This is a genomic window from Pseudomonas sp. GD04091, assembly GCF_029836165.1.
Classification (GTDB): Bacteria; Pseudomonadota; Gammaproteobacteria; order Pseudomonadales; family Pseudomonadaceae; genus Aquipseudomonas.
The window spans coordinates 1-53,161 of sequence record NZ_JAOEBG010000026.1 but is presented as its reverse complement, the minus strand read 5'-3'; the positions used below and the strand labels follow the sequence as shown (position 1 = coordinate 53,161).

Below are 53,161 nucleotides of genomic sequence, written 5' to 3'. Positions count from 1 at the left end.
AGCAGGCCGTCACCCGCAGCACCACCAAGACCACTACCAAGCACGGCTGGCGCAACGTCTACGCGTTCAGCAACCATTTCGGCATGATCGGCGGCGGCAAGTCCCGCTCCACCTCGACCACCACCCACGACACCGTGCGCACCTTCACCCTGCACGTCCAGTTGCAGAGCGCCGGCCAGCATCCCTACTGGATTCAACTGCCCTTCGCCGATGACTGGCACGAAGCCCGCAACTGGCAATTGCTGATCGAGCAGGCCACCACCCGCTGACAGCCTTGCATCGCCCACCTGTAGGAGCGGCCTTGTGTCGCGAAAGGGCCGCACAGCGGCCCCGGCGATCCAAAACTTCAAACCAGCCTCGTGACCTGTAATCACCCCCAGACTCGCAGCTCAGAAAATCACCTGGTAGAGAAACGCCAGCAACCTGCGCCCTCAACGCCCGCAAAAGGAACCCCTCCATGCTTCGGCCCTTGATGCCAGCCCTGCTCCTGCTGCTTGCCGGCTGCGCCACCAAGCCCCCGGCCAATCCCGACAACCTCTGCGAGATCTTCCGCGAGAAACCGAAATGGCACGAGGCGGCGCTGAAGATGCAGGCACGCTGGGGCGCCCCGGTGCAGGTGCCGATGGCGATGATGTACCAGGAGTCCTCGTTCAAGCACGACGCCCTGCCGCCGCGCTACTACTTCCTCGGTTTCATCCCCTGGGGCCGGGTCAGCACCGCCTACGGCTACGCCCAGGCCAAGGACGAGACCTGGGCCGACTACAAGCGCGAAGCCGGCGGCTGGGGCGCCAGCCGCGACGACTTCGCCGATGCCCTCGACTTCATGGGCTGGTACATGCAGAAAAGCCAGCGCGTCAATGGCGTGTCCAAGTGGGACGCCTATGGCCAGTACCTGAATTACCACGAAGGCTGGGGCGGCTACCGCAACCGTAGCTACGACGCCAAGCCATGGCTGAAGAACGTCTCGCAGAAGGTCCAGTCCCGCGCCTCGTTGTTCGGCACACAGTACCGGAGCTGCGAACAGGAACTCGCACGCGGTGGATGGTTCTGGTAGGGCCCGACGCGAAGGTAGTGAAAACGTTCGCCAGCCAGCATCCATCTCTGTGATTCGAGGTGGCGAGGCACCGGAGCCTCGCCTGCCCACAAACGCCCTCCACCGATCACCGACACCTGAAGCAACCGCGACACACCATCCCAGCTCATCCACGCCAGCCCCCCACGCCAAGCGCACGCCAAACATCAATTTTCATTGATGCCAGAGCCCTGAAATATGAATTCTTGCTGATGCGGCGCCGCCCTATCCTGACCTGGCGCGCACCTGCTGGCGCCAGCTACTCCACCGTCCACAGAGACGCGGGTCCCCATAACAATTCCAACTGCCCCGAGGATCCCCATGAACCTTCACTGCATGCCACCTGGCTTGAACCCTTCCAGGGTTTCCCCCATGGGAGGCCGCCATGTCTGACCTCCTGCAAACCACCAAAGGTGACGAGGACCTGCTGGCCAGCCACGGCTATACCCAGGAACTGGATCGCGGCCTGAACCTGTGGTCGTCGTTCTCGGTCGGCTTCGCCACCATTTCGCCCGTGGTGGGCATCTACTCGGTCATGTCCCTGGGCGCGATCAGCATGGGGCCCGCCTGGGTGTGGATCGTGCCGCTGTGCCTGGTGCTGCAGCTGAGCGTGGCGGTGGTCTATGCCGAGCTGTCGTCGCAATTCCCCCTGGCCGGGGGCTGCTATCAATGGGTTCGCCGGCTGGTGGGCGACCGCCTGGCCTGGTTCACCGGTTTCCTCTACCTGGCCGCGGCGCTGGCCTCGCTGACCACCGTGGCCTATCTCGGCGGCTTCTGGCTCGGCCTGCTGATCGAAGACCAGCCGCCCTCCGCCAACATGCAGGTCGCCTGCGGCGCGGCGCTGCTGGCGCTGGGCCTGGGCGTCAACCTCATGGGCATCAACCCGCTCAAGTACTTCGTCAATGCCGGGATTCTCGCCGAAGCCATCGCCTCCATCGGCATCGGCGTGCTGTTGCTGCTGTTGTTCCGCAACCACTCGTTCGAGCTGTTGTTCACCAGCCTGGGGGCGCAAAGCGCCGCCGGGGGCTCGTACGTCAGTGGCGTGCTCACCGCGCTGGCCGTGTGCGGCTGGGCCTTCCTCGGCTTCGACGCCTGCTCGCAGCTGTCCGAGGAAACCACCGACGCCCGCGTCTCGACGCCACGGGCGATCCTGCGCTCGATGATCGTGGTCGGGCTGACCGTCATGCTCACCGCCTTCGCCGTGACGCTGTCGTTCAAGGACCCGGCGGCGATGGTCAGTGGTCAGATCGTCGATCCGGTGACCCCAGCCGTGGTGGACGCGTTCGGCCCGTGGGCCGAGCGACCGTTCGTCGCCATCGTCCTGATCGCCTTCGTCGCCTGCGTGGTCTCGGTCCAGACCTACATTGGCCGCGCCCTCTTCGGCATGGCCCGCGACGGCATCCTGCCGGGCTCGGCGCTGCTGCGCCGGGTGGACCGGCGCAAGGTGCCCATGGCCGCGATGGTCTTCAGCACCCTGGTGGCCAGCCTTGGGCTCGGCCTGGGCCTGAACGCCACTGCGGTGGGCACGCTGATCGCCTTCGGCAGCGGCGGCTTCTTCTTCGTCTTCCTGATCGTCACCCTCAGCGCCCTGTACGCCCGCCTCAGCGGACGCTGGGACCCGGCCAAGGGCGCCCTGAACCTGGGCCGCAAAGGGCTTGCCATCAATGTCTTCGCCGTCTGCTGGCTGCTGTTCGAAGCCATCAACGTGGCCTGGCCACGGGAGATCCTGGCCCCGCCCGGCGCTCCGTGGTTCCAGGTGTGGGCCGTGGTGGTGGTGTTCTCCGCGCTGGCGCTGTTCGGCCTGGCCTACCTGCTGATCGCCAAGCCCCATCGCCGTATCGCCAACAGCCTCAGCTTCGCCGGCCGCAACGCCGGCTGATCCGACTCCCGCGCGCCCCCCCGACATGCCGGCCCGGGGCCGGCGGGGCGGCCGCACGCCTGCAAAAAAGGAACCCCCATGACCCTGTACTGGAACTACCCGACCGAGATCTTCTGCGGCGCCGGCGCGCTCGACCTGTTGTCCCAGCGCTGCGCCCTGGCCCATATGCACCGCCCGCTTCTGGTCACCGACCCCGGCATGCTCGAACTCCCGCCCTTGCGCGCGGTGCGCGAACACCTGGAGGCCGCCGGCATCGCGTACGGCCTGTTCCATGGCCTGTCCAGCAACCCAAGCCTGGACGAAGCCCGCGACGGCGCCCGGGCATTCGCCGCCGGCGGCCACGACTCGCTGATCGCCCTGGGCGGCGGCAGCGCGCTGGACGCCGCCAAGGGCATCGCCCTGCTCAGCCGCGACCCGCAAGGGCTGGCGCGCTTCGAATGGAGCCAGATCATCGAGCACTACCCCACCCTCGCCGACTACCCGCCACTGGACCTGCCGCCGCTGATCGCCATCCCCACCACCGCCGGCACCGGCTCGGAGCTGGGTCGCGAGGCGGTGCTGACCGACACCGCCCAGGGCGTGAAAAAGGTGATAGGCCACCACGAGCTGCTGGCCCGCAGCGTCATTCTCGACCCCGTCCTGACCCTCGGCCTGCCGCCACGGCTCACCGCCGCCACCGGCATGGACGCCCTGACCCATCACCTGGAAGCGCTGTTCTCGCCGCTGCATCACCCGATGTCCCTCGGCATCGCCGTGGAAGGCGTGCGCCAGGTCAAGCTACACCTGGAAAACGCCGTGCGCGACGGCAGCGACCTGGGGGCCCGCGAAGGCATGCTCGCCGCCTCCGCCAGCGCGGCGGTGGCGTTCCAGAAAGGCCTGGGCGGCGTGCATGCCCTGGCGCATCCCCTGGGTGCCCGGCATCACCTGCACCATGGCTTGCTCAACGCCGTGCTGCTGCCGTACGTGCTGGTCGCCAACCGCAGCGTCATCGAACAGGACGCCGCGCGGCTGGCGCGCTATCTGGAGCTGCAACAGCCAAGCTTCGACGGGCTGCTGGCCTGGATCGTCGAATTGCGCGCGCGGATACAGATCCCCCACACCCTGGCCGAGCTCGGCCTGACCGGGGCCGACGCAGACACCATCGGCGAACTGGCCGTGGCGGACATCTCATCGTCGCAGACCAACCCCCGCCCGTTGCAGGCGACGGACTACACCCGCATCTATCAGAACGCGCTGGCCGGCGTGCTGCACTGGCCCTGAGGCCTGTGCACGCGCAGCAAGTCCTCGATGAACGCCCGGGCGGCCTCGCTGCGCGGGCGCCCGGTGTAGGTGATCATGCTGTGCGCGACGTCGTAGCTGAGCCGCTCCGGCAGCAACGGCCGCATCCTGCCGCGCTCGACCCAGATGCTGGCGTAGTGGATCGGCAGGTAGCCCAGGTGCGTGCCCGCCAGCACAGTGTGCGCGACCGCCTCCATGTGATGCGCCGTGGCGCTGCAGCGCTCGGGCCGCAACGGCAGCGCCTGATCGCCTGGCAGGAAGCCATGCATGATCCAGTCGCACTGCGCGACCTGCTCGAAGGTCGGGTCGGCGACCCCGAACAGCGGGTGCCGGTTGCCGCAGAACACGCCGATCTCCTCGGTATAGAGCGGCGTGTAGTCCAGCGTCGAGCGCGAACGGCTGAAGTAGGAGATGGCCATGTCCAGGTTCCCGTCGATCACCGCCAGTTCCAGCTCGGTGGGTGAGTTCACGAACAGATTCAGCTGCACATCCTGCGCACGGTTGTAGAAGGCCGCGAGGGTGTCGTCGAAGCGCGCCTGCGGCAGCGTCGTCACATTGTCGGCCAGGCCGATGTACAGCTCCCCGACCAGCTTGCCGGACAACGCCTGCGCCTCGTCCCTGAACAGGCCGATGGCGTCGAACAGCATCCGCGACGAGTCGAGGATACGCTGCCCCTTCGCCGTCAGCCGGAATCCCCCCTTGCCCCGCTCGCACAAGCGATACCCCAGGCGCGTCTCGAGGCTGCCGATATGCATGCTGATATTGGACTGACTCATGTTCAGCTCCGCCTGCGCGGCGGTGAAGCCCCCACATTTCGCCACGCAGGCGAAGATGCGCAGCAGACGAAGGTCGGGGTCGGACAGGTTTCTGAGCATGGCGGCGTGCCGGTGGCTGGGCTTGCCGGGAGTTTACTGCAGGCGAAGCCTTCCCCGCGCGCCCACGACAGGGCCGCTAGGCGACCCTGATGGTGCTGGCTTCACTGCAGGAGGATCAGCCCTCGTCCTGTATCGCCTCGAGCTTGCCGAACTGCTCGCTGGCCAACCGGCTGATGATGCGGATCGCCTGGTGGATACCCGCCGTGTTGCGAAAGCTCAGTTGCGGGTTGTGCTCGCATTCGAGCACCTCGTCGTGCTGGACCAGGGCTTCGCCGAGCAGTTCGAGGGTCCAGACGTAGCTTTGCAGGGTGGAGAGGCGTTCGACGTCAGTCATGAAGGGCCTCCCGGGTTGGGCGGTGGGGAGCGGATGCGGGGATCCTGTACAGACGTGTGATGGTCATGCATGAGACTCCAAGTTAGGTTGGAACCACCACGCACTGTCGCCAAACAATGGGTGGCAGCTGTACGCAGGTTGGCGAACCGGGAACTTGGAACCCGGCAGACCCGAAGGTCTCCCGCGCACAGCCGCCATGGCACGAGGCTGCGGACGCAAAAAAAGCGCCTGCAATCGTGTGGGGCGCTGCTGCGCCAAGTTTATCCGGGTCGCCAAACCCGGTCGCGGAGTTTGCCGCGACTGGAGGGAAATTTATTCCTTGGGGGCTTTTGGTGCAAGGTTCTTGGGGCTAGGAAATGGCGATGAAAACCGTAGGAAATGACTTGCACTAAGGGGATAGGTGGCAACAGTACGTGGGTTGGCCGACCGGGACGAAAGGAACCGGCACACCGGAGGTGTCCCACGTACTGCCGCCATTGTGGAAACGTGCTCGATATCAATAGCGTTCGGAGTGGGGTGGGTGGCAGCTGCATGCAGATTGGCGAAACGAGGAAAAGATAAACCGGTAGACCAGAGGGTCTCCTGCTTACAGCAGCCATGCGCCAGCAGACGCATGCAGGTTAGCTAGATCTGGCCATTGATCAGGCCTCCTGAGATAGCTATAAATAAAACGCCTGTAATGGGCGAACGCCGGTGAATTCGTAAGCAGTCGAAATGAAAATTTGCGGAGACAGGAGTCGCACAAATACAAAAAATATTGATTTTTATAGATATTATCCTGAGCAGCGTAGCTCTTTATCTCTACAATTACCCTCACCCTATCCCTAGATGGCGGACTGCCTTGAACAACCTGATAGGATGAGGGAAGGCGCGAACCCGCCAAAAGCGGACGACTGAATTCACATCTAAGGAGTTTTATGCAGCCATTTTACGCCACAAAGAATCGGGGACAATATAAAGGCGAAATACTATATCCGCACCGACATCCGGATGGTACCTATGTAGCCACAACATCGAAGCACTCAGTCGACTATGTTCGAGTTAATAACCTTCATGAGCTATCAGCCTTGGTTCGCTCTGGGTATGGCGCTAGGATGTCCAATCCAGATATACCACAGGCTCAGTCATACATCTCGCACGCAAAGATTATTTTTGATACCGAGGAAGATTCGTCTTTATCGCTCAGAAAAGTCTTGGCATCGTTCGTAGATACAGAACATCTCGATGATGAAACCGTTGCCAACAGAAGAAAGGAGCAAGCCTTCCTTCGAAGCTACTTGCTAAAAGGGAGTAGCGAAGGAACATGTGTACTCTGTGGGCGAGTTTTTCCCGCTGAGCTATTGGTTGCTGGGCATATCAAGCCTCGCTCGGCATGCAGCCGCGATGAGAAACTTGATTTCGACAATATTTCCGCCCTGATGTGCGCGCTTGGTTGCGACAGCCTATTCGAAAAAGGCTTCGTCTATGTATCAAATGGAATTACCCATACGAACCCCCGGAGGGGAGGCACCCCACAACTAAACAAAGTACTTGAACAGCTAGCTGGCCGGAGTATAGCCAACTGGACCGGCAGTTCTGGCTACTACAATTGGCACGCAAAAGAGTTTGGTTGGAGGGAAGAGTAACTGTTCTATGATCCGCTACGGGAAATCGGGAAATGGAGACCGGAAATGCGAAAATGAAACAAAAAGGGGACTGAAACAAAAAAACAAAAAAACAAAAAAACAAAAAGGGGACGGATTTATTTAACAAAAAGGGGACGGATTTATTTTCAATCCAGCCCAATTGAATAAATAAATCCATTCCCATTTTGCGGTCCATTTTGCGATTTTGCGCACGCCACGCGCCACCGAAGATACCCTTTCCTCACCCGACTCTCGCGGTATTTTTCTCCAGATGATCTTACGCACGATGCTTTCTCATATTTTCAAAAAGATTGCTAGCGCAATATTGCAAAAATGGAAAAATGGAAAAATCTCCTGCGCCTGAAATCGGCAATAATTTCTGGTTGACTCTCCGTACCTTTGAAGACAATGCGATCGATTAGTTTTTTTTCGCATTCGGAGATGACTTCAACACTGAAATGAGCAATGGCGTGCCTCAGATTTTTAATTATGCCGAAAATGTGCCGAAAATGGGGACAGATTTATTTTATATGTCTGCCGCATGGACGAAATAAATCCGCCCCCATTTCCCGCAGGATGCCTAAACAATCTCATGCGCCCACTTGTAGCTGCTGTAGAGGAAGGGGCGGCTGCCTTCTTTATCTGTCTCCACAACTCGCAGTCGTAACTTGGTGCCGACGGGGTAGTCTCTTATCTCTCGAGAGCACTCGATCTTCATGCTCTGCGGGAAGGGCTGGTCACTCGCAGGGCGGACGCCATTCTTGCGCCGGGCAGGATCGTAAAAGACCTCAGCAACGATCGAGATGTATTCGTCTGGGTCATGCCTAGGTTCCCAAGCCATGGTAGCGCCCCCTCTCTTCCGTGTGTGCGGTTACCGGAGTGAAGGCCCAGGCGGGCAAATTGTCAAAACCTCACATCCGAGCCAGCACGGCGTCCCGGCCAGACGTTGACATAGGAGCGGCCCGGCACCGCCCTCCAAGCACCTGCCCTATTAGCAAATGTTAGTGCCTAGACGGAGCTGCCCCGCTCTCTTGGCTAGTTACCAGATGCGGTTACCAACACTGGTTACCACCTCGCTCCCGCAACCGAGGCACCAGCTCAAGGAAAAAGGGGGCAGGCCCACGGATTTATTTTTTCGCGCGTCAGAGGAAGAAACAGTCTGTTCGACTTTCTTCAATCGCAGCCCGGGCAAGCTGCTGCAAATAAAGTAGCCATAACGAAAAAACCCGCCAAAAGGCGGGCTTTACGGGGGTTCCAGAAACTTTGGTAGCCTTCGCTGGAACCTGAACTGGTGCCGGAGACAGGAATCGAACCTGCGACCTTCGCGTTACGAGTGCGTTATGACGCCCAGCAATTACAGGTAAACCCCAGCATTCATTAGGGCATATCGTCCAGTTGAGTCCGCCGAGACAGGTCCGTATAGTCATTTTTGCTGTCACCCTGCTGTCACGGACGCCCACCCATGAAAACCAAGATCACCGCCAAAGTCCTCTCCAGCATCCAGCCCCAGGAGAAGGCCTACCGCATCCACGACACCGCCCAGCCAGGCCTGTCTATCCGCGTCCTGCCCAGTGGCCACGCCAGCTATATGGTGACCTGGGGCCGGAACCAGGCCGCCACCCTGGGCCGGGTTGGAATGATGACCTTGGATCAAGCGCGGACCGAGACCGCTCGCTGGCTCGCTGAGGCTCACGCCCACGGCGCACCGCTGGTGGCAGCTAAGAGCAAGCGCCGCGCCGCGCACACTCTCCAGAGCTACCTGGAGGAAAGCTACTACCCGTGGCTGGAGACCCACCACAAGGCCCACCAGAAGACGCGGCACGCCATAGAGTACAGCTTCGGCGCATTGATGCGTAAACCGCTGGCAGACATCACCCAGCGCGATCTGGAGGCTATGCGGGTGAAGTGGCTGGCTGCCGGCCTGAAGGATGCCACCGCCAACAGGAAGCTAGCAGCCCTGCGCGGCGCGCTTTCCAAGGCCGTCGAGTGGGGCGCCCTCGATCAACATCCGATGACCAAACTGAAGCCGATGCGGCTCGACACCCGCGCTCGGGTTCGATTCCTATCCTCGGAAGAGGAACGGCGGCTGCGTCAGGCCCTGGATGATCGGGAGGAACGCATTAGGGGCGAACGTGACAGCGCCAACCGGTGGCGCCGTGAACGGAAGAAAGAAGAGCTACCCGACTTGAGAGCCAAGAAGTTCGCCGACCATTTGAAGCCGATGGCGATCATCAGCCTGAACACCGGACTGCGCAGAGGCGAACTTTTTAATCTAACTTGGCCGGATATTGATTTTCCACAAAAGACGCTGACCGTAGTTGGCGAGGGCGCAAAGTCAGACCAGACCAGGCACATCCCGCTGAACAAGGAAGCGCTTCAAACTATCAAAGAGTGGAAAAACCAGTCTAGTGGACTACCCCTGCTCTTCCCAAGCCAGACTGGCGGCGTAATGGATAATGTCAAAAAGTCTTGGGACGGGGTATTGAAAGACGCGAAAGTGAGCTCATTCCGCTGGCACGATTTGCGCCACACGTTCGCGTCGAAGTTGGCCATGAAGGGCGTGCCGCTGAACACGATCAGGGATCTGCTGGGCCACGCCGACCTCAAGATGACGCTGCGCTACGCCCACCTTGCTCCAGATAGCAAGGCAGCTGCGGTCGACCTGCTCTAGAACGGCACTAGATCCATATCATTCATGGGGACTATTGTAGGGCTATTCCTGTACTTAGACACATGGTCCTCTATTTGCCTCCAGTGGCTTGTTACCATAAACATATGGAGGCCTTCTCGCTCAGTGGAATAGCTCAAGTCAGGGAATTGGTGCCAAAAACACTTACTGGCTTTGATAGTTTCCCAAACACGAAGCTCATCATAAGTTAGAGCTTCCGGCATATCGAACGCCATATTTACTAAGCGAACCGATTCATCGGTTGACCAGATCTTGTCAAGGGCAGTAGCGAGACTTGTTCCATCGAAATCGATGCTCTGCTGAGCAATCGCCTGTGAAATAGACCATTCAATGACGGCTGTTAGGGAACGCTTTTGGAGGCGCCCCATTAGGTCCAGGGCAAACTTTATCTTAGGGTCAATCCGAATCCCTACGCTCACCGTCGTACTGGTCTCGCCAGCGCGCTTGCTTGTCTTGGTTGCCATTCCCCACCTAAACCTTGTCGATTTTGGTCAGATCATCTGACCTGATTGCCATAGCTTGCGCGTCGCGAAATTCCATGTCAATCCAAGCGAATTTCAAACTGTTTAGCATTTGCTTGCACGTTAGAATGACGCGATGTAGCCTAGCGATACCTGGCAGCAGCCAGCTAGCACCTTGGAGACAGGTATGGAACAAGCACAACAGGTTGCCCCACTCTCGGTGGGCGTTGAGGAAGCTGGTCGAATCCTGGGAATTTCCCATTCGGCCACCTACGAGTTCATCGCCAAGGGCGAGATCAAGACGTTCAAGATCGGGCGCCGCCGCCTGGCCCTGATGTCGGAGCTGAAAGCGTTCATCGAGCGCGCAGCAAAGGAAGATGGGCGCTAATGGCCAGGGACGAGCAAACACCGAAACTGGTGCTTGTGAAAGGTGGTGCCGAGCCAGTGTTAGAGGCACTGGCCCAGCGTGCCGCAAAGCAATCTGGAGACAGCCCGCAGCGCCTCGATTCTATCCATTCGCCCGCATCTGGCGCCACCCCTTACCGGCCCACCTATGACGACTTGCGAGAAGCCGTGGACGAAGCCCACGCAATGCTCAGCCTTTTGGCTACGGGTATGCGAATGATCGCCGGCGGCTATGGCAGTGCGCAGGAAGTCAGAAAGTTGGCCAGCTCAACGGCAAAGGCTGCAGCTACAAGTCAGCACTACCTTGGGCGCCTGCTTGAGGGGCTTGCGGCGACTGATGGCCGCGGGGCATAGCGAAGGGATGGAAACGAGGAGAGAGAAATTGCCCAGGCAGTGCACCACCACCACCTGGGCCTGACCCCTACCGAAAGGAGCCTGTATGACGGCCGAAACTATCGCAGATGCTGATCTGCCTGACAACCACTCCACGAACGCCCAGGCCTTGCGGATGATCGCCGCACTGCGCAAGGGCCCTGTATCGTCCATCGAGGCGGCGCAGGCGCTGGATATCGTCCATCCACCCTCCACGATCCGGCACCTTAGGCGCCAGGGATGGGGCATCTTGACCCGGTGGTGCTACCAGGCGGCAGCGCCAGGCCGGCGCCCTCACAGGGTGGGGCTGTACATCCTGGACAAGGAAATCGACTGAGGCAGCAGCTGGAGGCGCGAACCCTATCGTGCCTCCGGCTTCTTGGTGTGAGCCGCCGAATGGCAAGAAAGAAACAGTACAAGGTCGACTTTGGGGGCAGGGTGTTCGCCCTCCCTCATCGACTGCTCGTGCACCCCGCTTTCGACAACCTCAGCCCGAAGGCAGTGACCGTCCTCATCAAGTTGGGGCGGCACTACAACGGCCGCAACAACGGCGATTTGGCGTGCACGGTCGAGATGATGGCCGGGGGCCGCAAAATGGACGCCAAGACACTAGCATCAGCCCTCCAAGAGCTGATTGATGCAGGTCTGATTATTCGCACGCGCACCTATCGAAAGGGCGGCAGGGAGCCGGGAATGGCGCAGTGCGCGCTCTATGCGCTCGCCTGGGCGTACATCGATGAGTGCCCCGGGAAAAACCTTGAGGTGGCACCGGGGCCCGCCCCCTTCAAGTTCGCCTGATTTCGATTTTTTCGGTAGGATTTTTTCCGCCATCGACTGGGATTTTTTCCCATACGGCTTTCCGGTTGCGTCCGGTTGTGTTGAGCGCCCTTCGAGCGACTGGGATTTTTTCCTAGTCACTCACCGGTTTAACTGGCTTTGCGGGGATCATGTGAACGGAAAAACTCCCAGTCTTTATAATTTACCACCCCCAGGGGCATTAAATACGCGCACCGCAGGACCAGAGCGGCGGCGCGATGGCGCAGATCTGCTCCATTTGACCCACAACAAAAAAGGGCACCACCCCGGTTTAGAGTAGTGCCCAGTTGTCACCATCATGGTGATCGCAGGAGACGCGCTAACTCCACTCCTCATTCGGTTCGAATGCCGCACCGCCCGCGGCAAGATGCCGTAGCCCAAGCACAGCAAGCCTCGCGATCTCGTCTGAGAAGCCCATTTCAGCACCCCAACCAGGGCGCCAGGTTGTGCTGTTCAGGGCAAATCGGACAGCGTCATAGGCCTCGGTCTCATCCTGCCGCGCCAGGTCTGCAAGCTCGCTGACCATCGCTCGCCCCAAGTCAAACCCTCTATTCCATGCGCCGTTCACGTTCAGTTCAGGAGGCGGCGCCCAGTTGCAAATAATCGGCGGGAACTCCGGGAAGTCATCGCGCGGAATCCTCTTCGTAAAACTTAGATCATCGCGGGTAAATGGGTGGCTCATTGGACACCCCCGATCTGCGCTTCCAGATTCCGAAACTGTTGCTTGATCTCCTCCTCCGCAAGCTTGGTCGCCAAGTGGATATGCGATGCGGGGATATCGCTGAGCAGGAGCTCGTAAGAAATGTGATGCACCATCTGAACGAGGATCAGCTCGACGAGAACTCCAGTCTCCGCTGCTCGCTTACCAACCGCTCGGAACAAACCATTGAACAGGTCCTGATTATCTTCCAAGGTCGGCCCCTGCTGGTGTGCTGGATGTTGGCCTTGTTGCGTGGTACTGGTATCTTGTTTACGTTGCATGACGTGTGCCTCATAGCGTCGTCGTGTGATAGGCCCTCCCGGTGTTGCTGCACCGGGTTGGCCACCTTCCAATTACGGAAAAGTCCCGCTTTTTACTGCTTGCCCTTCTCGTTCAACCACCCGATCGCCCAACTGATGGGGTCTTTGCTCCCCTGTGGCTTGAGTGGCTTGCCATCTAGCGCCGCCTGGCGCCCTTCCTGCTCCGTTTCCGTGTGAATCCATACTGAGGTATGTCGAAAGCCTGCTTCGCGCTGACGCTCCTTGAAGAGCCTTTGACGCTCTGCTGCCGATAGGGGCTGCTTTGGGTTCTCTGAATCGCTCATACAGTCTCCGTTACCACTTACGACGAACCAACAATGGATCATTGTGAGTGGTAACGCAAGTGCTGGGGTGCAATTTTTTTGCAGGTCCGATAGATGCACTGCAACGCATAAGCCCCGACAGCACATAGTGGCCACTTGAAATCACCTGACCAAGGCCCTATGTGGAAGAAACAGGGATGTCCCTGCTCACTAGGATTAGAAAGTCATGTCTACAGAAAACAAGTTCGCGGTTGGCGATATCGTTAAATTGAAGTCGGGCGGTCCTGCGATGACCGTCCAACACAAGGAACCTAACAACGACTACTACATGTGTCAGTGGTTTGCTGGGAAGAAGCTAGAGAACGGTCGGTTTAAGACTGATTCGTTGGAGAGCACAACCCTAGAGGCGAAATGATGGACGCTGCGGTAGTTGCGCAGTGGATGCTTGCCGAGATCGAGCGCGACGCGTGCGTCTACCAAGACGATGTCGTTGACCACATTGTCAAATCTGGGCATGAGGAGCTTCTCATCGAGAATGCGGACGGCAACCAGGTGCTCGGCAAAGGTGTTCTCGCTGCGTTTCGAAAGCTCACCCCCGACAATGTGGTCTGGGTGAAGCCTGACCGCTACTGGCGCTTCCGGGTAGCCGAAGATGAGCCAGGGCGGGACGCACGCGGCTAAGATGGCCAGCCAGGCCCAGATCATCAGGCCTGGCACCCTCACACTTCCTCAGATTGGAGATGTATCCATTTCTGGATGGACCAGGCCGGTGCGTCCAAAGCTGGACGGATCTCCGTAGCAGCGGGCCGGCGAGATGTGAGCAAAGCTGCTCAGATCTCCTCAAGTTTGAGGGCATTGCCAGGCCGGGAGATGCGCTCAGATCTGAGCACATCGAGATGCCGGTAGATTTTCCGCCATCTCTCGCCGGAGCCCGAAACTACCAAAATCAGTCGACTCGACTGATTACTTTCCAGGCCGGAGCCAACCCAAGCCGCACTCCCCTCCAGAATCGACTATGTTGAGCCTAGATCACCAATAGTGGCCAGGAGTCATCATGACTGATCGGGCTCGACTCAGCTTCATAGCACGCTGCCTGGTATTGACGGGTGGGGCGCTGTTTGCAGGCGCATTCCTTTATGGCGTCGGCAACTCAATGCTCAACACCACTGAGCTATTCCAGGTGATGACCAACCACTTTGCTGCGGTCGTGGGCCTTCCTTGTGCAGCGCTGGCCGCCCTGGGCCTGGTGATGTTCTTGGAACAGACGTCCGGCGCAATCGAGTTTGAAGGCTTCGGCTTCAAGTTCAAGGGGGCCTCAGGACCTATCATCATGTGGGTCATCTCGTTCATGGCAATGACCGTTGCCATCAAACTTCTGTGGAATCCCAGCTAACCGAACTATCTCCCACTTTGAAGCCAGACCCTCGGACCACAAACCGAGACAGACCATTTCGTCTGATTCGGATCAACTGGCCGGTCTGCCCCCCCTGCCCTGACAGCAGGCCAGAGCAGGTAGAGGTGATCGTGGCTCACATGTAAGCCATGGGTGGGGGCCGGCGAACTGCGCCCCCTGCCGCTTCATCCAACCACCAATAGTGTGTGGGAGCGATTTCAAATCGAACCCCTTCTGCTCGCCGGGTGTTCCCCCGCTGGGGGTGAACGAATCGTTCACCTGGTGGCCGGGGTGTCCGCAAAAATGCGGAGTCGGCAATTACCCTGAATCCCGGCAATTTAACTACCCAACACTTGGGTTGTTCCCCACCACTGGTGGACCACCTCGAAACTGCCGGCATTCAGGTAGTTCGCGCGCCACGAAACCGAACCTCCTCATTTTGTGGCGCGAGGTTTCCACCAGCGGTGCGGACCTGTGTCACCACCTGGGTAAGGCTGAGACGGCAACTCCTTACTACGAAACCTTCGTAGTTTCCTCGCCTCCTGCGCCACTTCCCTCGCAAGTCATGCGAGAGACGTATCACTTAGGGTTGCCGCAACTAAGTGCAACGAAAATAGCCATCCGGAACGTCTGAAATCTAGGCCTATTCGTCCCGTTGTGTCCCGTTACGTGTAGCATCTGGGGTACACCCATAAAGCACTGGATACAAAACCAGATACAGCCTAATTTGACCTCTGCAAGGCTTTCAACAGCTATCAGAGGAATGCCCCATGACAGCCCCCACCAAGGCCCGCGGCCAGCAGATCAAGCCAACCATCGCCGAAGTGAATGCGGCCTGGGCACGCCTGCGCGATGCCGCTGGGAAAGGCGACGTGCACGCCAATGCATTGCTGATCGCGCTCACCGAGCAGCGACCAGTAATGAGCCTCCCGGCCTGACCTCACCAAGGAGAACCATATGTTCGAGAAGATCACCACGATTGTGAACGGCCGGGACCGAATCCTAGCCGTCTGGCAGGGCGACCAGACCAGCGAGCTCTACAACATCGCCAAGGCAGCCGGCCGCGAGGTTGAGCACACCGGCCTGCGCCTCGGCCGGATCACCAGCGACTCCCGCCTGAGCGCCGAGGCGAAGCGCGATGACCGCAAATCAGCCGGCGTGGACAGTCTACGCAGCTTGGCCAAGTTCTCGACGCGCCTGGAGGCGCTGCGGAGCGACTATCAGCAGCGGATGAATCGCCTGTCGTCCGTGCCCCCCTATCGCGATGGCGATACTTCCACCCCGCTGATCGACATGGAAATTGCTCGCAAGCTGAGCTCCATGGATGACGCAAGCGCGCGACGGCTGCTGCTGCTCACCGGCGAGCAGCCGCGCCTCACCGAGGCAGTTTTGCGCCTCCCCCCCTTCCTGTCCGGGCTTAGTGACGCAGAACACCGCCGTATCGCCAACGTCACTCTGGAGCGCGCGAACCCGGAAGCGTTTGCCTTGATCACCCAGGAAGGCGAAGACCTCGATTCTGCGACCAAGGCAGTGAGCAAGGCCTTCCGCTTGGTTGTTGAGGTCACGGGCGCTGAGTTGGTCACGCAGATCGAGGCGGCAGGTGATCGAGCCGAGTTCCTGGTCAATGCTGATCCTGATGTCATTCGCGGCCTGAGCGGCGCTGCTTAAGGGGCGCGCCTTGAATCAGAAAGATCAGGTGCAGCCCTGCGCGCCAAGCCCTAATAGCCGCCGCGGGAACGGCACGTTTGCCCCAGGCCATAGCGGTAACCCGGGCGGCAGATCAGGCCAGACCCAGACCATCCGGGCGCGCCTTGCCGAGGGGGCGGAGGCCGTAACCAAGAGGGTGCTAGCCGCTGCCAAGAAGGGTGATATGCAGGCGTGCCGGTTGATCCTTGAACGCTTGGTGCCGCCAGTCAAAGCCACCGCTGAGCCCGTGCTGTTCGACCTGGATGACTCCGACCTGCCCAGCGCGGCGAAATCCATCCTGCGGGCCATCGCTTCAGGCGAGTTGCCGCCGGATCAAGGCCGCCACCTGATCGAAGCACTCAGCTCAGTTGCCAAAGTGATTGAAGTGGAGGAGCTCCAAAAAGCCGTCGAGGAGTTGCGCGAGCAGATCGAGGAGATGCAGCGATGAATGCGCGCAGCCTCCGTTCTGAGGTGAAACGCCTGGCAGCGCTCATCGGTGCAAATGAAGAGCCGGTGCATCTGGTCACGCTGACCGTTGTGGACGCATCCGCCGGGCAGATGGATCTCCCTGACCAAACGGGTCACGTCTTGGCATATCGAATCCAAGGGCATCCCGCATCGTTCTTCTTCCCCTTCACGGCGATGGACAGTGATCAGGCGCAGGAACTTGCCCTGGCTATCGTCCAGCACACCCGCAATACCGAGCGCCTGGGTCGTAGGAGCCCGGCCGGCCTTCTCGATATGACATTCCCCACGCCAGGAGCGGTCATGGCCCGCCAGCCCCCTGCGGGCACCTCCGTTCCTGATTACGCGGCCACCCTATATCAACAAGCCATTGAGGCACGACATGAGCACGCGCAAGCGCATTGATGGCCTGCGCAGGCAGGTTTCCACCCTGAGCGAGGACCAGGCCGTGATGGAAATCAGCAAGATCATGGATGAGCTAAGCGCCGCGGCCGCCGGCGGAAGCGGCGCCAAGACAAACGACCTAGCAACCCTGTTCTCCGATCTGGAGGCAGAGCAGAAAACCACCCCAAAAGGGATCGAACCATGCAACTGAATCACGCTGCAGGCACCCTCACCCGCATCGGCGACGCGAGCGCCTTCGTAAACGACTTCGTCCAGTATCAAGGTCAGAACCTGCCGGGCACCAAGTGGGCGCTCTGGCCGAACGTTGCCCCACTCATGCGCCTACAGAACCTGATTATGGATCAGCACGGGACCGCGCTCGCCAAGGCTCAGCGAATCCGGGAGAACGCCGATCTGACGACCGCGGCCAAGGCCCGCCAGTCGCTCGACGCATACACCCTCTTCGCCGACGCTGCTAAAGCAGCTCTGCCCAGCATCGCCGAAACAGCGACCAACCTTCACACCTTCGCATCCACCCAGTTGCTGCCCGTTCAGCCACTGGCGTCGACTGACGCAGCGGGCGCTGCGATGGATGCCGAGTGCAGGGCCTATGTCTATGACCTGGCCTCCAAAGACCGCTCCGAGCTCATGAGCGAGATTCGCCTAGGCCGTGAACAGCGCATCATCGCCGCAGTCCTGCGCGGACCTGCCCGCCTCAGCGGTTTCACCAACGAGCAGTTGATCCAGCTCGGCGCCGCCGGCATCGCCGTAAATCATGCCGACGCCGTTCTGACATTGGGCCGTCTGGCCGGCGGTATGCGCGACCTGTTGCATATGGTCCAAACCCTGGGCCATGACGTCATTCGGGCCGGGGTAGAGCTCGACAGCAAGACGGCTGAGATCGGTTCGCTGACCAAGGTGAGCCAGGGCCTGGTGGATCTGATCGAGTGGCTCAAGCCGATTCCGCTGGAGCTTCCAAGCACCACCCCCATGCCGCTTGAGATGGCTGAGCGAATGAAGCAGCAGACCTCTGTGGAGACGGCCTGATGAGCTACAAAGATCGATTCAGCGAGGCGTGCAAAACTGGCGACTTCGCCGTCAATCCCATAGCCGTGAGCGGCTATGACGTTTGGAATGTGCAGTGCGTGCAGCGTGGTCGCCACGTCGACATAGACGGTCCATTTTTCACCGAAGAGGAAGCACGCATCTCAGCCGACCTGCTGCGCGGATCTTACCGCGGCGTGAAGGCGGTATCGGCCTGCCACTGCGCCGCTTGGAACCCTGATCCTGCCCGTGAGAAGGCTATCCGCATCCAGGGCCTGCAGAGCCGTGAGATGTTAGCTCGCCGACTCGGCGTGTACCTGCCCATGCCCAAGGAGAACCCATGATGGCTGCCCAAGTCCGAAACACACCTACCATGACCACCGTTTACCTGTCCGGGCCACTGATTCGTAAATTCTTCCGCAAGAAGGACTACCTGCTAGACAGCCAAAACACCTGGGAGGTGTTCCGAGCCTTGAAGGCAACGCTGCAAGGCTTTGAGCAGGAGATCAAACGGCTGGAAGCACTTGGTATGCGATTCGCGATATTCCGCAATAGAAAGAATGTCGGCGAAGAGGACTTCGAGCGTGGCGGCGCCAGTGAGATCCGGATCGTGCCCGTAGTTGGTGGGAGCAAACGCGGGGGTACCCTGCAGACCATCGTGGGCGCCGTGATGGTCGTGGTCGGGCTTGTCATTACTGGAGGCACGTTCGGCGCCGGTGCTCCGTTCGGCTCAGCGTTGATAACGATGGGCGCATCAATGATGGTGGGCGGCGTTATTCAGATGCTCAGCCCACAGGCCAAAGGGCTATCGCAAAGCGGCGCGCCTGAAAACTTGCCGTCCTACGCCTTCGGCAGCGCCAAGAACACCACCGCCAGCGGCAACCCGGTGCCGATCTGCATCGGTGAGCGCCGATGGGGTGGAGCGATCATCTCCGCTTCGATCTACGCCGAAGACAAAGCTTGACATCGACGCTGTAAAATATGCCTTTCGAAAAGCCCAATTTGGAGAGTTATGTATGAGCTACGTTCTGCTTGTGAAAACGGATGAAAAGTGGGTTGATCAGAAGAAAAGGTGGTTCGAAGTGGAGCTCTCCGATGGCGTCCAGCTTACTGACGTAAAGTATGTATGCATCTACAACGGTGATGGCACTGGTGGTGCAAATGATCACGGAGGGTACGTACTAAAAGTAAAAGAGTGGTCGGTGTCTGAGGTTGATGGGCTGGCCAAGCGGAGCATCGGCATTGGTGCGTATTCGGCTAAGCCCGGTCACTTTTTCACCGCCTGGAAGCTGATAGATGAGGGAATCATCAGCCTGGAGTCGATTCAAACCAAAGCGGTTACGCGTTTTGAAGCTGAGCTGAAGTGGGTTGAAATACCGGTCGGGCCGCGCGCGCCCGACTTTGGGAATCTGGCGATCGACCTACAAACCGCCAAGCAGTCAGTCGCAAACTTTTACGGGTTTTCTGCCGATCAGGTTTTCATAAAAATCCAAGGCTGAGTAGCTAACCCTGTGCGCTCTTGCGGGCCCGGCACTCCTGGGCCTAACGCTCAGTCAACTAGTGCCAGGCAGCGTAGTCCCTCCTCCCACGAGACACTCGGTTTTTCGAGTATGCCCAGGCTGATACGGGCAAATCGAGCCTTTATCAGCCTTTCCGCTTGATAAGTACCACCCAAAATGCAACATTGTTAGGACAACACCCTAACTGATACAGGTTGCCCTATGTTCATCCGCGCCTACCTTCGAGCATCCACCGACGAGCAAGATGCCGGCCGCGCCCGGGCCTCCCTGGAAAAGTTCGCCAGCGACCATAACAAGGTCATCGCCTGCGAGTACCTGGAGAACGCCAGCGGCGCCGCTGCGGATCGACCTGAGTTGCTGCGCCTGCTCAAGGATGCCCGCAAGGGGGATGTGCTCCTTGTCGAATCCATCGACCGCCTCTCCCGCCTCCCTGCCAACGACTGGGCCAAGCTCAAAGGTGCGATCGATGCGAAAGGCCTGCGCATCGTCGCGCTCGATCTGCCCACCAGCCATCAGGGGATGCGTGACACGCAAGGCGACGAATTCACCGGCCGGATGCTGGCCGCCATCAATTCGATGCTGGTGGAGATGATGGCGGCGATCGCCAGGAAGGATTACGAGCAGCGCCGTGAGCGCCAGGCTCAGGGCATCCAGAAGGCCAAAGCGGCAGGTAAGTACCAGGGCCGACCGGTTGACGAGGAGCTGCACGAGCGGGTGAAAGAGCTGCTGGGCGCCGGCCTGGGTATCCGGGCCACGGCAAGGCACGCGAACTGCTCTACCACCACCGTGCTCCGGATTAAATCTTTATCTCAATCGGCAGATTGATTATTTGAGCCCTTCTTTTTCTCATTGATCATTTCATTGTAGCGATCAACCTGGAGCTGCATTAGCTGATTCGGAAGTGTGAGAGAAATAATAAAAGCAAGCGTAGCCAACGACAGATAAGCTCTTTCCAACCACATCAAAAGATCACCAGGATCCTTACTTTTCATGAGCAAGTTTGACGCAAAAATAAGACCAAGCACGCTCAAATAAAGCATGAAAAGCCACTTATATCGAATGATACGATTCACAAAGGTAGTTTTTTTGGAGGCTGCCTCCCTCCAAATTTTCGCCGTTGGCTTAGGCTCAATGAGCAGAGTAAGGACCGTCATAAGGAAGCCCGCCAGTATAGCGAAGACATCTGTAATCATAGATCTGGCGTCGTCGCTCTCATGGATCAAAGGCTGCCCCTTCCAGCCGCACCAGCAGCTGACAAAAAGCGCGCCTAGGAAGAAGAACACACGACGCCATTCAATTTTCATTATTGCTCCAGCAGGTTCTGCTTAACCAACTGCCCGTAGTATTTGATAATACCATCCCAGACATTTACATGGTTTAGCGAGGTTCCATTTTTCTCAACAGAGATAGTGGAGTGTAGCTTGACATCCTCACTAGTAATTGGCGTTCCGTCTCGCGTCAATATAGTGAAACTATCTACGGGAGAGTCATCATCACCTAAAACTTCGTTCGCAAAATCGGTGATTGTATCTTTCGACTCGACCGTTGCACGAGAATTCCCCTCCAACCCGATCTCAAGAGCGACGGTCATATTCTCAAGCGCCTTTTCTTGGGAGCGATCAGGATCCTTACCAATGAGAGCCAGAACCTCATCACCAACCGAGGACATGACTTGCCCGAACCAGCCCTTTTCAGCTTCTGGCAAGCTGAGCTTGTATGCGTTTACGTTCAGTCTAATGGTCTTAGCCCCCTGGGCATTAAGGAGGGCGACCTTGTCGATATTACTCGACGGATGAAGTTTTATAGGATCAAGGGCGTGCCCCTGCCCCTTGAACAGGTGAAAGAAATAGGATGTGCATTTTTGGTGCGTCAGGCCGTGCCCACAGAACAGCACGTTATGGCCGTTCACGAGTACGTAGCCTTCACCCGTCTTGAACTCTTTGCCAGCTGGGGCGCCTAGACTTCCTTCGTTGTCCTGCTTCCCGGCAGCTTTAGGCGTCAAAGTCGAGTTAAAGGTGCCTGGAGAGTAGCGCGTGAGGTGGTACAACCGCCCCGCGGGCGAGTCACGGAAACGCTGGATGCGTATGACATCCTCAAAGAGTTGGATTTCGGTCTGCCCGATAGTGAGGGCGTCCGAAATATCAATCAGCGTCTCGCTTATGTCGACGAGATGACCAGCGAGGTTCATCAATCTGAAACAGTAGATCCGCTTCGGTACTCGACTCATTGCCACACCCTAAACACCATTTTGTTAAAGGATGACATATGGAGTCTAACCAGCAGATGACCTCGGATTCCGGGTCAGGCAGCGATTGGGGACGTCCATTTGCACCCACCACACACCCACAGATAAAACCGCGAGGAAGCTGTCAGGCCGAGAGAAAACCCTCTCAAATTGCTGTCACGCTGCTGTCATGCATGAGAACTGCGAAAACTGAATTTAACCTAAAGCCTTGATTTTACTGGTGCCGGAGACAGGAATCGAACCTGCGACCTTCGCGTTACGAGTGCGCTGCTCTACCGACTGAGCTACACCGGCGTGTTGCGCAACGTACCACTGCCGTGTCGGTTACGCAAACCCCTGTTTCACCTCACTTTCACTGCGCCTTGCAGCCATTCGGCGCGAGGTCTTCCTCGACCGTGGTGGCACAGGTCCAGCCGGCCTGGGTGCGTGCCAGGGTAAGGGTCTTGCCCAATACATTGGCCGGCGCTTCGGCCAGGGTGCAGACAATGCTGGCCGTACCATCCGCCGCCCTGCCGCTGGCGGTGATCGCGCAGTGCGCGGTGCTCGGTTGGCCGCCCAGGCTGGCGACGTCGGGCACGTCCTTGCCTTCGTTCAGGCGCACATCCATCGGCGTCTTCAGCGCGGAGATCTCCAGCAACGCTGCAGCGGCTTTGGCGCGGGCCTGGTGGTTGGTGTACATGGGAATGGCGATGGTCGCCAGGATGCCGATGATCGCCACGACGATCATCAGTTCGATCAGGGTGATACCTCGTTGCCCTTTCATGAACGGTCTTCCTTCGCAATACATGGAGGCGCGGTCGGCGCTGTTTCATCTTGGGGGCGCCGCGCCCGGCAGGCGCGCAGTAGGCCTGAACCGACACCTTTTGTCACCCCTGCTCGGCAGGGCGTCATCTTCGCTGAACTACTCTAGTGAGCGTCATGGAAACGCGCCCGGGGACGGGCCCGGCAAGCTGTTACGGGGCTTGTCGCATCACTGCAAGGGACTCTCGCATGCCAGCTTCCACCCGCCTCTATGCCTGGGAAGGCGTCGATGCCTCCGGCGTTCGTCAACAGGGCCAGCAAACGGGGCGCAGCCCGGCCTTCGTGCAGGCGTGGCTGCGACGCCAGGGCATCCGTGCCACGCGGGTGCGGCTGGCGGGCGGGCTGCGTTGGCGCTGGCCACGGCGGGCGGGCAAGGCGGATGCGCCGGGGTTCAGCCGGCAGCTGGCGACCTTGCTGATGGCGGGGGTGCCGTTGCTGCAGGCGTTCGAGGTGATGGCGCGCAGCACGGTGGACAGCGCCATGGCGACGCTGCTGGCGCGGCTGAAGCAGGACGTGGCGGCGGGGCTGGGGTTGGCGGAGGCGTTGCAGCGCCATCCGGCGTGGTTCGATGCGCTGTACTGCAACCTGGTGCGGGTGGGCGAGCAGTCGGGCACGCTGGACCGGCAGTTGGAGCAGATGGCCGGGATGCTGGAGAAGCGCCAGGCACTGCGGCAAAAGGTGCGCAAGGCGATGCTGTATCCGGCGCTGTTGCTGCTGACGGGGCTTGGCGTGGCGGCGTTGTTGCTGCTGGAGGTGGTGCCGCGCTTTCAGGGGCTGTTCGCCGGTTTCGACAAGGCGTTGCCGGCGTTCACCCAGTGGGTGATCGATTTATCCACAGGGCTGGGCGATCACGTGGGGTGGCTGGTGCTGTTGATAACCCTGTCGGGGCTCGGCGTGCGGGCGCTTTATCGGCGCCATCTGCCGGCGCGCCTGTGGATGGTGCGCTGGGGGCTGCGGGTGCCGGTGCTCGGCACGCTGCTCGGGCAGGCGGCGCTGGCGCGCTTCGCACGCAGTCTGGCGACTTCGTATGGCGCCGGCGTGGCGTTGCTGGATGCGCTGGCCACGGTGGCACCGGTTAGCGGCAACAGCCTGCATGAGCGGGCGATCCTGGCCCTGCGCCAGCGCGTGGCCAACGGGCTGGGCCTGCAGCAGGCGATGGAAGCGGACGGGGTGTTTCCGCCGCTGCTGCGCCAGCTGGTGGCGGTCGGCGAGTCCAGCGGCACCCTCGACAGGATGCTGGACAAGGCCGCGCAACATTACGAAGAGCAGGTGGGCCAGGCGCTGGAGCAGTTGACCACGCTGCTGGAGCCGGCCATCGTGCTGATCCTCGGGCTGCTGGTGGGGGGCCTTGTCGTGGCGATGTACTTGCCGATTTTCCAGTTGGGTAGCTTGATCTGAACATGAATGCCTGGACCCTCGTCATCGATCATCCGCCGTTCTTCTTCACCCTGGCCGCGCTGCTGGGGTTGCTGGTGGGCAGTTTTCTCAATGTGCTGGCGCACCGTCTGCCAGTGATGCTCGAGCGCCAGTGGCAGCGCGAGGCGCAGGAGGTGCTGGGGCTGCCGCAGACGGTGCACGAGCGCTTCGACCTGTGCCTGCCGGCTTCGCGCTGCCCGCATTGCCAGCGCAGGATCCGCGCCTGGGAGAACATCCCGCTGCTGAGCTACCTGGCGTTGCGCGGGCGTTGCTCGGGGTGCAAGGCGCGGATCAGTGCGCGTTATCCCCTGGTGGAAATGGCCACCGCCCTGCTCTCGCTGCTGGTGGCCTGGCATTTCGGGCCGGGCGTCGAAGCGCTGGCGGTGATGCTGCTGACCTGGGGCCTGATCGGCTTGAGCCTGATCGATGCCGAGCATCAGCTGCTGCCGGATGTGCTGGTGTTGCCGCTGCTGTGGCTCGGGCTGGTGGTCAATGCCTTCGGGCTGCTGGTGCCGCTGGCCGATGCGCTGTGGGGCGCGGTGGCGGGTTACCTGAGCCTGTGGTCGGTGTACTGGGTGTTCAAGCTGGTGACCGGCAAGGAGGGGATCGGCTTCGGCGACTTCAAGCTGCTGGCCATGCTTGGCGCCTGGGGGGGCTGGCAGATCCTGCCGCTGACCTTGATGCTGGCCTCACTGGTGGGGGCGCTGATCGGGCTGACGCTGGTGCGCCTGAAGCGCACGCAGATGGGCGCGGCGCTGCCTTTCGGGCCCTATCTGGCCATTGCGGGCTGGATCGCGCTGCTCTGGGGTGATGAAATAGTCGCCTCTTACCTGCAACTGCTTGGAACCTGATGAGCACAGCGCCCTTCACCCCCTGGATTCTCGGCCTGACCGGTGGCATCGGCAGCGGCAAGAGCGCCGCCGCCGAGCGCTTCGTCGAGCTGGGCGTGCACCTGGTCGATGCCGACCAGGCCGCGCGCTGGGTCGTCGAGCCAGGCCGCCCGGCCCTGGCCAGCATCGTCGAGCGCTTCGGCCCCGGCGTACTGCTGGAAGATGGCCAGCTCGACCGTGGCGCCCTGCGCCAGCTGATCTTCGCCGACCCGACGCAACGGCAATGGCTGGAACAGCTGCTGCACCCGCTGATCGGCCAGGAGATCTTCAGCTACCTGGCCAAGGCCGAGACGCCCTATGCGGTGTATGTCTCGCCGCTGCTGATCGAGTCGGGGCAGTACCGCAAGACCCAGCGGATCCTGGTGATCGATGCGCCGACCGAATTGCAGCTGCAACGCACCTTGGCGCGCGACAATACCAGCCCGCAACAGGTGCAGGCGATTCTCCAGGCCCAGCTGGCCCGCGAAGAGCGCCTGCGCCATGCCGATGACGTGGTGGTCAACGATCGCGACCTGCAATCGCTGCACGAGCAGATCGACCGCCTGCACCACTTTTACCTGACTTTGCGAGGAGGCCAGCCATGAGCCAGCCGATGACCGTTGATTGCCCGACCTGCGGGGCGCCTGTGGAATGGGGCGAGCAGAGCCCGTTCCGGCCGTTCTGCTCGGACCGGTGCAAATTGATCGACCTGGGGGCCTGGGCGGCCGAGGAACACAAGATAGCAGGGGCGGACGAGTCCGAGGATGAGCTGTATTCGGGGGATCTGGAGCCGCGTCATTGAGGCTGGATTCACTCCCTGACGTTTCATACAGATCAATCAGACCAAGCTGAATAGGCGCGCGCCCCATCCATTGGCATCGTTCGATACCCATGGATCAAAGCCTCACGGGCTGAGGAAGGGGAGCGCGCATGCACGTCGACAAGCACTACCAAGTCATCGCCTCGCATGGCCTTGTGTTCGACGTAAGCGAGTTCATCATTCAACCCGAAGCATGTTGCCACCTGCGTACCCTTAGCCTGCCGTTCATTCACAAAGCGCACTATCAGGTCGTAGAAAAAGTGGCAGAGCTCTCCGACAGGATGCTGCCCGGGAAACTTCCCTGCCATATGAGGGCCGCTGTCTCCCGCCCCCTCAGCCGCCAGCAAGGCGACCTGCTCAACGACCAGCGCCACACTGTGACCAATGTTATCGGCGCCCTGGCAGGCAAAACCACGGCAGTACTTGTGGGTGGCCCGGCAGGCTTTGCAGCTGGCCTTGTGACAGGGGGCGCTGCCTCCTGGGGAGCGAAGACGAGTATTCCTACCTTCCACGCAGGCGATGTACTGGTATTGCTATCAGCGCGGGTACATGGCGGCATCGGACCACAGTCATCCTCATTGCTGCTGGTCATCTGAGCAGGACGCCAACATGCCAGAACTGTACTTCATCGCTTACGGATTGGCGGCAGGCGTGCTGCTCGACTGGATGTGCCGTCCCAAAGTGTTGAGAAAGGCCGTGTACGTCATCTTCATGGTGGTCGGCATCACCACGTGCTCCCAATTGGGCGAACGGCAAGTGCTGCAGCTCGATGGCGGCCTGTGGGGGATGTTGTTCATGCTTGTCGGCCAGCGCCTGCTGTTCAAACGCTCACGCTATTCTCGCGACGATGGGGATTGAGAAACGACAGGCCCAGATCAATCAATCGCGGGGCAAACCGGTACCAGCCACATCACTTCTCTTCATCCTTCCACGGCGCCTGCAGATACCGGGTGCGGTTGAACGTCTCCAGCCACTCGGGGCAGAACACCACCAGGGCAGTGATCACGGTGCCGTTGATGAACGCCTCGGGGAACATCATCAGCCACAGATAGCCGACGAAGTCGCCAAGCCATTCCGGCATGGCGAAACGTTCGTCCAGCCACAGCAGCCCCAGCGCGGCCGACACGCAGGCCAGCACGGTCAACGCCGCAGGGAAGAACCCGGAACAGAAGATATACACGAACAGGTTACGCGGCTGCGCGCGTTCGACCAGGATCGCGCACACCTCGGTGACCAGCACCGGCAGGCCGATGATCAGCAGGCCGTTGACGCCGAGCGCGGCGAGGTCCTGGCGGCCCAGCAGCAAGAGGCCGAGCTGGGCGAGGAAGCCACCGAGGATCGCCAGCGGCCAGTCCAGCAGCAAGGTGACGGCGGTCATGCCGATGAAGTGATACGACACGCCAGTGTCGAAGTCGCGGCGCACCAGCCACAGCGCGAACAGGCAGAACACGGTGCCGAACAGCAGGTGCTGGCGGCGGGTATCGGTGAACAGCTCGACCCAGCGGGTGCGGCTGGCGGCCCAGATCAGCAGGGGCAGGTAACCGAGCCAGCCAAGGGTGAGGCTGGTGCTGGACAAGACCTGTGCGCTGATCACCTGGACAATACCCCTGCCTGCTTTGTGGACATGCCTGAGTCTACACCCATTCTCCCTTTCTTCCGGTTGCTATAGGCTGTGGCCCTCTTTCGATGCAGGACGCATCCGTCATGACTGAAGGATTCAACCTCCCCTTGCTGCTCGGCGCGGCCTTCAGCGCCGTCGCCGGTGTGCTGCACCTGGCGGTCATCGTCGTGGGGCCACGCTGGTACCGCCTGTTCGGCGCGGGCGAACGCATGGCCCGGGCCGCCGAGCAAGGGCGCGTCTACCCGGCATTGGTCACGGCGGCGATCGCGGCGGTGCTGCTGGCATGGGCGGCCTACGCGCTCTCGGCGGCCGGCGTGATCGCTCCGCTGCCCTTGCTGCTGCCGGTGATCTGCCTCATCACCCTGGTGTACCTGGCCCGTGGCCTGCTGGGCCCGCTGCTGCTGGCCGGCACCGGGCGCAGCCGGCGTTTCATCGCGGTCAGTTCGGCGATTTGCCTGGGTGGCGGGCTGCTGCATTTGCTTGGCGTGATCCAGCAATGGCTGGTGCTTGGCTAATTCCCACGCACAAACAGCATCTTACCGTCATGAATTAGCGACTAAGCTTGTCCCCATGGATGACTCAGACTACCTGCGCCTGCTTACCATCCAGGCCGAACAAGCCAATGCGTTCCTGTCCAATGCCCGCAAATGGGAGCGCGAGCGTTGGGTCTGCCAGCGCCTGCTGCAAGGGCTGAACATCCCCTACCGCGGCGAGGACTTCACCCCGGCCGGCCAGGAGCCGCCGGATGTGCTGTTCCGCGACGCGGCGTTCGAGGTGTTCTTCGTGCTCGACGAGGGGCGCCGGCTCAACGACGAATGGCGCGAGGAGCTGCAACGGCGGCGCAGTGCGTTTTCCCTGAGCCAGCTGGTGCGCCGTGAACAACGGCCACGGCGGATCAGTGCCCAGGAGCTGCTGGTGCGGCTGGCGCCGACGCTGCGCAAGAAGTCGCACAACTACCGTGAACGCGGGCTGGACCTGAGCGAACTGGACATCATCGCCTTCGCCAGCCTCAAGCGCGAGGTGCTCGACCTCAACAGCCATTTCCCGCCGCCCACCGAGTACCTGCGCCAGGGCTGGCGGTCGCTGTCGCTGGTGGGACCGACCTTCGCCCGGGTGCTGTTCGCCCACCCGGACGCGCCGGATTTCCTGCGCGGCAACCTGGGGCGCAGCATCGTGTTCGACGTCGGTATCAGTCTTTGATCCAGTGCCGGGTGTCTTTGCGATCACGTACACTCGGCGCCAGGGATAGAAAGCATTATCATTCGTTCCATGCGTTTGCGTGAGCGCTGTGGCGTTTGCGCATCCACCAACGTCTATCTGACGAGGCCCAGCATGACCAGCCGCCTGAATCCCGAAGATCAGCGTCGCGTCGATGAGTACCTGAGCGCCCCCCAGCATCAAGTCGAGCGCCGGCCCTTCCGGCCGTTGCTGCTCCTGTTGCTGGTGGTGGTGGTGACCATCGGTCTGGGCCTGTTGAGCCGCCTGCTGAGTGGACTGGTGCTATGAGCTGCCTTGCGCTCGCCCAGCCCTCGTGTCGGACGCGGCCGGACCTTGTGTCCACGAATTCCGTAAAACTTGTGAGATATCCCCATGACTCATCGCATCGTGATTGTCGGCGGCGGCGCCGGCGGCCTGGAACTGGCGACCCGCCTGGGTAAAAGCCTGGGCAAGCGCAAACAGGCCGAGATCACCCTGGTTGATGCCAACCTGACGCACATCTGGAAACCGCTGCTGCACGAAGTGGCCGCCGGTTCCCTGAATTCCTCGGAAGACGAACTGAACTACGTGGCCCAGGCCAAGTGGAACCACTTCAACTTCCAGATGGGCCGCATGAGCGGCCTGGACCGTGAAAGCAAGCTGATCCAGCTGGCCGCGACCCTCGACGACGACGGGCGCGAGCTGCTGCCTGCGCGCACCATCGGCTACGACACCCTGGTGATCGCCGTGGGCAGCAACACCAACGACTTCGGCACCCTCGGCGCGGCGCAGCACTGCCTGTTCCTCGACAGCCGCAAGCAGGCCGAACGCTTCCACCAGCAGCTGCTCAACCACTACCTGCGCGCCCACGCGGGCGACGTGGCCAGCGAGCAGATCAGCGTGGCCATCGTCGGCGCCGGCGCCACCGGCGTGGAGCTGGCGGCCGAGCTGCACAACGCCGCCCATGAGCTGGCGGCCTACGGCCTGGACAAGATCCAGCCGAAGGACATGCACATCACCCTCATCGAAGCCGGCCCTCGCGTGCTGCCGGCGCTGCCGGAGCGCATCAGCGTGCCGGTGCACAAGACCCTGGAAAAGCTCGGGGTGACAGTGATGACCAATGCCGCGGTCAGCGAAGTGACCGAGGATGGCCTGAAAACCGCTTCGGGCGAAGTGATCCAGGCCAGCCTGAAGGTGTGGGCGGCGGGCATCCGCGCACCGGGCTTCCTCAAGGACATCGATGGCCTGGAGACCAACCGCATCAACCAGCTGGTGGTGCGCCCGACCCTGCAGACCACCCGCGACGACAATATCTTCGCCTTCGGCGACTGCGCCGCCTGCCCGCAGCCGGGCAGCGACCGCAACGTGCCGCCCCGGGCCCAGGCCGCGCACCAGCAGGCTTCGTTGCTGGCCAAGAGCCTGAAGGCGCGCCTGGAGAACAAGACGCTGCCGACCTACGAGTACAAGGATTACGGCTCGCTGGTGTCGCTGTCGCGCTTCTCGGCGGTGGGCAACCTGATGGGTAACCTGATGGGCAGCGTGAAGCTGGAGGGCTGGCTGGCGCGGATGTTCTATGTGTCGCTGTACCGCATGCACCAGATGGCGCTGTATGGGACCTTCCGCACCTTGATGCTGATGCTGGGCAGCAAGATTGGCCGGGGTACCGAACCGCGCCTGAAGCTGCACTGAGGCTTCAAGATCCAGGGCTGCTGCGCAGCCCTTTCGCCGGCAAGCCGGCTCCCACAGTCACAACGCAAGCCGAACAACCTGTGGGAGCTGGCTTGCCAGCGAAAGGGCCGCAAAGCGGCCCCAGCGATTCACTTGACCACGCGATACGTGCTCTGCACAAACCCACTCTCGTAACTGGTCGTCTTCATGTGCTGCAACAGCACATCCTTCGCCAACTCGCCGAACAACGGAATCCCCTGCCCCAGCAGCACGGGAATGCGAGTAATGGTCAGCTCGTCCACCAGCCCCTCGCGCAAAAAACCCTGAATCAGCTTGCCGCCATCCAGGTACAGGCTTTTCGCGCCAGTCGCCTGTAAATGCTCGAGCAACGCCGGGATCGGCCCGGGATGCAGTTCGACTTGCCCCGACACCCCCTTGGGCAGCGCTTGGAGGGTACTGCTGACCACCACCACCCGCGTATCGGGATACGGCCACTCGCCAAAGGTCATGACCTTGTCGAAGGTTCCCCGCCCCATCACCAGCGTGTCGATGCCCGCCATGAACCCGGCGTAGCCATGGTCGTCGGGGGATTGGGTGGCGCCCAGCAGCCAGTCGAGGCCGCCGTCTTCGCGGGCGATGTAACCGTCCAGGCTGGTGGCGATGAAAACACTGGCTTTGAGGGGCATGCGCTACGCTCCTGCGGGCAAAGGCCACAGGGTAGCAAGTGCGAGGGGATGCCACATCCTGAAAAACGCGGACAAAAGAAAAAGGGCATCTCATTCGAGATGCCCTTTTTACATGGTGGGTCGTGTAGGATTCGAACCTACGACCAATTGGTTAAAAGCCAACTGCTCTACCAACTGAGCTAACGACCCGGAAAATGGTCGGGGTGAGGGGATTCGAACTCCTGACATCCTGCTCCCAAAGCAGGCGCGCTACCGGACTGCGCTACACCCCGAGATTGGCTCCGCGACCTGGACTCGAACCAGGGACCCAATGATTAACAGTCATTTGCTCTACCGACTGAGCTATCGCGGAACTGAACTTCGGTACATCTTTACCACTTCGAAGCCTGTGTTAGCTTCGAACTCTTCAGCGTTGTCGCTGTTGAGGCCGGCTATTCTACATTCTTCGTTTTGCTTGTCAACCACTTTTTTTCGTTCAACTTACTGATTTGTAAGTTGTTTTCAGATCGTCGATGTTGCTGGCGATCTGCTCAGTGCCTGACAGCGGGGCGAATATTAGGGGCACTCTGAATTTAGTGCAAGCATTTTTTTCAAAATTTTCAGCAGGTTAGACAGGGCCCAGAAAATCAGGGGTTTGCATTGGCTGTACCGCGCCATAGCGGGGCAAGCCCGCTCCCACAAAATGCGCCTCGCTTCGGATGGCATCCCAAAAAAAGCCCCGCTTACGCGGGGCTCGTTGATCAGGCAAAGACGATCTCGTCGCCCTCCACCTTCGCGGTGATCGCCGCGCCGGGCAGGAACTCGCCGGCCAGGATCAGTTGCGCCAGCGGGTTCTCGATCCAGCGCTGGATCGCTCGCTTGAGCGGCCGTGCGCCATACACCGGGTCGTAACCGACGGCGATCAGCTTGTCCAGCGCCTCCGGGCTCAGGCTCAACGACAGCTCGCGCTCGGCCAGGCGGCTGCGCAGGCGGCCGAGCTGGATCTCGGTGATGCCGGCGATCTGCTCGCGGCCCAGAGGCTCGAACACCACCACTTCGTCGATCCGGTTGATGAACTCCGGACGGAAGTGCGAACCCACCGCGTCCATCACCGCCGCGCGCTGAGCCTCGCGGTCACCGGCCAGTTCCTGGATCTGCGCCGAGCCCAGGTTGGAGGTCATCACGATCACCGTGTTGCGAAAGTCCACGGTGCGCCCATGGCTGTCGGTCAGGCGGCCGTCTTCGAGCACCTGCAGCAGCACGTTGAACACATCCGGGTGGGCTTTCTCCACCTCGTCGAGCAGCACCACCGAGTACGGCTTGCGACGCACGGCCTCGGTCAGGTAGCCGCCCTCCTCATAGCCCACATAGCCTGGCGGGGCGCCGATCAGGCGAGCCACGGAGTGTTTCTCCATGAACTCGGACATGTCGATGCGCACCATGGCCTCCTCGGTGTCGAAGAGGAACTCGGCCAGCGCCTTGCACAGCTCGGTCTTGCCCACGCCGGTCGGGCCGAGGAACAGGAACGAGCCACTGGGGCGGTTCGGGTCGGACAAGCCGGCGCGGGAACGGCGCACGGCGTTGGCCACGGCGGTCACCGCTTCGTTCTGGCCGATCACGCGTTCGTGCAGCAGGCTTTCCATCTTCAGCAGCTTTTCGCGCTCGCCTTCGAGCATCTTGGCCACCGGGATGCCGGTCCACTTGGAGACCACTTCGGCGATTTCTTCCTCGGTCACCTTGTTGCGCAGCAGCTGGTTCTCGGTCTTGCCGTGCTGGTCGACCATCTGCAGACTGCGCTCCAGGTCCGGGATCACCCCGTACTGCAGCTCGGCCATGCGGCTCAGGTCGCCCTTGCGGCGAGCGGCCTCCAGCTCCTGGCGGGCCTGCTCGATCTTCTGCTGGATCTGCGCCGAACCCTGTACCTCGGCCTTTTCCGAGGCCCAGATCTCTTCGAGGTCGGAGTATTCACGCTCCAGGCGCTCGATTTCCTCGGTCAGTTTCTCCAGACGTTTCTTCGCCGCTTCGTCTTCTTCTTTCTTCAGCGCCTGGGATTCCACTTTCAACTGGATCAGACGACGGTCGAGGCGGTCGAGCACTTCCGGCTTGGAGTCGATCTCCATGCGGATGCGGCTGGCGGCTTCGTCGATCAGGTCGATGGCCTTGTCCGGCAACTGACGATCGGTGATGTAGCGGTGGCTGAGCTTGGCCGCGGCAATGATCGCACCATCGGTGATGGCCACCTTGTGGTGCACTTCATAGCGCTCTTTCAGGCCACGCAGGATGGCGATGGTGTCTTCCTCGCTCGGCTCTTCGACCAGCACCTTCTGGAAGCGGCGCTCGAGGGCGGCGTCCTTCTCGATGAACTGGCGATACTCGTTGAGCGTGGTGGCGCCGACGCAGTGCAGCTCGCCACGGGCCAGGGCCGGCTTGAGCATGTTGCCGGCGTCCATGGCACCCTCGCCTTTCCCGGCGCCGACCATGGTGTGCAGTTCGTCGATGAACAGGATGATCTGGCCTTCCTGCTTGGAAAGCTCGTTGAGCAGCGCTTTCAGGCGCTCCTCGAACTCGCCGCGGTACTTGGCGCCGGCGATCAGCGCGCCCATGTCCAGCGCCAGCAGGCGCTTGCCCTTGAGGCCATCGGGCACTTCGCCGTTGATGATGCGCTGGGCCAGGCCTTCGGCGATGGCGGTCTTGCCCACGCCAGGCTCGCCGATCAGCACCGGGTTGTTCTTGGTGCGGCGTTGCAGCACCTGCACGGTGCGGCGGATTTCGTCGTCACGGCCAATCACCGGATCCAGCTTGCCTTCCTCGGCCCGTTTGGTCAGGTCGACGGTGTACTTGTCCAGGGCCTGGCGCGATTCCTCGGCGTTGGCGTCGTTCACCGCCGCGCCGCCACGCAGGTTGTTGATGGCGTTTTCCAGAGCCTTCTTGCTCACGCCCTGGCCGAGCAGCAGCTTGCCGACCTTGCTGTTCTCGTCCATGGCGGCGAGCAGCACCAGCTCGCTGGAAATGAACTGGTCGCCCTTCTGCTGGGCCAGGCGGTCGGCCTGGTTGAGCAGGCGCGCCAGGTCCTGGGACATGTTCACGTCCCCGGTCGGGTTCTGGATTTTCGGTAGCTGGTCGAGTTCCTTGGTCAACGCCTTGCGCAGGCTGTTGATGTCGAAGCCGACCTGCATCAGCAGTGGCTTGATGGAACCACCCTGCTGGTCGATCAGTGCCTGCAGCAGGTGCAGGGGTTCGATGGCCGGATGGTCCATGCCCACGGCCAGGGATTGGGAATCGGATAACGCGAGTTGCAGCTTGCTGGTCAGTCGGTCTATTCGCATGGGGATACCTTCCTTTAAGGGGCAGGCGGAGCGATGGACAGCACCTTGATGATGAACCTGCCTGAGATGACCAATAGATAAGGGCAATTCTGGAAGATTCAAGCGTAGCGGGGTTGACAAGTGTCAGCTTGAGCGTTCAGCAGTGGTTTTTTCGCGGGTAAACCCGCTCCCGCAGGATCTCCATCGCCCTTCGGCACATCCCAGCACCTGTGGGAGCGGCTTTACCCGCGAAGAGGCCAATGCAGGTTAACGCGGCTGCAGCCAGACCAGCGAAGCGAAGCGCCCACCCTGCGGGGTGCGGCGATAAGAGAAGAAACGCGGGTCGCTGACGGTACAGAACCCACCGCCATACACGGCAGTGACGCCCCGCGCCGCGAGGCGAATCCGCGCCAGCTGGTAGATGTCGGCCATCAGCTTGCCCGGGCGCTCGCCCTCGACGAACGCCGTGGCCGCCTCGGGATGCACGGCGGTAAAGGCATCGCGCACCTCCAGCCCCACCTCGAACGCCTGCGGCCCGATGGCCGGCCCCAGCCATACCAGTACCTCTTCCGGCGGCAGGGCCAGGCGATCGAGGGTGGCCTCGAGCACGCCACCGGCCAACCCGCGCCAGCCGGCATGAGCAGCGGCGACACGGGTGCCGGCGCGGTCGCAGAACAGCGCGGGCAGGCAATCGGCGGTCATCACGGTGCAGGCGATGCCGGGCTGGTCGGTCCAGCTGGCATCGGCTTCGGCGACCGTGGTCGGGTCGGCGTCGGCCACCACCAGCCCGTGCACCTGCTTGAGCCAGGCGGGCTGGATGGCAAATTCATCGCTCAGGCAGCGACGGTTCTCGGCCACCGCGGCGGGCTCGTCGCCCACGTGATCGCCAAGGTTGAAGGATTCGTAGGGCGGCAGGCTGACGCCGCCCTCGCGGGTGGTGACACAGGCGCGAACCGAGGCCGGGGCTGGCCAGTCGGGAAGGATCAGCGACTGCGTCAGACCGCTCATCCGATAAAGCTCTCGCGGTCCTGGTTGAGCAGCGACAGCAACCAGACGAAGTCGTCCGGCAGCGGCGAGGCCCATTCCATGCGCTCACCGGTGGTCGGGTGATCGAGCGCCAGGAAGCGAGCGTGCAGGGCCTGGCGCGGGAAGTTCTTCACCGCCTCGACCATGGCCACGCTGGCCGCAGGCGGAATGCGGAAACGCACGCCGTAGGTCTGGTCGCCGACCAGCGGGAAGCCGACGTGGGCCATGTGCACACGAATCTGGTGCGTGCGGCCGGTTTCCAGCTTGACCCGCACATGGGTGTGCGAACGGAAGCGCTTGAGCACGCGGTAGTGGCTGACGGCCGGCTTGCCGCCCTCGGTCACCGCCATGCGCTGGCGCTCGCCGCCGTGGCGGCCGATCGGGGCGTCGATCTTGCCGCCGGCGATCACCACGCCGACCACGATGCACTCATAGACGCGGCTGACCGAACGCTTCTGCAGCTGGTCCACGAGGTTCGTCTGCGCCTGCAAAGTCTTGGCCACCACCATCAGGCCGGTGGTGTCCTTGTCCAGGCGATGCACGATGCCGGCGCGCGGCACGTTGACGATGTCCGGCACGTGGTGCAGCAGGGCGTTGAGCAGGGTGCCGTCAGGGTGACCGGCCGCTGGGTGGACCACCAGCCCCGCGGGCTTGTTGATCACCAGGATCTGGTCGTCTTCATAGACGATGTCCAGCTCGATGTCCTGAGCCACCCATTCGCCCTGGGCCTCCTGCTCGGCCTCGAGGGCCAGGATGGAGCCTGTGTGGACGGTGTCGCGCGGTCGCAGCACCGCGCCATCGACAGTCAGGCGGCCATCTTTGATCCACGAGGCCAGGCGCGAACGCGAGTACTCGGCGAACAGTTGGGCGGCGACTTGGTCGAGGCGTTGGCCGCCCAGTTCGGACGGGACCTCTGCGCTAAGTTGAATGATCTCGGACATGCTCGAATCGACGGGCGTTCAGCCTTTGGTTTCGGCTGCGCGCTTGTGGTTAAATACGGCTTCTTTTGCCCCGGGGTTTGGCCGGGGGCGCTCATCATAACAGGACGGCACCGCCCAAGACAGCGGCCGTCAAAGGGACGCAAGCCGCCATGCAAGTGAAACACCTGCTGCTGATCGCCATCCTCGGGCTCACCGCTGCCTGTTCCTCGAACAAGGAAGTCATTGACGAGAACCTCAGCGAGGCCGAGCTGTACCAGCAGGCGCAGGCCGACCTGGACAACTCCAGCTACACCAGTGCCGTGAACAAGCTCAAGGCCCTGGAGTCGCGCTACCCGTTCGGCCGCTACGCCGACCAGGCCCAGCTCGAGCTGATCTACGCCAACTACAAGAACTCCGAGCCCGAGGCCGCCAAATCCGCCGCCGAGCGCTTCATCCGCCTGCACCCGCAGCACCCGAACGTCGACTACGCCTACTACCTCAAGGGCCTGACCTCGTTCGACCAGGACCGCGGCCTGCTGGCGCGCTTCCTGCCACTGGACATGACCAAGCGTGACCCGGGCGCCGCCCGCGACTCGTACAACGAGTTCGCCCAGCTGACCAGCCGCTTCCCCAACAGCCGCTACGCCCCGGATGCCAAGCAGCGCATGATCTACCTGCGCAACCTGCTGGCTTCCTACGAGATCCACGTGGCCAACTACTACCTGAGCCGCGAGGCCTACGTGGCCGCCGCCAACCGTGGCCGCTACGTGGTGGAGAACTTCCAGGAAACCCCGGCGGTGGGCGACGGCCTGGCGGTGATGGTCGAGTCGTACCAGCGCATGCACCTGGACGAGCTGGCCGCCACCAGCCTCGAGACCCTCAAGCTCAACTACCCGGACCACCCGAGCCTGGTCGATGGCCAGTTCGTCACCAAGGTGGACGAGAGCGGCAATCGTTCCTGGCTGTCCAAGGCTACCCTGGGCCTGATCGAGACCGACACGCCGCTGCCGCCGGGCGAGACCCGCGCCAACCAAGACGTGGTCAAGCAGTTCCAGGACGCCCGCTCGGAAATGCCGGCAGAACTGCTGCCCAAGGACGAGAACGGCGACCCGATTCTGCCGGCAGGGCCGAAGGAAGCCGAGAAAGACCGCTCGTGGTTCAGCTACATGACCTTCGGTCTGTTCGACTGATCCACGCCGCGACAAGAAAGGGAGGCCCGAGGCCTCCCTTTTTTATTGGCCGCGCCCTAGACTGTCGGCTTCTTTTCTCGACAAGCTGGACACCATGGTTCGCCTACTCTTCTGGATCGCCCTGATCGCCGCCGCGTTCTGGCTGTGGCGCAAGTTCAAGACCAGTCAGCAATCGCCCGCCGATCCGCAGCTGCAGGACCCGTTGAAGATGGTGCGCTGCGCCCATTGCGGCGTGCACCTGCCCAATGACCGGGCGCTGCAGCAGGGCAAGGAGTGGTACTGCAGCCAGCAACACCTGGAGCAGGGCCCGGGGCAGCAACGCTGAGGCATGACGCGTCTGTATCTTGTGGGAGCGGGTCAAGCCCGCCCCCACGCCCCCTAGCCATGATCCCTGTTGCGTCTCAGCCCAGACGCCCTTCAGGCGCATACGGCGCCGGGTCGATGATCGGCTCTCGCCCCAGCAGCAGATCGCTGAACAGCTGGCACGACGCCGGCGCCAGCACCAGCCCGTTGCGGTAATGCCCGCAGTTCAGCCACAAGCCTTCATGCCCCGGCACCGCGCCGATATAAGGGATGCCTTCCGGCGACCCCGGGCGCAAGCCTGCCCAGTGCCCCACCACCTCGGCATCCGCCAGTGCCGGCAGCAACTCGACCGCCGAAGCCTTCAGGCTCGCCAGCGCATCGTCGGTGGGAGTCTTGTCGTAGCCTGCATGCTCCAGAGTGCTGCCCACCAGAATGTGGCCATCGCGGCGCGGGATCGCATAACGGCCCTTGGCCAGGACCATGCTCGGCAGGAAGTCCTCGGCGCACTTGAACAGGATCATCTGCCCCTTCACCGGCTCCACCGGCAATGCCAAGCCGAGCGTCTTCAGCAGATCGCCGCTCCAGGCGCCGGCACTGAGCACCACATCGTCAGCGGCCAGCAGGCCATCGTCGGTCTGCACAGCGGTCACTCGCCCGCTTTCACGAACGAAACCGGTGATCTGGCAATGCTCACGCAGGGTCACGTTCGGCAGCGCCTGCAGCGCGGCCTTGAGCGACTTCACCAGACGCGGGTTGCGCACATTGGCCACGCCCGCCATGTAGATCGCGTGCCTGTAGCCCGCGCCCAGCACCGGCACCGCGTCGTAGGCGGCCGAGATATCCACGGCGCTGAGTGGGCGCCGCTCGCGCGCTGCCCAGGCCAGCGCTTCGGCTTCGTCATCCAGGTCCAGCCAGTACAATCCCGTGGTGTGGACCTCGGGGTCGACGCCGGTGCTGGCGAACAGCCGCTCGCCCAGCTGTGGATAGAAGTCCTGCGACCAGTGCGCCAGCGCGGTCACCGCCGGGCTGTAGCGCCATGGGTACAGCGGCGAGACGATGCCGCCGCCGGCCCAGGACGACTCGCGGCCCACCTCGCCCTGGTCGCACACCACCACCCGGTCGACCTCGGCCGCCAGGTTGAACGCCGTCAGCAGGCCGATGACTCCACCGCCGACAATCACTACTTGCTTGCTCATCGTTCGATCCAACATCTGAAGTAATTCCACGGTGCGCGGGCACCTCATGCGCGTCAGCTTCCCCAACAGGCATCACTGCCTTCGCTGCTGCCCGGGTTGTCGCGCACGCCGGCCTGGTCGAGGCGGAAGTCGCCGCAGCGGTCATCGGCCATGAAGGCGCGTGGCAAACGCGTGGCGAGCAACAGAAAGCCGTCACTGTCGCGTCGGGCCTGCAGGCGGTAGTAGCGATTGCCAGCGGGTAGCGTGATGGTCAGCTGTTCGGTGTCGGCATAGCCGCCCGCGCGCGCACGGTGCTGCTCCAGGCGCAACGCCACGTCCTGCAGCAGACCGACCACCTCGCTGCGCGCGGCGCGCCGTAGCTGGTCGCTGTAGCTGGGGTAGGCAATGGCTGCCAGCATGCCGATCACGGCCACGACAATCAATAATTCGATCAGACCAAGACCTCGTTGCATGTCAGTCACCTTCCAGGCGCTGGCGCCAGCTGATCCGGGTCATGCTGGCCGAGTCGTCAACAACCGCATACACCGCTTCCAGCAGCTGGCGAACACGAACCTGGCGGCTGACGGCAGTCACCCGCACCAGCATCAGGCGATCGCCCGGCGGCATGCCTGCGATACGCGTGCTTTGCCCAAGGGCCTGCACAAACACGAAGCCACTGTCGGTGCGCAGCCATGGCGCGGGCGGTTGCGCGTCCGGCAGATCCGGCGGTCGACACGCCACGCAGGGCGAAGGCAGGCCGCTGGCCAGCAGGGCAGCGCCCTCGAGCAGGCTCGACTCGGCCTGCTCGAAGGCCTGGGCGACGGCCAACTGCTCAGCCAGCTGGCGTTGCAGCAGCACCCCCTCCCGCAACGCCATGCTGGCCAGCAGGCCGAGTACCAGGCTCAAGGTGAGCGCCAGCAGCAGCACCACCCCTCGCTGCCTGCTCACGAACCGGCCCCTCCATTGCGTACCGCCACGCTCACGGCATGCTGCTGTTCGAGCTGATGCTGCCGGTCGAACAGGCTCAGGCGAATATCCAGGCGCTCGCCCTCGCGCTCCTGCACCCGGCGCACCTCCAGCGCCCGCACGTTGTCGACAAGCGCGGCGTGCTGGGCATTGCTGGTGAGCATGAGGCTGCCATTGCGCACGCGGTAGCTCACCCGGCGCACGGGCAAGGCCAGCCACTCACCCTCCCCCACATGCTGCCCCCGTTGCACCCTGGCCCAGGTTCGGCAGTCGGTGAGCACCGTCCAGTCGGGCGCCCCGAGCAGCCCCGGCAACTCCGCGCCGATCAGCGTGAGGCCATCGTCCGTGATCTCGATTGGCCGGGCGAACGCCTGGGCGGTGGCGGGATCATCGAAGTCGCTGGCTTCCAGGCGCAGGCAACCGAACATGCCGGCCTGGCGGATGTCCTCGACCAACCGTTGCATGGCCAGGCGCGCATCGTCCTGCAGCCTGGCCGACGCGCCCTGCAGGCGCCAGGCCTGATGCGCCGAGACGAACACCTGGCCGGTGACCGCCAGCAGCATCGCGCCCAGCGTCAGGGCCAGCAGCGCCTCCATCAGGCCGAAACCGGCTTGCCGGCGCGTCATGGCGATACCCTGCCTTGCAGGCTCAGCGACTGGCGCTGCTGGTCGGCACCCGGCCAATCGAGCTCCAACGTCAGCATGCCCGCCGACAAGCTCAGGCGCCCCTGCGCCGATTCGCCCAATTGCCGAGCGACCTGGGCCTGCCAGGCCGCCTGCACGCCGGCCTCGAGCGAACCCGCCGCCCTTGTCCGCTCCAGCATGCCTTGGGCGAGCTGCAGCGCCTGCCCGGTGCGGCGTGCGCCATCGGTCGCCTGCAAACCACGCAATTGCAAGGCCGCCGACGCGAACAGCCCCAGCGCCAGTACCGTCATCGCCAGCAGCACCTCCAGCAATGTCATGCCCCCCTCCCTTGTGCGCATCGCCCCTCCTGGGATCTTTCCTCGCCCGATCGCCGAACGGGCCGACTGGCGGCCATGCCGGTCGGCCCGGAAGCTACAGCGAAGCACTTCCCGGGAGGAATGCACGGTGAAGCAACAAGGGGTAACACTGATGCAAATGATGTGCACGCTGGCGGTGGCGAGCCTTCTGACGCAGCTGGGATTGACGGCCTACAACAACTTCAGCGAAGAACAGCATCAGGCCGCAGTGGCCAGGGAGCTGGCGCAGGCATTGCGCGCCGCGCGCAACCAGGCTGCGCTGCTGCGCAAGGCGGTGCTGGTTGAACCACTGGAGGGGGACTGGGGCAAGGGTTGGCGCATATCGCAGGAGCATGACGGCCAGGGGCTGACAGAACATCGCTTGCCAAGACCGCTGCTGATCACCACGACCTCAGGCAGAGCGGTCAGGTTCAGCCGTCGAGGAGCGCCGCTGGGGATCGGCTTCGGTGGCACCACGCTGGATATCTGCCAGCGCGCCACCCGCGACAGCCGTCATCAGGTGGTGCTGAGCCCGACCGGGCGGGTCAGCCTGCGCAGCGACGGAGGCCGCCGCTGTGCAGGCGACTGAGTCAGATCAGCGAGCGGACTCGCAGTTCCTTGGGCATGGAGAAGGTGATGTTCTCTTCACGCCCGTCGAGCTCTTCGGCGCCGGTGGCGCCCCAAGCCTTGAGCTGCTCGATCACGCCGCGCACCAGCACTTCCGGAGCCGAGGCACCGGCGGTGATGCCGATCCGCTCGGCGCCGTCGAACCAGCCACGCTGCAGGTCTTCGGCGCCGTCGATCAGGTAGGCCGGCGTGCTCATGCGCTCGGCCAGCTCGCGCAGGCGGTTGGAGTTGGAGCTGTTGGGGCTGCCGACCACCAGCACCACGTCACACTCGTCGGCCAGTTGCTTGACAGCGTCCTGGCGGTTTTGCGTGGCGTAGCAGATGTCGTCCTTGCGCGGGCCGCCGATGTTCGGGAAGCGCGCGCGCAGGGCGTCGATCACCCGGCTGGTGTCGTCCATCGACAGGGTGGTCTGGGTGACGAAGGCGAGGTGATCGGGGTTGCGCACCTGCAGGTTGGCGACGTCCTTCTCGTCTTCGACGAGGTAGATGCTGCCACCGTTGCTGGCGTCGTACTGGCCCATGGTGCCTTCGACTTCCGGGTGCCCGGCGTGACCGATGAGAATGCATTCACGGCCGTCGCGGCTGTACTTGGCGACCTCGATATGCACCTTGGTCACCAGCGGGCAGGTCGCGTCGAACACCTTCAGGCCACGGCCGGCGGCCTCCTGGCGTACCGCTTGCGACACGCCGTGGGCACTGAAGATGACGATGACATCATCCGGCACCTGGTCCAGCTCTTCGACGAACACCGCGCCACGGTTGCGCAGGTCCTCGACCACGAACTTGTTGTGCACCACTTCGTGGCGCACGTAGATCGGCGGCCCGAAAACTTCCAGGGCGCGGTTGACGATCTCGATCGCCCGGTCGACCCCCGCACAGAAGCCGCGCGGGTTGGCGAGTTTGATTTGCATGCTCGGCTCCAGGCTCACACGGCCTTCACGTCGAGGATCTCCACCTCGAAGTTCAGGGTCTTGCCAGCCAGTGGATGGTTGAAGTCGATGGTCACCTGGTGCTCGTCGAACGCCTTGACCACACCCGGCAGCTCGGTGTTGGCGGCGTCGTTGAAGATCACCAGCAGCCCTTCGGACAGTTCCATGCCCTCGAACTGCGAACGCGGCATCACCTGCACGTTCTGCGGATTGTGCTGGCCGAAGGCGTGTTCCGGCGCCAGGCTCAGCTTGCGCTTGTCACCGGCCTTGAAGCCGAACAGCGCGCTCTCGAAGCCCGGCAGCAGGTTGCCATCGCCGACCTTGAACGTGGCCGGGGCCTTGTCGAAGGTGCTGTCGACGGTGTCGCCGTTTTCCAGGTGCAACGCGAAGTGCAGGGTGACTTCGGTGTTCTGGCCGATACGGGTCTCAGTCATGGACGGCTTCCTCGGACTTCTTGCTCTTGAACATGTCCAGCGCCAGCATCACCGCACCCACGGTGATGGCGCTGTCGGCCAGGTTGAAGGCCGGGAAATACCAGCGGTTCTGCCAGTGCACCAGGATGAAGTCGACCACGTGGCCCAGCACGACGCGGTCGTACAGGTTGCCCAGCGCGCCGCCCAGCACCAGGGCCAGGGCGACGGCCAGCCAGGTCTCGTTGCGCCCCAGGCGCTTGAGCCAAACCACCAGCACGGCGCTGACCACCACGGCGATCAGGGCGAACAGCCAACGCTGCCAGCCGGAGCTGTCGGCCAGGAAGCTGAACGCGGCGCCGGTGTTGTAGGCCAGGGTCCAGCTGAAGTAGTCGGGGATGACCACGATCTGCTGGTACATGCTCAGCGAGCTGTCGAAGTACAGCTTGGTGGCCTGGTCGAGGACCAGCACCACCAGGCTCAGCCAGAGCCAGGCAAGTCGCCCGAAGCGGCCTGCGGAAGCGTTAGGCATAGTGGCGCACCTCACCGGAGCCGCTCAGGTTGTCCACGCAACGGCCACAGATTTCCGGGTGCTCCGGGTGGCTGCCGACGTCGGCGCGGAAGTGCCAGCAACGACCGCACTTGGCATGACCGGACTTGACGACTTTCAGCTTGAGGCCTTCGACGTCGGTTGTCACCGCGTCGGTCGGGGCCTGGACGAACGGCACCACGCTGGCCGCCGAGGTGATCAGCACGAAGCGCAACTCGTCGCCGAGCTTGTTCAGGTCAGCGGTAAGGCCCTCTTCGGCGAACAGGGTGACTTCGGCCTGCAGGTTGCCGCCGATGACCTTGGCGGTACGCTGGTTCTCCAGCTCCTTGTTGACCGCGGCCTTGACCGCCATCACGCGATCCCAGTAGGCGCGGTCCAGCTCGGCGTCGGCCGGCAGCTCGGCCAGGCCCTGGTACCAGGTGTTGAGCATCACCGACTCGTTGCGCTCGCCCGGCAGGTACTGCCAGATTTCGTCGGCGGTGAACGCCAGGATCGGCGCGATCCAGCGCACCAGCGCCTCGCTGATGTGGTACAGCGCGGTCTGGCAGGAACGGCGGGCGACACTGTTGGCGCCGGTGGTGTACTGGCGGTCCTTGATGATGTCGAGGTAGAAGCCGCCCAGTTCCTGCACGCAGAAGTTGTGCACCTTGGAGTAGACGTTCCAGAAACGGTACTCGCCGTAGTGCTCTTCCAGCTCGCGCTGCAGCAGCAGGGTGCGGTCGACCGCCCAGCGGTCCAGGGCCAGCATGTCTTCGGCCGGCAGCAGGTCGCGGGCCGGGTCGAAGCCGGACAGGTTGGAGAGCAGGAAGCGCGCGGTGTTGCGGATACGCCGGTAGGCGTCGGCGCTGCGCTGCAGGATCTGCTCGGAAACGGCCATCTCGCCCGAGTAGTCGGTGGCCGCGACCCACAGGCGCAGGATGTCGGCGCCCAGGGTGTTGTTGACCTTCTCCGGCTCGATGGTGTTGCCCAGCGACTTGGACATCTTGCGGCCGTTCTCGTCCACGGTGAAGCCGTGGGTCAGCAGCTCGCGGTACGGCGCGTGGCCGTCGATGGCGCAGCCGGTCAGCAGCGAGGAGTGGAACCAGCCGCGGTGCTGGTCGGAGCCTTCCAGGTACAGGTCGGCGCGCGGGCCGGTGGCGTGGCCGATGTTATGCGAGCCGCGCAGCACGTGCCAGTGGGTGGTGCCGGAGTCGAACCACACGTCGAGGGTGTCGGTGATCTTGTCGTACTGGCCGGCCTCGTCACCGAGCAACTCGGCGGCGTCCAGCTTGAACCAGGCCTCGATGCCTTCCTTCTCGACACGTTGGGCCACGGCTTCCATCAGCTCGACGGTCCGCGGGTGCAGTTCGCCGGTCTGCTTGTCGAGGAAGAACGGAATCGGCACGCCCCAGTTGCGCTGACGCGAGATGCACCAGTCCGGACGGTTGGCGATCATCGAGTGCAGGCGCGCCTGGCCCCAGGCCGGGACGAACCTGGTTTCTTCGATGGCCTTGAGCGCACGCTCGCGCAGCGGCTCGCCGGTGCTCGGCTGCTTGTCCATGCCGACGAACCACTGCGCGGTGGCGCGGTAGATCAGCGGGGTCTTGTGGCGCCAGCAGTGCATGTAGCTGTGGCTGATGGTTTCGGTGTGCATCAGCGCACCGACTTCGCTCAGCTTGTCGACGATGGCCGGGTTGGCCTTCCAGATGAACTGGCCGCCGAAGAACGGCAGCGATTCGACGTACACACCGTTGCTCTGCACCGGGGTGAGAATGTCGTCGTTGACCATGCCGTAGCGCTTGCAGGTGACGAAGTCGTCTTCACCATAGGCGGGCGATGAGTGAACCACACCGGTGCCGGCGCCCAGCTCGACGTAGTCGGCCAGGTAGATCGGCGACAGGCGGTCGTAGAACGGGTGGCGGAAGTTGATCAGCTCCAGGGCCGAGCCCGGCGCGGTGGCGATGATCGAACCTTCGAGGTTGTAGCGTTTCAGGCACGACTCGACCAGCTCTTCGGCCAGCACCAGCAGGCGCTCGCCGGTATCGACCAGGGCGTACTTGAAGTCCGGGTGGATGTTCAGCGCCTGGTTGGCCGGGATGGTCCACGGGGTGGTGGTCCAGATCACGATGGCAGCGGGCTTGGCCAGCGAGGCCTGGCCGAAGGCGGCCGCCAGCTTGGCCTCATCGGCGACCGGGAAGGCCACGTCGATGGTCTGGGATTTCTTGTCGGCGTACTCGACCTCGGCCTCGGCCAGGGCCGAACCGCAGTCGAAGCACCAGTTCACGGGCTTGAGGCCCTTGAACACGAAGCCTTGCTTGACCATCTCGGCCAGGGCGCGGATTTCACCGGCCTCGTTGGCGAAGTCCATGGTCTTGTACGGGTTGTCCCAGTCGCCCAGCACGCCCAGGCGGATGAACTCGGTCTTCTGCCCTTCGATCTGCTCGGCGGCGTACTCGCGGCACAGCTCGCGGGTGCGGTCGGCGGTCAGGTGCTTGCCATGGGTGACCTCGACCTTGTGCTCGATCGGCAGGCCGTGGCAGTCCCAGCCCGGGACATAAGGCGCATCGAAGCCCGACAGGGTCTTCGAGCGGACGATCATGTCCTTGAGAATCTTGTTCAGCGCATGACCGATGTGGATCTTGCCGTTGGCATAGGGCGGGCCGTCGTGCAGGACGAACTTCGGACGATCCTTGCCAATCTCGCGCAGTTTCCGGTACAGGCCAATGCTGTCCCAGCGCTGCAGGATCTGCGGTTCGCGCTGAGGCAGGCCGGCCTTCATGGGGAAGGCGGTGTCCGGAAGGTTAAGCGTGGCTTTGTAGTCGGTCATTTCAGGCTCTTCGTTAGCGGTTGAGCGTGCCAGTGGGCACGTGCGGCGGCGATGTCCGCGTCGATCGCCGACTTCAGCGCCTCCAGGGAGGCGAAACGCTGCTCTTCACGCAGCTTGTGGTGGAATTCCACCGTCAGGCGCCGGCCATACAGGTCGCCGGCGTAGTCCAGGAGATGAATCTCCAGGTGAGGGCGCCCGTCACCGGCGACGGTGGGGCGCACTCCGATATTGCCGACACCCGGCCAGTGCTTGCCGTCGATCTCGATACTGGCCAGGTAGACCCCGGACAGCGGCACGCGGCGGCGCTTGAGCTGGATGTTGGCGGTTGGGGTGCCAAGCTGGCGCGCCAGCTTCTGGCCGTGCAGCACGCGGCCGGTGATGCGGTACGGGCGGCCCAGCAGGTGCTCGGCCAGCTCGAAGTTGCCTTCGGCCAGGGCCTTGCGCACTTCGGTGCTGCTGACCCGCAGGCCATCGCGGATCACGGTGTTGGCGGCTTCCACGGTAAAGCCATGGCGCTTGCCGGCTTCGATCAGGAAGGCGAAGTCACCGGCGCGGTCGCAACCGAAGCGGAAATCATCGCCCACTTCAAGGTGGCGCACACCCAGACCATCGACCAGCACAGCCTTGACGAACTGCTCGGCACTGAGCTGGCTCAGACGCTGGTTGAACGACAGGCACAACACCCGGTCGATACCCTCCGCCGCCAGCAGCTCGACCTTGTCGCGCAGGCGCGCCAGGCGGGCCGGCGCGGTGTCCGGGGCGAAATATTCGCGCGGCTGGGGCTCGAAGATCACCACGCAGGTGGGCAGGCCCAGTTCCTGGCCACGTTCGCGCAGGCGCGCGAGGATCGCCTGGTGACCCCGGTGGACCCCGTCGAAGTTGCCAATGGTGGCGACACAGCCCCGGTGCTCGGGGCGCAGGTTGTGAAGACCTCGAACCAGCTGCATAACGCGCTTCTTGCTCATAAAGTGGCCGATTATAACCACACCCGGGCGCTGACGACAGGCAGCAGCGCCACCACGGGGCGTGGAATGTGAAAAACCGACGCCTGGCCCTTTTCCCGCCTCAGTGCAGGGCCTTGCGGGTGAAATGCCGTGGGCGCAAGCCACACAGGTACAGGCAGCCGAAATAGGTCACCACGCCCGCCGCGATCAGGGCGCCCAGGCGCAGGAAGCGCTCGAGCATGTTGCCCTGCGACCAGGCCGGCAGATAGTGCATGCCCACCAGCAGCACACCAGACATCAAGGTGACTGCCAGCACCAGCTTCAACAGGAAGAGCGCCCAACCCGGCTGCGGCTGGAACAGCTGCTGGCTGCGCAGCTTCCAGTACAGCAGGCCGGCGTTGAGGCAGGCGCCCAGACTGATCGCCAGGGCCAGCCCGGCATGGGCCAGCGGGCCGATCAGCGCCAGGTTGAACAGCTGGGTGCAGACCAGGGTGAAGACGGCGATCTTCACCGGCGTACGGATGTTCTGCTGGGCGTAGAAGCCAGGGGCCAGCACCTTGACCAGGATGATCGCCAGCAACCCCACCGAATAGGCGATCAGCGCGCGCTGGGTCATGGCCGCGTCGAAGGCGGTGAACTTGCCGTACTGGAACAGCGCCACGGTCAGCGGCTCGGCAAGAATCGCCAGAGCCAGGGTGCAGGGCAGCACCAGCAGGAAGCACAGGCGCAGGCCCCAGTCGAGGATCCGCGAATATTCCTCACGGTCCTTGTTGGCGTAGGTCTTGGCCAGGGTCGGCAGCAGGATGGTGCCCAACGCCACCCCCAGCACGCCGGAGGGCAGCTCCATGAGGCGGTCGGCGTAATACATCCACGACACGGAACCGGCCACCAGGAAGGAGGCGAAGATGGTGTTGATGATCAGCGAGATCTGGCTCACCGATACCCCGAGAATGGCCGGCAGCATCTGCTTGAGCACCCGCCATACACCGGTATCGCGCAGGTTCAGCCGTGGCAGCACGAGCATGCCGATCTTCTTCAGCGCCGGCAGCTGGTACAGCAGCTGCGCCAGGCCACCGGCCAGCACGCCCCAGCCCAGGGCCATGATCGGCGGGTCGAAATAAGGCGTCAGCAGCACCGCGAAGGCGATCATCGCCACGTTGAGCAGCGTGGGCGTGAACGCCGGCACCGAGAAACGGTTCCAGGTGTTGAGGATCGCGCCGACCAACGATGACAGCGAGATCAGCAATATATAAGGAAACGTCACCCGCAGCAGCGAGGTGGTCAGCTCGTACTTCTCGGCACTGTCGACGAAGCCCGGCGCGGTGGCCCAGACCACCCAGGGCGCGGCGAGAATGCCCGCGACGGTGACCAGGGCCAGGACCAGGGTCAGCAGCCCGCTCACGTAGGCAATGAAGGTACGGGTGGCCTCCTCGCCCTGCTGGGTCTTGTATTCGGCCAGGATCGGCACGAACGCCTGGGAGAACGCGCCCTCGGCGAAGATCCGCCGCAGCAGGTTGGGCAACTTGAAGGCGATGAAGAAGGCATCGGTGGCGACGCCGGCACCGAAGACCCGGGCCAGAATGGTGTCGCGCACAAAGCCGAGCACCCGGGAAATCATGGTGATGGAACTGACCGCAGCCAGGGATTTGAGCAGATTCATCGAAAAGTTTCACGCCAAGGGACAGAGGACGCTGCCAGAGCGCGCCTGAATGTGCGATACTCCCGCGCCTTCGCAGGGGAGCCAAAATTCCCGAGTGTACAGGTCACGTGGCAGAAAGGAATCTTTCCGCTGATTGACCCACCACTCGGCGGAACCCTGCAGGTGGCCTTGACATCCGTTCGACTCATCGGCATGATTCGCGGCCTATTTTGTTTGCTATTTACCTAAAGTCTTTCGAGGAGCTCGACGGTGGCCAACACACCTTCCGCCAAGAAACGTGCAAAACAGGCTGAGAAGCGTCGCAGCCACAACGCCAGCCTGCGTTCCATGGTCCGCACCTACATCAAGAATGTAGTTAAAGCCATCGACGCAAAAGACGCCGAAAAAGCGCAAGCCGCCTACGTTCTGGCTGTACCTGTAATCGACCGCATGGCCGACAAGGGCATCATCCACAAGAACAAAGCTGCTCGCCACAAAGGCCGTCTGAATGGCCACATCAAGGCGCTGAAAGAAGCTGCAGCTGCCTAAGCGACGTTCTTGTCGAAAAAACCGACCCTAGGGTCGGTTTTTTTATGCCCGCGATTCGCTCAAGACAGCCAGCACGAATCCTGCGGGAGCAGCTGTCTTGCTCAGCATCCAAAAGGTTGCGCAGTTTCTCTCGGTTGCAACAGGGCCGCACCGCGGCCCCGCTATTCATCATTTGCCGATCTGGATCTTCGGCGCCCACTCCAGCCACGCATCTTCCGCCTTGTCGAACAAGGCAAAGGTCTGCTGGGGTCGCGCCGGGTTGCCCATCTGCTCGCCATCCGGCGTGGCGAAGGCGATCCCCCCAGCCATCAGTGTTTCGACCGACTCGGTACGTACCGTGGCCCCCTTGAACAGGCCCCAGTCGAAGCCGAACCCGCTGCTGTTCCAGAAGCGGCTGCCACCACGCACCAGGCCTGCATAACGCGGCTCGATGAGGATGTGGATCAGTACCCGGTCGGCGGTCTGGCCGAGCTCGAAACCGGTGACCTTGCCCACCGTGACTTCTCGGTAGGTGACCGGCACACCCGGCTTGATCGAGCCTCGGCGCGCCGCGCTCAAGGTCAGCGGCAGGCCGACCTCCTCACCTTTCACTTCTGGCGCATCGGCCAGCGCGATGAAGTCGCGCTGCGGCCCCTTGTCCTTGAGCGCCGGCAGCACCTCCAGGTATTGGCCACCAATGAGCGTGTCGAGGTTTTCGGTGCGCACCAGCCCCAACGCGGGCTTGACCACCCAGAACTGCGTACCCGCACGAGCAATGCGTTCCGCCGCCTGGGTGATGCGCGCCCTGAGCAGCACGGCCTGCAGGTCACCGGTCAGGTCGACACTTTCGACACTGCCCACATCCAGGCCGCGGAAGCGGATCGGGGTGCCCGGCTTGAGGCCATCGGCACGCTCCACGCGAATGGTGACCAGAGTGCCGGCGCGATTGGCCGCATCCTGGCTTTCATGCAGGCGGAAGCGCGGAATATGGCGTTTGAGCGGCACGTCCGGCCTTGGCGTATCGAAGGCGATACCTCCCGCCATCAGGGTCTGCAGCGACTCGCTCTTGACCTGAATGCCCGAGAGCCCACCGGTCAGGGTGATGCCACTGGCATTCCAGAAGCGCGTGGAACCGTTGACCAGGTTGGCGTACTCCTTCTCGATGTGCACGCCAATCAGGATCCGCTTGCTGTTACGGGCGAACTGGTAGCTCTGCACGCTACCCACCCGCACCTGGCGGTACATCACCGGGCTGCCCACCTCCAGCGAACCCAGGGTATCGGCGAACAGTACCATGTGCAGCCCCGGCGCCTTCAGGTCCAGCGGCGGAGCCTTGGGCCGCGCCTCGAACTCACGCTGGGGCTTGGCGCCCGGCTCACCGGGACGAACCGCAATGTAGTTACCCTTCACCAAGGCCTCCAGGCCAGTGATGCCGGCGAGCGAGATGGACGGCTTGACCACCCAGAACTGGGTGCCCTCGACCAGGTAGTCCTCGGCCAACGGGTCCAGGGTCAGTTCGGCCATCGCGCTGGACAGGTCGCCTTCGATCTTCAGGTCCTTGAGCGAACCGATCTGGATACCCTTGTACAGCACCGGCGTACGGCCCTTCTGCAGGCCCTCGAAGTCACTGAGCTTGACCTTCACACGGATACCGGCCTGGGCCGCGTCAAAGTCTTCGTACAGACGGAAGGGCAGGCTCGGATCGGTAGGCGGGCTGTCCTTGCGGTTCTCTGGCGTGGCGAACGCGATGCCACCGGCAACGATGCTCGAGAGCGACTCGGTTCGCACCTTCACCCCCGACAGGTCGGCATCGATACTCACCCCGCTGGCATTCCAGAACCGTGTGTGCTTGCGCACCAGGCTGGCGTATGCGGGGGCGATGAAGACCTTTATCTCGACCGTGCCCTGATCCTCGGACAGTCGATAGCTCTTCACTCGGCCGACCTGGATCTGCTTGTAGAAGACTGGGCTGTCTCGATTGAGCGATCCCAGGCGTTCGGCCTTGAGCGTGAGGTGCAAGCCTGGCTCGGCATCGGAAAGCGGCGGCGCCTCCTTGAGCGCGGTGAAACGCTTGGTCGGTTCACCCTCTCCTGGGTCGACGGCGATGTAGTTGCCCGAGACCAGCGTCTCCAGCCCCGAAATGCCTGCCAGGCTGACACTCGGCTTCACCAGCCAGAAACGCGTGCCCTTGGTCAGGTGCGGCCCTGCCTCCTTGCGCATTTCGATGGTGGCGACAACGCCGCGGTTTTCTCCCTTGTCATCCAGCACCAGGGCGGTGACCTTCCCCACTGACATGCCTTTGAAGATCACCTCGGTCTTGTTGGCGACGATGCCTTCGCCTGTCTCGAAACGCACCTGGATTTCGATACCCGCGTCACGGTAGGCCTGCCAGGCAAGCCAGCCACCAATGACCAGAGCGATCAGGGGCAGGATCCAGATGGCCGACCAGTTCGAAGCAGGGCGGGTTTTAGCCGTTGGCAAATCACTCATGGTCGTCATCCGACTCCGTGTTGTCCCAGATCAGTCGGGGATCGAAAGTTAAAGCTGCGAGCATCGTCAGGATCACCACGGTGGCGAAGGCGACGGCGCCCAGGTTGGCTTCGACACTGGCGATGCGGCCGAAATTCACCACGGCCACGAGAATGGCGATGACGAAGATATCCAGCATCGACCAGCGACCGATGAATTCGATGAAGCGGTACATCAGGATGCGCTGCTGCGCCGAGAGCGGCTGGTGGCGTTGCACCGAATACAGCAACAGGGCGATGCCCACCAGCTTGAAGGTCGGCACCAGAATACTGGCGATGAACACTACCGCGGCGATCGGCAGCATGCCGTGCTTGAGCAAGGTGATGACGCCGGACATGATGGTGTCCGGACTGCCCTGCCCCAGCGCGCTGACGGTCATGATCGGCAGCACGTTGGCCGGTATATAGAGAATCATCGCCGTGATCAGCAACGCCCAGGTACGCACGATGCTGTTGGGACGTCGGGCATGCACGATGGCGCCACAGCGTGTACAGGTCTGCGAGGCCTTGCCAGACTCCTGCCGATTCAGCTCATGGCATTCATTGCAAACCAGAATGCCTGCATCAATCGCCCGCATGGACGTCCTCCCCCGACAACGCCACCCAGATCTGATGCGGCGACATGACGACCTCGAGCCATACCTGCACCAGCAACAGGCTGATGAAACAGAACAGGCCGAGACCAATGCTGAGTTCGGCGAGGTCGACCAGCTTGACGATGGCGACCAGTACACCCATGAAGTAGACCTCGAGCATGCCCCACTCGCGCAAGTGGTGGTAGATGCGATAGATCAGCAGGCCATAACTGCGGCCCATGTTCAGACGGATGCTCAGCAGCACCACCAGTTGGCAGAGCAACTTGAGCAAGGGAATGGCCATGCTGCACAGGAACACCACCACGGCGATGCCACGCATTTGCGAGTTGTACAGACCAAGCACCCCACTCCAGACGGTGTCGTCGGAGGTCTGCCCCAGCAGATGCAACTGCATGATCGGCAGGAAGTTGGCGGGCACGTACAGCAGCAATGCCGTCAGGACCAGGGCCAGGCTGCGATTGACCAGATTGTGACGATGGGCATAGAGCTCATAGCCGCAGCGCGGACACTGGGCTTTCTCGTCATGTTGCAGCATCGGCTTGCGCATCAACAGGTCGCACTCGTGGCAGGCCACGAGTTCGTCCAGCGGCAACTGCGCGAGCGCTTCAGGATCGACAGGGTTGGGCATAAAGGCGTTCTGAATGGATACGTCGGCTCTATTCTAGTGTTCCGACTCGAAATGTGGGAGACGACCTGAGCAATCGCCTGTGAAAGCGAGTCTACCCGCGAAGCAAGGCACCAGCGTCGTCGGAGCGCTTTCAAAATCGGAAAAGACAAAACCCCTACCTGCTCGCGCAGATAGGGGTTTTGCGAATTGAATCTTGACGATGACCTACTCTCACATGGGGAAACCCCAC

The 53,161-nt window shown here is 62.3% G+C and carries 64 protein-coding genes and 4 tRNA genes (1 of these 68 cut by a window edge); 36 read left to right on the top strand and 32 right to left on the bottom strand.

Features of this window, described 5'->3' with window-relative positions:
- From N7422_RS23460 to N7422_RS23445, 4 genes are all read left to right on the top strand, one after another.
- Positions 1-269, top strand: partial view of a hypothetical protein gene (locus N7422_RS23460; RefSeq protein ID WP_279808783.1) — the 3' portion only. 514 nt of this gene lie to the left of the window's left edge; only the last 269 of its 783 coding nucleotides appear in the window; its start codon lies off the left edge, out of view; the stop codon is at positions 267-269.
- Between the two features lie 188 nt (positions 270-457).
- A complete protein-coding gene (locus N7422_RS23455; RefSeq protein WP_279808782.1) occupies positions 458-1,054 on the top strand; it encodes a hypothetical protein in 597 nt (198 codons plus the stop codon).
- Positions 1,055-1,457: 403 nt separating this feature from the next.
- Positions 1,458-2,951 carry an APC family permease gene (locus N7422_RS23450; RefSeq protein ID WP_279808781.1) on the top strand — a complete coding sequence of 498 codons (1,494 nt, stop codon included), beginning with the start codon at positions 1,458-1,460 and terminating at the stop codon, positions 2,949-2,951.
- Positions 2,952-3,029: 78 nt separating this feature from the next.
- Positions 3,030-4,211 carry an iron-containing alcohol dehydrogenase gene (locus tag N7422_RS23445; protein WP_279808779.1) on the top strand — a complete coding sequence of 394 codons (1,182 nt, stop codon included), beginning with the start codon at positions 3,030-3,032 and terminating at the stop codon, positions 4,209-4,211.
- On the opposite strand, the gene N7422_RS23440 is transcribed toward N7422_RS23445, so the two are convergent.
- Both N7422_RS23440 and N7422_RS23435 read right to left on the bottom strand, forming a co-directional pair.
- Entirely contained in the window at positions 4,175-5,104 is a 930-nt protein-coding gene (locus N7422_RS23440; RefSeq protein ID WP_279808778.1) for a LysR family transcriptional regulator, read from the bottom strand. The genes N7422_RS23445 and N7422_RS23440 overlap by 37 nt on opposite strands.
- A 115-nt stretch (positions 5,105-5,219) precedes the next feature.
- Positions 5,220-5,438, bottom strand: a complete 219-nt coding sequence (locus N7422_RS23435; RefSeq protein WP_279808777.1) for a hypothetical protein — start codon at positions 5,436-5,438, stop codon at positions 5,220-5,222.
- A gap of 1,094 nt (positions 5,439-6,532) precedes the next feature.
- On the opposite strand from N7422_RS23435, the gene N7422_RS23430 reads away from it, so the two are divergent.
- The 6 genes from N7422_RS23430 (at position 6,533) to N7422_RS23405 (ending at position 11,788) form a co-directional block, all read left to right on the top strand.
- A complete protein-coding gene (locus N7422_RS23430) occupies positions 6,533-7,063 on the top strand; it encodes a hypothetical protein (RefSeq protein WP_279808776.1) in 531 nt (176 codons plus the stop codon).
- Positions 7,064-8,525: 1,462 nt separating this feature from the next.
- Positions 8,526-9,734: a site-specific integrase gene (locus N7422_RS23425; protein WP_279808775.1), complete on the top strand. Its 1,209-nt coding sequence runs from the start codon at positions 8,526-8,528 to the stop codon at positions 9,732-9,734.
- A 666-nt stretch (positions 9,735-10,400) separates the two neighbouring features.
- Positions 10,401-10,601: a helix-turn-helix domain-containing protein gene (locus N7422_RS23420; protein WP_279808774.1), complete on the top strand. Its 201-nt coding sequence runs from the start codon at positions 10,401-10,403 to the stop codon at positions 10,599-10,601.
- A complete protein-coding gene (locus N7422_RS23415; protein ID WP_279808773.1) occupies positions 10,601-10,972 on the top strand; it encodes a hypothetical protein in 372 nt (123 codons plus the stop codon). The genes N7422_RS23420 and N7422_RS23415 overlap by 1 nt, the downstream gene beginning before the upstream one ends.
- A gap of 85 nt (positions 10,973-11,057) precedes the next feature.
- Positions 11,058-11,327 carry a helix-turn-helix domain-containing protein gene (locus N7422_RS23410; RefSeq protein ID WP_279808772.1) on the top strand — a complete coding sequence of 90 codons (270 nt, stop codon included), beginning with the start codon at positions 11,058-11,060 and terminating at the stop codon, positions 11,325-11,327.
- A gap of 59 nt (positions 11,328-11,386) precedes the next feature.
- Complete coding sequence (locus N7422_RS23405; protein ID WP_279808770.1) at positions 11,387-11,788, top strand: helix-turn-helix domain-containing protein; 402 nt, start codon at positions 11,387-11,389, stop codon at positions 11,786-11,788.
- A gap of 337 nt (positions 11,789-12,125) precedes the next feature.
- Here N7422_RS23405 and N7422_RS23400 read toward each other — a convergent pair whose 3' ends face one another.
- The 3 genes from N7422_RS23400 to N7422_RS23390 all read right to left on the bottom strand — a co-directional run bounded on the left by N7422_RS23400 (position 12,126) and on the right by N7422_RS23390 (position 13,110).
- The gene (locus N7422_RS23400; RefSeq protein ID WP_279808769.1) at positions 12,126-12,488 is read right to left on the bottom strand and encodes a hypothetical protein; all 363 of its coding nucleotides are present in this window, start codon (positions 12,486-12,488) and stop codon (positions 12,126-12,128) included.
- Positions 12,485-12,787 carry a hypothetical protein gene (locus N7422_RS23395; protein WP_279808768.1) on the bottom strand — a complete coding sequence of 101 codons (303 nt, stop codon included), beginning with the start codon at positions 12,785-12,787 and terminating at the stop codon, positions 12,485-12,487. Before N7422_RS23395 ends, N7422_RS23400 begins: the two co-directional genes overlap by 4 nt.
- A 92-nt stretch (positions 12,788-12,879) precedes the next feature.
- Positions 12,880-13,110, bottom strand: coding sequence for a hypothetical protein (locus N7422_RS23390; RefSeq protein ID WP_279808767.1), 231 nt, complete (start codon positions 13,108-13,110; stop codon positions 12,880-12,882).
- A gap of 205 nt (positions 13,111-13,315) precedes the next feature.
- Here N7422_RS23390 and N7422_RS26885 point away from each other — a divergent pair, with 205 nt between their 5' ends.
- Positions 13,316-13,504, top strand: coding sequence for a DUF2158 domain-containing protein (locus N7422_RS26885; RefSeq protein WP_347815276.1), 189 nt, complete (start codon positions 13,316-13,318; stop codon positions 13,502-13,504).
- Here N7422_RS26885 and N7422_RS23385 read toward each other — a convergent pair.
- Positions 13,423-13,794 carry a hypothetical protein gene (locus N7422_RS23385; RefSeq protein ID WP_279808806.1) on the bottom strand — a complete coding sequence of 124 codons (372 nt, stop codon included), beginning with the start codon at positions 13,792-13,794 and terminating at the stop codon, positions 13,423-13,425. The genes N7422_RS26885 and N7422_RS23385 overlap by 82 nt on opposite strands.
- A 349-nt stretch (positions 13,795-14,143) precedes the next feature.
- On the opposite strand from N7422_RS23385, the gene N7422_RS23380 reads away from it, so the two are divergent.
- The 11 genes from N7422_RS23380 (at position 14,144) to N7422_RS23330 (ending at position 20,406) form a co-directional block, all read left to right on the top strand.
- Complete coding sequence (locus tag N7422_RS23380; RefSeq protein ID WP_252090321.1) at positions 14,144-14,482, top strand: hypothetical protein; 339 nt, start codon at positions 14,144-14,146, stop codon at positions 14,480-14,482.
- 770 nt (positions 14,483-15,252) lie between these two features.
- Positions 15,253-15,420, top strand: coding sequence for a hypothetical protein (locus tag N7422_RS23375; RefSeq protein WP_279808766.1), 168 nt, complete (start codon positions 15,253-15,255; stop codon positions 15,418-15,420).
- A 19-nt stretch (positions 15,421-15,439) separates the two neighbouring features.
- Complete coding sequence (locus tag N7422_RS23370) at positions 15,440-16,150, top strand: hypothetical protein (RefSeq protein ID WP_279808764.1); 711 nt, start codon at positions 15,440-15,442, stop codon at positions 16,148-16,150.
- Between the two features lie 10 nt (positions 16,151-16,160).
- Positions 16,161-16,616 (top strand): DUF5681 domain-containing protein, encoded by a 456-nt coding sequence (locus N7422_RS23365; protein ID WP_279808763.1) that lies wholly within the window; start codon positions 16,161-16,163, stop codon positions 16,614-16,616.
- Positions 16,613-17,038, top strand: a complete 426-nt coding sequence (locus N7422_RS23360; protein ID WP_279808762.1) for a hypothetical protein — start codon at positions 16,613-16,615, stop codon at positions 17,036-17,038. Before N7422_RS23365 ends, N7422_RS23360 begins: the two co-directional genes overlap by 4 nt.
- Entirely contained in the window at positions 17,016-17,228 is a 213-nt protein-coding gene (locus tag N7422_RS23355) for a hypothetical protein (protein WP_279808761.1), read from the top strand. Before N7422_RS23360 ends, N7422_RS23355 begins: the two co-directional genes overlap by 23 nt.
- Positions 17,219-18,064 (top strand): hypothetical protein, encoded by an 846-nt coding sequence (locus N7422_RS23350; protein ID WP_279808760.1) that lies wholly within the window; start codon positions 17,219-17,221, stop codon positions 18,062-18,064. The genes N7422_RS23355 and N7422_RS23350 overlap by 10 nt, the downstream gene beginning before the upstream one ends.
- Positions 18,064-18,405 carry a hypothetical protein gene (locus N7422_RS23345; protein ID WP_279808759.1) on the top strand — a complete coding sequence of 114 codons (342 nt, stop codon included), beginning with the start codon at positions 18,064-18,066 and terminating at the stop codon, positions 18,403-18,405. Before N7422_RS23350 ends, N7422_RS23345 begins: the two co-directional genes overlap by 1 nt.
- A complete protein-coding gene (locus tag N7422_RS23340) occupies positions 18,405-19,025 on the top strand; it encodes a tail assembly protein (protein ID WP_252090454.1) in 621 nt (206 codons plus the stop codon). The genes N7422_RS23345 and N7422_RS23340 overlap by 1 nt, the downstream gene beginning before the upstream one ends.
- Before the next feature lie 52 nt (positions 19,026-19,077).
- A complete protein-coding gene (locus N7422_RS23335) occupies positions 19,078-19,560 on the top strand; it encodes a hypothetical protein (RefSeq protein WP_252090308.1) in 483 nt (160 codons plus the stop codon).
- 222 nt (positions 19,561-19,782) lie between these two features.
- Positions 19,783-20,406: a recombinase family protein gene (locus N7422_RS23330; RefSeq protein WP_279808758.1), complete on the top strand. Its 624-nt coding sequence runs from the start codon at positions 19,783-19,785 to the stop codon at positions 20,404-20,406.
- Here N7422_RS23330 and N7422_RS23325 read toward each other — a convergent pair.
- The 4 genes from N7422_RS23325 to N7422_RS23310 form a co-directional block, all read right to left on the bottom strand.
- Complete coding sequence (locus tag N7422_RS23325; RefSeq protein WP_279808757.1) at positions 20,391-20,885, bottom strand: hypothetical protein; 495 nt, start codon at positions 20,883-20,885, stop codon at positions 20,391-20,393. The genes N7422_RS23330 and N7422_RS23325 overlap by 16 nt on opposite strands.
- On the bottom strand, positions 20,885-21,808 hold the full coding sequence (locus N7422_RS23320; RefSeq protein WP_182363517.1) for a hypothetical protein: 924 nt from the start codon (positions 21,806-21,808) through the stop codon (positions 20,885-20,887). The genes N7422_RS23325 and N7422_RS23320 overlap by 1 nt, the downstream gene beginning before the upstream one ends.
- Before the next feature lie 236 nt (positions 21,809-22,044).
- Positions 22,045-22,120: transfer RNA gene (locus tag N7422_RS23315), tRNA-Thr, on the bottom strand.
- A 58-nt stretch (positions 22,121-22,178) separates the two neighbouring features.
- Entirely contained in the window at positions 22,179-22,589 is a 411-nt protein-coding gene (locus N7422_RS23310; protein ID WP_279808756.1) for a pilin, read from the bottom strand.
- Between the two features lie 227 nt (positions 22,590-22,816).
- Here N7422_RS23310 and N7422_RS23305 point away from each other — a divergent pair, with 227 nt between their 5' ends.
- The 6 genes from N7422_RS23305 (at position 22,817) to N7422_RS23280 (ending at position 26,590) form a co-directional block, all read left to right on the top strand.
- A complete protein-coding gene (locus N7422_RS23305; RefSeq protein ID WP_279808755.1) occupies positions 22,817-24,025 on the top strand; it encodes a type II secretion system F family protein in 1,209 nt (402 codons plus the stop codon).
- 2 nt (positions 24,026-24,027) lie between these two features.
- Positions 24,028-24,894, top strand: coding sequence for an A24 family peptidase (locus N7422_RS23300; protein ID WP_279808754.1), 867 nt, complete (start codon positions 24,028-24,030; stop codon positions 24,892-24,894).
- A complete protein-coding gene (gene coaE, locus N7422_RS23295) occupies positions 24,894-25,517 on the top strand; it encodes a dephospho-CoA kinase (protein WP_279808753.1) in 624 nt (207 codons plus the stop codon). Before N7422_RS23300 ends, coaE begins: the two co-directional genes overlap by 1 nt.
- Complete coding sequence (gene yacG, locus N7422_RS23290) at positions 25,514-25,714, top strand: DNA gyrase inhibitor YacG (protein WP_125462598.1); 201 nt, start codon at positions 25,514-25,516, stop codon at positions 25,712-25,714. The genes coaE and yacG overlap by 4 nt, the downstream gene beginning before the upstream one ends.
- 128 nt (positions 25,715-25,842) lie before the next feature.
- Positions 25,843-26,328, top strand: coding sequence for a hypothetical protein (locus N7422_RS23285; protein WP_279808752.1), 486 nt, complete (start codon positions 25,843-25,845; stop codon positions 26,326-26,328).
- Between the two features lie 13 nt (positions 26,329-26,341).
- Complete coding sequence (locus N7422_RS23280; protein ID WP_279808751.1) at positions 26,342-26,590, top strand: hypothetical protein; 249 nt, start codon at positions 26,342-26,344, stop codon at positions 26,588-26,590.
- A 52-nt stretch (positions 26,591-26,642) separates the two neighbouring features.
- On the opposite strand, the gene N7422_RS23275 is transcribed toward N7422_RS23280, so the two are convergent.
- The gene (locus N7422_RS23275; protein ID WP_279808750.1) at positions 26,643-27,326 is read right to left on the bottom strand and encodes an energy-coupling factor ABC transporter permease; all 684 of its coding nucleotides are present in this window, start codon (positions 27,324-27,326) and stop codon (positions 26,643-26,645) included.
- A gap of 110 nt (positions 27,327-27,436) precedes the next feature.
- Between N7422_RS23275 and N7422_RS23270 the strand changes: the two genes are divergently transcribed.
- The 4 genes from N7422_RS23270 (at position 27,437) to N7422_RS23255 (ending at position 30,239) form a co-directional block, all read left to right on the top strand.
- On the top strand, positions 27,437-27,868 hold the full coding sequence (locus N7422_RS23270) for a hypothetical protein (protein ID WP_279808749.1): 432 nt from the start codon (positions 27,437-27,439) through the stop codon (positions 27,866-27,868).
- 55 nt (positions 27,869-27,923) lie between these two features.
- Positions 27,924-28,553, top strand: a complete 630-nt coding sequence (locus N7422_RS23265) for a DUF1780 domain-containing protein (protein ID WP_279808748.1) — start codon at positions 27,924-27,926, stop codon at positions 28,551-28,553.
- Positions 28,554-28,685: 132 nt separating this feature from the next.
- Positions 28,686-28,859, top strand: coding sequence for a DUF3094 family protein (locus tag N7422_RS23260; protein ID WP_279808747.1), 174 nt, complete (start codon positions 28,686-28,688; stop codon positions 28,857-28,859).
- Between the two features lie 84 nt (positions 28,860-28,943).
- On the top strand, positions 28,944-30,239 hold the full coding sequence (locus tag N7422_RS23255) for an NAD(P)/FAD-dependent oxidoreductase (protein ID WP_279808745.1): 1,296 nt from the start codon (positions 28,944-28,946) through the stop codon (positions 30,237-30,239).
- 128 nt (positions 30,240-30,367) lie between these two features.
- Here N7422_RS23255 and N7422_RS23250 read toward each other — a convergent pair whose 3' ends face one another.
- From N7422_RS23250 to rluD, 7 genes are all read right to left on the bottom strand, one after another.
- The gene (locus N7422_RS23250) at positions 30,368-30,904 is read right to left on the bottom strand and encodes a dihydrofolate reductase family protein (protein WP_279808744.1); all 537 of its coding nucleotides are present in this window, start codon (positions 30,902-30,904) and stop codon (positions 30,368-30,370) included.
- 113 nt (positions 30,905-31,017) lie between these two features.
- Positions 31,018-31,093: transfer RNA gene (locus tag N7422_RS23245), tRNA-Lys, on the bottom strand.
- Between the two features lie 6 nt (positions 31,094-31,099).
- A tRNA-Pro gene (locus N7422_RS23240) sits at positions 31,100-31,176 on the bottom strand.
- Between the two features lie 4 nt (positions 31,177-31,180).
- Positions 31,181-31,256 (bottom strand) — tRNA-Asn (locus N7422_RS23235).
- 388 nt (positions 31,257-31,644) lie between these two features.
- Positions 31,645-34,209, bottom strand: coding sequence for an ATP-dependent chaperone ClpB (gene clpB, locus N7422_RS23230; RefSeq protein WP_279808743.1), 2,565 nt, complete (start codon positions 34,207-34,209; stop codon positions 31,645-31,647).
- A gap of 246 nt (positions 34,210-34,455) precedes the next feature.
- A complete protein-coding gene (gene pgeF / locus N7422_RS23225; protein ID WP_279808742.1) occupies positions 34,456-35,196 on the bottom strand; it encodes a peptidoglycan editing factor PgeF in 741 nt (246 codons plus the stop codon).
- Positions 35,193-36,155, bottom strand: a complete 963-nt coding sequence (gene rluD / locus N7422_RS23220) for a 23S rRNA pseudouridine(1911/1915/1917) synthase RluD (RefSeq protein WP_279808741.1) — start codon at positions 36,153-36,155, stop codon at positions 35,193-35,195. Before rluD ends, pgeF begins: the two co-directional genes overlap by 4 nt.
- Before the next feature lie 149 nt (positions 36,156-36,304).
- On the opposite strand from rluD, the gene N7422_RS23215 reads away from it, so the two are divergent.
- Together N7422_RS23215 and N7422_RS23210 are read left to right on the top strand one after the other, a co-directional pair.
- The gene (locus N7422_RS23215; RefSeq protein ID WP_279808740.1) at positions 36,305-37,324 is read left to right on the top strand and encodes an outer membrane protein assembly factor BamD; all 1,020 of its coding nucleotides are present in this window, start codon (positions 36,305-36,307) and stop codon (positions 37,322-37,324) included.
- Between the two features lie 94 nt (positions 37,325-37,418).
- On the top strand, positions 37,419-37,649 hold the full coding sequence (locus N7422_RS23210; protein ID WP_279808739.1) for a PP0621 family protein: 231 nt from the start codon (positions 37,419-37,421) through the stop codon (positions 37,647-37,649).
- A 76-nt stretch (positions 37,650-37,725) separates the two neighbouring features.
- Here the strand turns inward: N7422_RS23210 and thiO are convergent, their stop codons facing one another.
- The 5 genes from thiO to pilV are packed head-to-tail and all read right to left on the bottom strand — an operon-like array spanning position 37,726 to position 40,750.
- Positions 37,726-38,823 carry a glycine oxidase ThiO gene (gene thiO / locus N7422_RS23205; protein WP_279808738.1) on the bottom strand — a complete coding sequence of 366 codons (1,098 nt, stop codon included), beginning with the start codon at positions 38,821-38,823 and terminating at the stop codon, positions 37,726-37,728.
- A gap of 53 nt (positions 38,824-38,876) precedes the next feature.
- Positions 38,877-39,275, bottom strand: coding sequence for a type IV pilin protein (locus tag N7422_RS23200; protein WP_279808737.1), 399 nt, complete (start codon positions 39,273-39,275; stop codon positions 38,877-38,879).
- 1 nt (position 39,276) lies between these two features.
- Positions 39,277-39,750 (bottom strand): hypothetical protein, encoded by a 474-nt coding sequence (locus N7422_RS23195; protein WP_279808736.1) that lies wholly within the window; start codon positions 39,748-39,750, stop codon positions 39,277-39,279.
- Positions 39,747-40,394 (bottom strand): pilus assembly protein PilW, encoded by a 648-nt coding sequence (locus tag N7422_RS23190; RefSeq protein WP_279808735.1) that lies wholly within the window; start codon positions 40,392-40,394, stop codon positions 39,747-39,749. The genes N7422_RS23195 and N7422_RS23190 overlap by 4 nt, the downstream gene beginning before the upstream one ends.
- A complete protein-coding gene (gene pilV / locus N7422_RS23185; protein WP_279808734.1) occupies positions 40,391-40,750 on the bottom strand; it encodes a type IV pilus modification protein PilV in 360 nt (119 codons plus the stop codon). Before pilV ends, N7422_RS23190 begins: the two co-directional genes overlap by 4 nt.
- 106 nt (positions 40,751-40,856) lie before the next feature.
- Between pilV and N7422_RS23180 the strand changes: the two genes are divergently transcribed.
- The gene (locus N7422_RS23180; protein ID WP_279808733.1) at positions 40,857-41,336 is read left to right on the top strand and encodes a GspH/FimT family pseudopilin; all 480 of its coding nucleotides are present in this window, start codon (positions 40,857-40,859) and stop codon (positions 41,334-41,336) included.
- 1 nt (position 41,337) lies between these two features.
- Here N7422_RS23180 and ispH read toward each other — a convergent pair whose 3' ends face one another.
- From ispH to murJ, 6 genes are all read right to left on the bottom strand, one after another.
- Positions 41,338-42,285 (bottom strand): 4-hydroxy-3-methylbut-2-enyl diphosphate reductase, encoded by a 948-nt coding sequence (ispH, locus tag N7422_RS23175; RefSeq protein ID WP_279808732.1) that lies wholly within the window; start codon positions 42,283-42,285, stop codon positions 41,338-41,340.
- Between the two features lie 14 nt (positions 42,286-42,299).
- Positions 42,300-42,737, bottom strand: a complete 438-nt coding sequence (fkpB, locus tag N7422_RS23170; protein WP_279808731.1) for an FKBP-type peptidyl-prolyl cis-trans isomerase — start codon at positions 42,735-42,737, stop codon at positions 42,300-42,302.
- A complete protein-coding gene (gene lspA, locus N7422_RS23165) occupies positions 42,730-43,245 on the bottom strand; it encodes a signal peptidase II (RefSeq protein WP_279808730.1) in 516 nt (171 codons plus the stop codon). Before lspA ends, fkpB begins: the two co-directional genes overlap by 8 nt.
- Positions 43,238-46,069, bottom strand: a complete 2,832-nt coding sequence (gene ileS, locus N7422_RS23160) for an isoleucine--tRNA ligase (RefSeq protein ID WP_279808729.1) — start codon at positions 46,067-46,069, stop codon at positions 43,238-43,240. Before ileS ends, lspA begins: the two co-directional genes overlap by 8 nt.
- Positions 46,066-47,016 (bottom strand): bifunctional riboflavin kinase/FAD synthetase, encoded by a 951-nt coding sequence (gene ribF, locus N7422_RS23155; protein WP_279808728.1) that lies wholly within the window; start codon positions 47,014-47,016, stop codon positions 46,066-46,068. Before ribF ends, ileS begins: the two co-directional genes overlap by 4 nt.
- Before the next feature lie 118 nt (positions 47,017-47,134).
- The gene (gene murJ / locus N7422_RS23150) at positions 47,135-48,673 is read right to left on the bottom strand and encodes a murein biosynthesis integral membrane protein MurJ (RefSeq protein WP_279808727.1); all 1,539 of its coding nucleotides are present in this window, start codon (positions 48,671-48,673) and stop codon (positions 47,135-47,137) included.
- Between the two features lie 249 nt (positions 48,674-48,922).
- Here murJ and rpsT point away from each other — a divergent pair, with 249 nt between their 5' ends.
- The gene (gene rpsT / locus N7422_RS23145; protein WP_003247625.1) at positions 48,923-49,201 is read left to right on the top strand and encodes a 30S ribosomal protein S20; all 279 of its coding nucleotides are present in this window, start codon (positions 48,923-48,925) and stop codon (positions 49,199-49,201) included.
- Positions 49,202-49,369: 168 nt separating this feature from the next.
- Here the strand turns inward: rpsT and N7422_RS23140 are convergent, their stop codons facing one another.
- The 3 genes from N7422_RS23140 to N7422_RS23130 are packed head-to-tail and all read right to left on the bottom strand — an operon-like array spanning position 49,370 to position 52,932.
- Positions 49,370-51,670 (bottom strand): MlaD family protein, encoded by a 2,301-nt coding sequence (locus N7422_RS23140; protein WP_279808726.1) that lies wholly within the window; start codon positions 51,668-51,670, stop codon positions 49,370-49,372.
- A complete protein-coding gene (locus N7422_RS23135) occupies positions 51,663-52,286 on the bottom strand; it encodes a paraquat-inducible protein A (RefSeq protein ID WP_279808725.1) in 624 nt (207 codons plus the stop codon). The genes N7422_RS23140 and N7422_RS23135 overlap by 8 nt, the downstream gene beginning before the upstream one ends.
- Positions 52,273-52,932, bottom strand: coding sequence for a paraquat-inducible protein A (locus tag N7422_RS23130; RefSeq protein WP_279808724.1), 660 nt, complete (start codon positions 52,930-52,932; stop codon positions 52,273-52,275). The genes N7422_RS23135 and N7422_RS23130 overlap by 14 nt, the downstream gene beginning before the upstream one ends.
- Between the last annotated feature and the right edge of the window lie 229 nt (positions 52,933-53,161).

Coding starts and splice junctions, on each gene's coding strand:
- N7422_RS23325 (WP_279808757.1), bottom strand. CDS start 20,885: ATGAAAATTGAATGGCGTCGTGTGTTCTTCTTCCTAGGCGCGCTTTTT.
- N7422_RS23425 (WP_279808775.1), top strand. CDS start 8,526: ATGAAAACCAAGATCACCGCCAAAGTCCTCTCCAGCATCCAGCCCCAG.
- N7422_RS23395 (WP_279808768.1), bottom strand. CDS start 12,787: ATGCAACGTAAACAAGATACCAGTACCACGCAACAAGGCCAACATCCA.
- N7422_RS23190 (WP_279808735.1), bottom strand. CDS start 40,394: ATGACGCGCCGGCAAGCCGGTTTCGGCCTGATGGAGGCGCTGCTGGCC.
- thiO (WP_279808738.1), bottom strand. CDS start 38,823: ATGAGCAAGCAAGTAGTGATTGTCGGCGGTGGAGTCATCGGCCTGCTG.
- N7422_RS26885 (WP_347815276.1), top strand. CDS start 13,316: ATGTCTACAGAAAACAAGTTCGCGGTTGGCGATATCGTTAAATTGAAG.
- N7422_RS23415 (WP_279808773.1), top strand. CDS start 10,601: ATGGCCAGGGACGAGCAAACACCGAAACTGGTGCTTGTGAAAGGTGGT.
- lspA (WP_279808730.1), bottom strand. CDS start 43,245: ATGCCTAACGCTTCCGCAGGCCGCTTCGGGCGACTTGCCTGGCTCTGG.
- N7422_RS23370 (WP_279808764.1), top strand. CDS start 15,440: ATGTTCGAGAAGATCACCACGATTGTGAACGGCCGGGACCGAATCCTA.
- N7422_RS23130 (WP_279808724.1), bottom strand. CDS start 52,932: ATGCCCAACCCTGTCGATCCTGAAGCGCTCGCGCAGTTGCCGCTGGAC.
- N7422_RS23250 (WP_279808744.1), bottom strand. CDS start 30,904: ATGCCCCTCAAAGCCAGTGTTTTCATCGCCACCAGCCTGGACGGTTAC.
- N7422_RS23400 (WP_279808769.1), bottom strand. CDS start 12,488: ATGAGCCACCCATTTACCCGCGATGATCTAAGTTTTACGAAGAGGATT.
- N7422_RS23330 (WP_279808758.1), top strand. CDS start 19,783: ATGTTCATCCGCGCCTACCTTCGAGCATCCACCGACGAGCAAGATGCC.
- N7422_RS23340 (WP_252090454.1), top strand. CDS start 18,405: ATGGCTGCCCAAGTCCGAAACACACCTACCATGACCACCGTTTACCTG.
- murJ (WP_279808727.1), bottom strand. CDS start 48,673: ATGAATCTGCTCAAATCCCTGGCTGCGGTCAGTTCCATCACCATGATT.
- N7422_RS23300 (WP_279808754.1), top strand. CDS start 24,028: ATGAATGCCTGGACCCTCGTCATCGATCATCCGCCGTTCTTCTTCACC.
- N7422_RS23455 (WP_279808782.1), top strand. CDS start 458: ATGCTTCGGCCCTTGATGCCAGCCCTGCTCCTGCTGCTTGCCGGCTGC.
- N7422_RS23135 (WP_279808725.1), bottom strand. CDS start 52,286: ATGCGGGCGATTGATGCAGGCATTCTGGTTTGCAATGAATGCCATGAG.
- N7422_RS23285 (WP_279808752.1), top strand. CDS start 25,843: ATGCACGTCGACAAGCACTACCAAGTCATCGCCTCGCATGGCCTTGTG.
- pilV (WP_279808734.1), bottom strand. CDS start 40,750: ATGCGCACAAGGGAGGGGGGCATGACATTGCTGGAGGTGCTGCTGGCG.
- fkpB (WP_279808731.1), bottom strand. CDS start 42,737: ATGACTGAGACCCGTATCGGCCAGAACACCGAAGTCACCCTGCACTTC.
- N7422_RS23450 (WP_279808781.1), top strand. CDS start 1,458: ATGTCTGACCTCCTGCAAACCACCAAAGGTGACGAGGACCTGCTGGCC.
- ispH (WP_279808732.1), bottom strand. CDS start 42,285: ATGCAAATCAAACTCGCCAACCCGCGCGGCTTCTGTGCGGGGGTCGAC.
- ileS (WP_279808729.1), bottom strand. CDS start 46,069: ATGACCGACTACAAAGCCACGCTTAACCTTCCGGACACCGCCTTCCCC.
- N7422_RS23320 (WP_182363517.1), bottom strand. CDS start 21,808: ATGAGTCGAGTACCGAAGCGGATCTACTGTTTCAGATTGATGAACCTC.
- N7422_RS23440 (WP_279808778.1), bottom strand. CDS start 5,104: ATGCTCAGAAACCTGTCCGACCCCGACCTTCGTCTGCTGCGCATCTTC.
- N7422_RS23355 (WP_279808761.1), top strand. CDS start 17,016: ATGAGCACGCGCAAGCGCATTGATGGCCTGCGCAGGCAGGTTTCCACC.
- N7422_RS23350 (WP_279808760.1), top strand. CDS start 17,219: ATGCAACTGAATCACGCTGCAGGCACCCTCACCCGCATCGGCGACGCG.
- N7422_RS23360 (WP_279808762.1), top strand. CDS start 16,613: ATGAATGCGCGCAGCCTCCGTTCTGAGGTGAAACGCCTGGCAGCGCTC.
- N7422_RS23390 (WP_279808767.1), bottom strand. CDS start 13,110: ATGAGCGATTCAGAGAACCCAAAGCAGCCCCTATCGGCAGCAGAGCGT.
- N7422_RS23215 (WP_279808740.1), top strand. CDS start 36,305: ATGCAAGTGAAACACCTGCTGCTGATCGCCATCCTCGGGCTCACCGCT.
- N7422_RS23210 (WP_279808739.1), top strand. CDS start 37,419: ATGGTTCGCCTACTCTTCTGGATCGCCCTGATCGCCGCCGCGTTCTGG.
- N7422_RS23410 (WP_279808772.1), top strand. CDS start 11,058: ATGACGGCCGAAACTATCGCAGATGCTGATCTGCCTGACAACCACTCC.
- N7422_RS23200 (WP_279808737.1), bottom strand. CDS start 39,275: ATGCAACGAGGTCTTGGTCTGATCGAATTATTGATTGTCGTGGCCGTG.
- N7422_RS23260 (WP_279808747.1), top strand. CDS start 28,686: ATGACCAGCCGCCTGAATCCCGAAGATCAGCGTCGCGTCGATGAGTAC.
- yacG (WP_125462598.1), top strand. CDS start 25,514: ATGAGCCAGCCGATGACCGTTGATTGCCCGACCTGCGGGGCGCCTGTG.
- N7422_RS23435 (WP_279808777.1), bottom strand. CDS start 5,438: ATGACTGACGTCGAACGCCTCTCCACCCTGCAAAGCTACGTCTGGACC.
- N7422_RS23430 (WP_279808776.1), top strand. CDS start 6,533: ATGTCCAATCCAGATATACCACAGGCTCAGTCATACATCTCGCACGCA.
- rluD (WP_279808741.1), bottom strand. CDS start 36,155: ATGTCCGAGATCATTCAACTTAGCGCAGAGGTCCCGTCCGAACTGGGC.
- pgeF (WP_279808742.1), bottom strand. CDS start 35,196: ATGAGCGGTCTGACGCAGTCGCTGATCCTTCCCGACTGGCCAGCCCCG.
- N7422_RS23310 (WP_279808756.1), bottom strand. CDS start 22,589: ATGAAAGGGCAACGAGGTATCACCCTGATCGAACTGATGATCGTCGTG.
- N7422_RS23405 (WP_279808770.1), top strand. CDS start 11,387: ATGGCAAGAAAGAAACAGTACAAGGTCGACTTTGGGGGCAGGGTGTTC.
- N7422_RS23265 (WP_279808748.1), top strand. CDS start 27,924: ATGGATGACTCAGACTACCTGCGCCTGCTTACCATCCAGGCCGAACAA.
- N7422_RS23270 (WP_279808749.1), top strand. CDS start 27,437: ATGACTGAAGGATTCAACCTCCCCTTGCTGCTCGGCGCGGCCTTCAGC.
- N7422_RS23385 (WP_279808806.1), bottom strand. CDS start 13,794: ATGATCTGGGCCTGGCTGGCCATCTTAGCCGCGTGCGTCCCGCCCTGG.
- N7422_RS23255 (WP_279808745.1), top strand. CDS start 28,944: ATGACTCATCGCATCGTGATTGTCGGCGGCGGCGCCGGCGGCCTGGAA.
- N7422_RS23445 (WP_279808779.1), top strand. CDS start 3,030: ATGACCCTGTACTGGAACTACCCGACCGAGATCTTCTGCGGCGCCGGC.
- ribF (WP_279808728.1), bottom strand. CDS start 47,016: ATGCAGCTGGTTCGAGGTCTTCACAACCTGCGCCCCGAGCACCGGGGC.
- N7422_RS23380 (WP_252090321.1), top strand. CDS start 14,144: ATGACTGATCGGGCTCGACTCAGCTTCATAGCACGCTGCCTGGTATTG.
- coaE (WP_279808753.1), top strand. CDS start 24,894: ATGAGCACAGCGCCCTTCACCCCCTGGATTCTCGGCCTGACCGGTGGC.
- N7422_RS23280 (WP_279808751.1), top strand. CDS start 26,342: ATGCCAGAACTGTACTTCATCGCTTACGGATTGGCGGCAGGCGTGCTG.
- N7422_RS23345 (WP_279808759.1), top strand. CDS start 18,064: ATGAGCTACAAAGATCGATTCAGCGAGGCGTGCAAAACTGGCGACTTC.
- N7422_RS23140 (WP_279808726.1), bottom strand. CDS start 51,670: ATGAGTGATTTGCCAACGGCTAAAACCCGCCCTGCTTCGAACTGGTCG.
- N7422_RS23420 (WP_279808774.1), top strand. CDS start 10,401: ATGGAACAAGCACAACAGGTTGCCCCACTCTCGGTGGGCGTTGAGGAA.
- N7422_RS23335 (WP_252090308.1), top strand. CDS start 19,078: ATGAGCTACGTTCTGCTTGTGAAAACGGATGAAAAGTGGGTTGATCAG.
- N7422_RS23305 (WP_279808755.1), top strand. CDS start 22,817: ATGCCAGCTTCCACCCGCCTCTATGCCTGGGAAGGCGTCGATGCCTCC.
- N7422_RS23375 (WP_279808766.1), top strand. CDS start 15,253: ATGACAGCCCCCACCAAGGCCCGCGGCCAGCAGATCAAGCCAACCATC.
- clpB (WP_279808743.1), bottom strand. CDS start 34,209: ATGCGAATAGACCGACTGACCAGCAAGCTGCAACTCGCGTTATCCGAT.